Origin of the sequence: Pseudomonas sp. MWU13-2862, from assembly GCF_023242495.1 — a bacterium.
Taxonomy (GTDB): domain Bacteria; phylum Pseudomonadota; class Gammaproteobacteria; order Pseudomonadales; family Pseudomonadaceae; genus Aquipseudomonas; species Aquipseudomonas gingeri_D.
This window is the reverse complement of record NZ_JALMEZ010000016.1, coordinates 57,672-114,799: the sequence shown is the minus strand read 5'-3', so window position 1 is coordinate 114,799 and position 57,128 is coordinate 57,672. Positions and strand designations below refer to the sequence as shown.

Sequence of the window (57,128 nt, the reverse complement as noted above, 5' to 3'; positions counted from 1 at the left end):
CGCCCGGGCCTTCGAGAACCAGTGTTTTGTGGCGTACGCCAACTACTGCGGGAACGAGGGCGATATCCAGTACTGCGGCCAGAGCAGCATCGCCGCACCGGACGGCAGCCGCCTGGCCCGCGCCGGCCTGGATGAAACCCTGATTGTCGCCACCCTGGACCGTTCGCTGATGCAGGCCTCACGGGCCAGCAACCGCTATCTGCTGGACCGCCGTCCGGAGCTCTATACGGACCTGAGCCAGGACTGAGCGAGCGTTATCCGCTAAAATGGGCGTTCCTCTTCCAAGGAAACGCCCATGTCCCTGCCAACCGCTCCCGACTCCGAAGGTCCGGTGTCCTCGAACGAATCCGTGGAGCCAACACAAACACCGCCGCCCGTAGCGCCCTCAGAACCTGCCGATCGCGCCGGTTTGATTCGCGGACAAACCAGCGCCCACCGTGGGCTGCGCACCTTTGCCCAGGACCGCTCACGCAATCGTCGCGAACGTTAGGCCAATATCTGCAAGCCGTATTTCTGCACGATGCTCAACAATTTGAGCGCCATGCCGCTGGGTTGCTTGTCGCCCGCCTCCCACTGCTTCACGGTCGAGGCGCTGGTGTTCAGGTAACGGGCAAAAACCGGCTGGCTGACGTGGTTACGCTCACGCAGCTGCTTGATCTGTTCCGGCGCGATTTCATCCGGGACCTGCGCCAGGCAGGACTCATCGAACTCACGCATGGTCGCCTTGCTGATCGCCCCAATGGCCTGCAACGCGCTGGCCGATTCATGAATCGATTCCAGTGCCTCGCTTTTAAATGTCTTGGTCATGACCTATCTCCACAAACTCTTTCATTTCCACTAGCTGTTGGACCTGCTCTTCGCTGAGTCCCTCATAGGCTTTGGCCAGCGCCTTGAAGGCACTGAGCTCCTGTGCCGTGATATTGCTCTGATCGCTTTTGGCGAACAGAAACTGGAAGACCCAGTAACAACGCCCCCTCGCCAATACAATGGAGCGATGACGGTTCTCGTTGAGCCGCTTCTTCCAGACACCGCCGCCCAGATTGTCCGCCTGACCACTAATGGCTTCCCTCATAGCCGCGACTAGCGCTGCATCGGTGATCAGTGCCTTTCTCGCATCGACGCTGAAGCGCCGAGTTTTGAAAAACCTGTATGGCATGGAAATCCTTCTCCAAAAAACATACCACTTAGTGGTATATAGATTCAAGTCCGTCACACACCTCGTTGGTCGGACTCCTGAAGGAGCGTCCTTGTGTAAACAGTGCGCCCTGAACGCCGCCCACAAAAAAAACACCCCGTGCCAAAAGAGTCAGGCACAGGGCGACGCGTTATACCGCGAGACGGTTCTTGAATTCGTTGGGGAAAAGGCGCCAGTCAATATCAGACGGCAATGCCCTTGCGGCACTGGACCTGGGCGGTCCGCACTCGGGAAAAGGCGCGGGCCAGGCGCAACAGCATCTCGTCGATGTCGCCCTTGCTGACGTTCAGTGCCGGTGAAAAACGCAGGCAATCGGCTTTCGGCGCATCCAGCAGCAGCCCTTCCTGCAGTGCCGCCTTGAGCAGCGCATCCGCCGAATCATCCCCCAGGGTCAGGCCCCAGAGCAGGCCCGTACCGCGCAACTCTCCCTGTGCATAACGTTGGGCCAGGCGCGTCAACCCATCACGCAGGTACTGCCCGGTTTCGCGGACCCGTGTGAGGAAATCACCCGCAAGCAGCGTCTCCAGCACCGCCAGCCCGGCACTGCACATCATCGCATTGCCATGGTGACTGCCACCGATTTCGCCGGGTGCGAAGCAGCACGCCTTGCCCCGCGCCAACAGGGCGGCCAGCGGCACGCCGCCGCCCAGGCCTTTGCCCAGGGTGACGATGTCCGCCTTCACGCCATACTGCTGTTCGACCAGCAAGGTGCCACAACGCCCCATGCCGGTCTGCACTTCATCCAGGATCAGCAGGATGCCCAACTCACGGCATAGCCGTTCGACCCCCTTGAGGTAGTGCCCGGTCGCCGGAATCACCCCGGCGGCACTCTGGATCGGTTCCAGCATGATCGCGACGGTCTTGGCATCCACGGCGGCATGCAAGGCCGGCAAATCATTGAATGGCACCTGGCTGAAGCCCGGCAGTTGCGGCTCGAATCGATTGTCAAAAGCCTCCGACGCTGCCATGGCGCCGAAACCACTGCCGTGACAGGCGTTGCTCACCGAGATGATCCGAGACGCACCACCACGATTTAGTTGCCCCCACTTGCGTGCCAGCTTGATCGCGCCGTCGCAGGCTTCGGAGCCGCTGTTGAAAAAATGCACCTGATCGCAGCCAGTGCTCTCGCACAGTCGCTGGGCCAGATTCAGTTGCCCCTGGTTGTGAAATCCACCTCCAGCGTTGATCAACCCGTAGGCCTGGTCGGACAACGCCCGAGCCAGAACACCAGGGCTGTGGCCGAGACTGTTGCTGCCACCCCCCTGGCTGAAATCCAGATAAGCCTGGCCTTGCGTATCCCACACCGAAGAGCCCTGGCCACGAACGAACACCGGAGCGAGACGCGCATTAGCCGGCATCAGGTATTCATGGCTGACACTGTCTTGCCGGGAGACTTGCCGGTACTCGGCCGTCAGGTCATCGAGACTCGGCGGCGTACGACGTAAGCTGAACAGGTTCATGCGCGCAGACCTTCCAGCGGCAGGCCGAGCAACCGCGCCGACCAGTCTTCCACTCGCCCGCTGCGCAGGCGCTTGATGGCCGTGTCGCGCCAGCGCGAAGACAGCGCAGGACAATCCACCAGCATCTTCAAGCCTGCCTGTTCCAAGGGCTCCTGGAAGAAGGCATGCAGCGCCCAGGCCACGGTCAAGCCGGGATAGCTGCGCTGAATCAGTTCGAACGGTTGGTCGGCGCTGACAAAGCCCGACTTGAGCACCCGATAGAACCAACCGCAGCGCCCTGTGTCCTGAGCCTCTTGCGGCAGGTCCGGCAAGGTTCCGAGACGACTCAGGCGATAACAGGCCGAGCGCGGCTGGCTGACCTGCAACAACGCACCGCCCCAGCGAAACAGATCGCCCAGGCAGACCTGCTCCTCGGTCAGGCCCCGCGTCGACAAGTTCTCGCCAAAGGCCGGTGCCGCCCAATCGAGCTGTGGATAACGTTGCCGCCAGTAGGCGTAATGCTCGGCGGGATAGTGATGCAGCGCCCGCTCGGGCCCGGTATGGAAGCGCGGATCGCCGTGCTCGTCGCTGCCCAGGCCCTGTGGCCACAACCAGAGCCGGTTGGCAACCCGGTGTTTATCCGTATCGCCGAGCAAACCCTGTCCGAGATTTTTTGCCTTGCCTATGTAAACACCGTCCACGCAAACAGTATTCATCGCGTTCTATGGCCCTGTAAGCCTTGTGATTGGGGTTAGACTAGGCTTCCCCGGCACTCGCGGCCATTTCGTTTTTCGAGCATTTTCGATAAGTACAGCTTATGGATTTCAAGCAACTGCGTTATTTCGTCGCGGTGTATGAAGAAGGCCATGTCGGCCGGGCCGCCGAACGCCTGTCGATCTCGCAACCGGCCCTGTCGCAGCAGATCCGCCAGCTCGAACACAACCTCGATGTGGGCCTGTTCGAACGCAGCAGCAAGCGCCTGCTGCCGACCCTCGCCGCCCATACGCTCTACAACCACGCACTGCCGCTGCTCGATGGTCTGCAACGGGCTCGGGACGACCTGCGCAACTTCCAGGGCCAGGCCCTGCGCACCCTGGCCATCGGCGTGCTGCAGACCGTGCACACCAGCCTGGTGCCGCAGATGCTGGAACGGGTGCGCAAGGCCCAACCGCACCTGGTGGTGCAGATCTACGAATTGACCGGCATGGAGATCGAGCGACGCCTGCTCAATGGTTCGCTGGATATCGGCATCAGCTATCTGCCGCCGCGCCAACCAGGCTTGCATGGGGTGCTGTTGTACGAAGATGAGCTGCAACTGGTGATCCCGAGCGATCATCCACTGCGCGAATTCAAGAAGGTCTCCTTGAGCCAGGCCGCCGAACTGCCGATGTTGCTGCTCGGTGAGGAATTCCAGATCCGCCAGATCTGGCAGGGGCAACTGGCCAATCTGGGGCGACGCCCTCAGGTCCAGGCCGAGCTGAACAATATGGCCGGCATCCTCGACAGCCTGCCACACACACGATTGGCAACGGTGCTGCCGGGCCGCTCACGGCATGAGCATGACGACGACCTGTTGCTGTGGAAGCCGCTGACCGAACCGCGGGTTGCCTTGAAAGTCGGGCTGGTATGTCGTGATGTGCAGCGCCAGCAGGCAACACTGGAGTTGTTGCGCAACTTGCTCGAAGACGTGATGGTGACGAACCGCCCGGGCGGGCATCCGCCGCCAGTACGAGAAGGGCTGAACTGACCGCTACTTTTTCGCGGGCAAAAGAAAACCCCGCCTAAGCGGGGTTTTGCAGACTGTTTCCCTGACATCCCTTTCACTCCGCCGTCCTGGCAGAATCCTACGTGTCCCTGTTGTTGCTTTTGAGCTTCCTGCTCGACGTCCTTGTTGCAAAGATTATCGCTGGATCCAATTTGGCGATAGGGGCAAAAAGCAGCGCGTTATGTAAGTAAATGCTTACATAGCATCCAAAGAATCAAAATTGCTCGGCATCCAGTAGGAACAACGACTCGCTCCCGGCTTTCACCGAGGCTGTCAGCGAGTGAATACGCGGCAACAGACGTGCGAAATAGAACCGCGCGGTGCCCATTTTGCTCGCGTAGAACGTCTCCTGACTCTCCTTGCCCAACGCCGCCTTGGCCATCAGTGCCCACATGTAGGCATAAGTGGTGTAACCGAAGGCTTGCAGGTATTCGACAGATGCCGCACCGATCTCGTCCGGATTGCTCTTGGCGCGCTCCAGGACCCAGGCGGTCAGGTCATCGAGGTTATCCAGCGCGGCGCCCAGCGGCTGGGTGAACTCGGCCAGCCCGGCGTCGGCGGTCTGGATGAAATGGCGAATCTCTTCGGCGAACAACTTGTAATAGGCGCCGCCGTTGCCGACGATCTTGCGCCCCACCAGGTCCAGGGCCTGGATGCCGTTGGTGCCTTCGTAGATCTGGGTGATGCGCACATCGCGCACCAACTGCTCCTGTCCCCACTCGCGGATATAGCCGTGGCCGCCGAACACCTGCTGGCCGTGCACGGTGGTTTCCAGGCCGAGGTCGGTGAGGAAGGCCTTGGCCACCGGGGTCAGCAAGGCCACCAGGCCATCCGCGCGCTCGCGGGTGGTAGCGTCTTCGCTGAACTTGGCGGTGTCCAACTGCATCGCCACATAGGTGGAAAATGCCCGGCCACCTTCGTTCGAGGCTTTCATGGTCAACAGCATGCGCCGTACATCGGGGTGCACGATGATCGGATCGGCCACCTTGTCCTTGGCCTTTGGCCCGGTCGGCGAACGGCTTTGCAGGCGATCACGGGCGTACTCGACCGCGTTCTGGTACGAGCGCTCGCCCGATGCCAGACCCTGGATGCCCACCCCCAGGCGCTCGTAGTTCATCATGGTGAACATCGCCGCGAGGCCCTTGTTCGGCTCGCCGATCAGGTAACCCACGGCTTCGTCGAAGTTCATCACGCAGGTCGCGGACGCCTGGATACCCATCTTGTGTTCGATGGAACCACAGCTCACCGGGTTGCGGGCGCCGAGGCTGCCGTCGGCATTGACCATGAACTTCGGTACCAGGAACAGCGAGATGCCCTTGGGACCGGCCGGGGCGTCCGGCAGCTTGGCCAGCACCAGGTGAATGATGTTCTCGGTCAGGTCGTGTTCGCCGCCGGTGATAAAGATCTTGGTGCCGCTGACCTTGTAGGAGCCGTCCGCCTGGGGCTCGGCCTTGGTGCGGATAATCCCCAGGTCGGTGCCGGCGTGGGGTTCGGTCAGGCACATGGAGCCGGCCCAGACACCCGAATACATGTTCGGCAGGTAAGTGGCTTTCAGCTCTTCGCTGGCGTGGGTGTTGATCGAGACACAGGCACCGGCCGTCAGCATCGGGTACAGGCCGAAGGCGAGGCTGGAGGAGTTGATCATTTCTTCGACCTGGGCCGACACCGCCTTGGGCATGCCCATGCCGCCGAAGGCCGGATCACCGCCGACGCCGACCCAACCGCCTTCGGCGTAGGTCTGGTAGGCCTGGGGGAAACCGGCGGGCGTGAACACCGCGCCGTTGTCCCAACGGCAGCCTTCCTCATCGCCGCCACGGCTCAGGGGCGCGATGCTCTTGGCGGTGACCTTGCCGGCCTCTTCGAGAATCGCTTCGACGGTTTCGGCGTCGACGGTCTCGGCCAGGGCAGGTAGTTGAGCCCAGAGTTTCGCGACCTCGAACACTTCATTGAGGACGAAGCGCATATCGCGCAGGGGCGCTTTGTAGTCAGCCATGGCAAACCTCGCAGGATCTAAACGACGGACCCCGGATGGGGCCGATTTTCTATGGCTCGAGTTTACCCTAACAACTTTTACGACACATAGGGTCTATGCGTGACTTTTTTGTTATTTTTAGTCACGCGCATATCCGAGGCATGAGGTGTCTGTTCTGACGCCTTCGCGGGCAAGCCCTGCTCCTACAGTTTTTCGGTGGGCACGATATCTGCGCACAACACAAAACCTGTAGGAGCAGGGCTTGCCCGCGAAGAGGCCCTCAAGAGCACCCACACTCCTTCGGGCCCACTCGAAAGCAGCTACAACGCAAACAACTCCGCCGGCAAACGCATCAAACACTCACTCCCCGCCTCCACCGCCGCCCGATGTGCGGTCGTGCGCGGCAACAGCCGCTTGAAGTAGAACTCGCAAGTCGCCAACTTGCCCTGGCAATACTCGGCGTCACCACTCCCCGCCTCCAACTGGGCCTGGGCCACCAGCGCCATGCGCAGCCAGAGGTAAGCAAGAATGATGTAGCCGCTGTACATCAGATAATCCAACGCCGCCGCCCCCACTTCATCCGGGTTCTTCATCGCCGCCATCCCGACCTGAGTCGTCAGCTCACCCCACTGCTGGTTCAACTCCCCCAGCTGCGCCACATACCCCTTGAGCTGCGGATGCCCGGCATTCGCCAGACAGAACCGGTGCACGATCCTGGTAAAGCCGCGCAGCAACTTGCCCTGGCTGCCGAGCACCTTGCGCCCCAGCAGATCCAGCGCCTGAATCCCGTTGGTACCCTCATAGATCGGCGCGATCCGGCAATCGCGAACCAGTTGCTCCATGCCCCACTCACGAATGAAGCCGTGGCCACCAAACACCTGCATCCCATGGTTGGTCACCTCAAGACCGGTCTCGGTCATAAAGGCCTTGCAGATCGGGGTCAGGAAGGCCAGCAGGTCCTCGGCCTCCTGGCGCTGGGTCGCATCGCTACCCAGATGGGCAACATCCAGCCACTGTGCGGTGAAGTAGGTCAGCGCCCGGTTGCCTTCGTTGAAAGCCTTCATGGTCAGCAGCATGCGCCGCACATCGGGATGGACGATGATCGGGTCGGCGGCCTTGTCCGGTGCCTTGGGACCAGTGAGCGAACGCATCTGCAGTCGATCGTTGGCGTACCGGACCGCGCCCTGGAAACTGGTCTCGCCCAGGCACAGGCCCTGCATCCCGGTGCCGAGCCGGGCATGGTTCATCATGGTGAACATGCAGTTCAGGCCCTTATTGGCCTCGCCGATCAGATAGCCCTTGGCATCATCGAAGTTCAGCACGCAGGTCGCGGAAGCCTTGATCCCCATCTTGTGCTCGATGGAGCCGCATTGCACACCATTGCGCTCGCCCGCATCACCGGCGGCATTGACCAGGAACTTGGGCACGATAAACAGGGAAATGCCCTTGGTCCCCGCCGGCGCGTCCGGCAGCTTGGCCAGCACCAGATGCACGATGTTCTCGCTCATATCGTGCTCGCCGGCGGAGATGAAGATCTTGCTGCCGCTGATGGCATAACTGCCGTCGGCCTGGGGCACGGCGCGGGTCTTGATAAGCCCCAGGTCAGTGCCGCAATGGGCCTCGGTCAGGCACATGGTGCCGGTCCAGCGACCCTCGGTCAGTTTGCTCAGGTAGGTGTTTTTCTGTTCCTCGGTGCCGTGGGCATGGATCGCCGACATGGCGCCGTGGGTCAGGCCCGGGTACATGCCCCAGGAAGTATTGCTGGAGCCGATCATCTCGCTGATCACCAGCCCCAGGGACAGCGGCAGGCCTTGCCCGCCATAGGCCGGGTCCGCCGCCAGGCCATGCCAGCCGCCTTCGACATACTGGGCAAAGGCCTGCTTGAAGCCCTTGGGCGTGGTCACCACGCCGTTGTCGAAATGGCAGCCTTCTTCATCGCCGGAGCGGTTCAACGGCGACAGCACCTGCTCGCAGAACTTCGCGCCCTCTTCGAGGATCGCGCCGACCATATCGGGGCTGGCATCGTTGGCGCCGAGGGCGAGGTAGTGGGCGTGGAAATCGAAAACGTGGTCGATCAGAAAGCGCATATCCCGTAGCGGGGCTTTGTACTCAGGCATGGTCATTTCTCCGGCAGCAGATACCCCAACCTACTGCCCTGCCCGCCCCCGGACAATCACCGTCCAACCGCTGAATGCTCCACCATCACTCAGCCGACAGCTTCTCCCGTGCGAACCGCACCGCGCCGACTTTGCCCCGCCGCGACCACGCAGTTACGCCCCGCCCCCTTGGCGGCATAGAGCGCCTGGTCGGCGGACTTGAGCACTTCTTCCGGGGTGCGCTGCTCCGGCTGACGCTCGGCGACCCCGATACTCACGGTCACCGAGACACTGGTCGCCCCACTGCCGGCCCGGCGTTGACGACCTTGCTGGTCGTCCTGGGGACGATTGTCCTGGTTGCGCAACTGGATATGGTAGTTGGCGATCACTTCGCGAATGACCTCCAGGTGCGGCATGCACTCTTCCAGCGTCTTGCCGGCAAACACCACCGCGAACTCTTCACCGCCATAGCGATAGGCACGACCGCCACCGCTGACCTTCGCCAGCTTGCTCGCCACCAGGCGCAACACCTGGTCGCCGACGTCGTGACCGTGGGTGTCGTTGAATTTCTTGAAGTGGTCGACGTCGGTCATCGCCAGCACATAGTTGCGCCCCAGGCGCTGCATGCGTTCGTTCAACGCGCGGCGTCCCGGCAGGCCGGTGAGCTCGTCGCGGAAGGCCATCTGATAAGCCTCATGGGCCACCGCCGCGGCAATCATCAACATCACCTGGCTGCACATGATATTCAGGGTGAACGGCAGGATGAAGGTCTTGGGCAACATCCAGAACAACCCCAGCAGCCCGGTCAGTTGCGCCGCGTGCAGCGGTCGCGGGTGGCGCCAGTACTGGACCGTGAGCAACAGGAAGGACGCGAAGAACACCGGATAGGACAGCTGGATCAGGCTCATCCAGTCCCCGTGCAGCGCCGGCCAACGGATTTCCGCCAGCCAGTCGAGCAAGGTCTGCGGATAACTCTGCTCCAGGCCCAATGCCACACTGCCCACCGCCAGCAGCACGGCGAACCGCGCGACCATGTCCTGGAACAGGTGCGTGCGCTCCTCCCAGGCGGCGTACACGCCAAACAGCAGGGGCAGCAGCAGGCAACAGAGGTGGAAGACCACCGCGGCGTCCTCGCGGACCTTGCCGTGATCGCGGTAATAATCGGTCTGGGTGGAGAGCAGGAAATAGGCGATATACACCGTCACCATCAGGAACAGTTCGCGCTGACGTCGGTACACCGCGCAGTAGGACCCGCCCAGCAACAGCACCAGAGTCGGCAGCACATTGAACAGCGAGGTGAAGAAGACGTTGAGTTCCTTGACGTAGGCAGCCGCGAGCCCCGCAAGCAACAACAGGAGGGAGGGTAAAAAATGACCAGCATGGACAGTGGAAGAACGCGGCAAGGGTAAAGCTCCGACCGGCAACGCAATAAATGGCATTGTGCCTGTATTGTAAAACCTAAGGTACGGCAATGTGACATCAGTCACAAATGCCATCTCTTTAACGGCAGCGCGGCGATTCTTCTTAGCGATTTAGTCAGGAATTTTTTCTCCGCCCGTCGCCAAGGGCCACACGCAAAAAAGCCGCTTCCCCCGAAGGCGAAGCGGCTTTTGCAGAAGGCTCAGTGAGGCTTAGTAGCCCAGGCTGAAGTTCTCTTCTTTCATGTCCATCAGGTTGTTCGCGCCCGACAGCATGGTTGCCACGTGAGTGCGGGTACGCGGCAGGATGCGCTGGAAGTAGAAACGCGCGGTCTGCAGCTTGGCGGTGTAGAAGCCTTCCTCGCTGGTACCGGCCGCCAGTTTCTCGGCAGCCAGGCGCGCCATGTCGGCCCAGAAGTAAGCCAGGCAGGCATAACCGGAGTACATCAGGTAGTCCACCGAAGCGGCACCGACTTCTTCACGGTCCTTCATCGCGGCCATGCCGACTTTCATCGTCAGCTCGCCCCATTCCTTGTTGATGGCCGCCAACGGAGCGACAAACTCGCTGACCGCTTCGTTGCCTTCATTGGCCTGGCAGAACTTGTGGACGATCTTGGTGAAGCCCTTCAGCGCTTCGCCTTGGGTCATCAGCACCTTGCGGCCCAGCAGGTCGAGGGCCTGGATACCGGTGGTGCCTTCGTACAACATCGAAATGCGGCTGTCGCGAACGTTCTGCTCCATGCCCCACTCGGCGATAAAGCCGTGGCCGCCGTAGATCTGCACGCCATGGTTGGCCGCTTCGAAGCCGACTTCGGTCATGAACGCCTTGGCGATCGGAGTCATGAAGGCCAGCAGTGCGTCGGCTTTCTTCTTCTCTTCTTCATCCTGGCCGTACTTGACGATATCGACCTGCTTGGCAGTGAAGTAGACCATTGCCCGGTTACCTTCGGCGAAGGCCTTCATGGTCAGCAGCATGCGACGCACGTCAGGGTGCACGATGATCGGGTCGGCGGCCTTGTCCGGCGCTTTCGGGCCCGTCAGGGAACGCATCTGCAGACGCTCGCGCGCATATTTCAGGCCACCCTGGAAACCGATCTCGGCGTGGGCCAGGCCTTGCAGCGCGGTCCCCAGGCGAGCGGTGTTCATGAAGGTGAACATGCAGTTCAGGCCCTTGTTCGGCGGGCCGATCAGGAAACCGGTGGCCGCGTCGAAGTTCATCACGCAGGTGGCGTTGCCGTGGATGCCCATCTTGTGTTCGAGGGAACCGCAGGAAACGGCATTGCGCTCACCGACGCTACCGTCGGTGTTCGGCAGGAACTTGGGCACGATGAACAGCGAAATCCCCTTGGTGCCGGCCGGTGCATCCGGCAGGCGGGCCAGGACGATATGGACGATGTTGTCGGCCATGTCGTGCTCACCGGCCGAGATGAAGATCTTGGTGCCGCTGACCTTGTAGGAACCGTCGGCCTGAGGCTCGGCCTTGGTCCGCAGCATGCCCAGGTCGGTCCCGCAGTGCGGTTCGGTCAGGCACATGGTGCCGGTCCACTCGCCGGAGACCAGCTTGGTCAGGTAGGCCTCTTGCTGCTCGGGGGTACCGTGTTCGGAAATGGTGTTCATCGCGCCATGGGACAGGCCCGGGTACATGCCCCACGACCAGTTGGCTTCGCCGACCATTTCGCTGACCGCCAGGCCCAGGGACTCCGGCAGGCCTTGGCCGCCGTGTTCGACGTCGTGGGCCAGGCTTGGCCAGCCGCCTTCGACGAACTGCTTGTAGGCTTCCTTGAAACCGGTGGGCGTCTTAACGCCGGACTCGCTCCAGGTGCAACCTTCGGTGTCGCCGACCCGGTTCAACGGGGCCAGTACCTGCTCACAAAACTTGGCGCCTTCCTCGAGGATGGCGTCAACCATGTCCGGGGTAGCGTCCTGGCATGCCGGCAGGCTCTGATAGTGCGCTTCGTAACCGAGCAGCTCGTCACGGACGAAGCGAATATCACGCAAGGGGGCCTTGTAGTCAGGCATAGCGATAAACCTCTGCTGATGAATCCTGGAATGAGCGACCGCGTCGATTTGCCACGCCGGTCAAACGGTTGTTTGAAACATACGTTTGCGCTCAATTCTTGTCAAGTGTCGTTCATAGTCCATTCGTCATACATGGATGAAGGAGGCGCAGGAAAAGGCCGGCAGCCTTGAGCGGCAGCCAGGGGACACGTCATTAGAGAATAGTCGAGGGGGAGAATGGGTTATGCGAGGGAGCGACTAAAACCGAACATTTAAAAACGCAGCAAAGCCCTGTAGGAGCCGGCTTGCCGGCGATGAGGCCAGTAAGTCTTGCATCAACTTATCGGCCGCCATCGCTGGCAAGCCAGCTCCTACACAGGATCGCGTTTCAATTCTGATGGAGAGGTGAAGCTATCAGGCATAGGTATCGATCAACGTACCGAGGGCCTGATCCGCGGCCTTGGCCACCTTGGCACCCGCTTCGACCTGAAGCTTGCCCTGGGTCATGTCCACCATGGTGCTCGACAGATCTTGCTGGCTGCGGTCCACCGACAACAGCCGGTTGACCTGGGTATCGGACGATTGGCTCTTCAGCGAGCGTCCGTCTATGGTATCGGCGACCTGACTGGCCGACTGGTCGACACGGTTCTGCCCGGACCGAATAGTGCTCAGACCGGCATAAACAGCGGTATTTCCTGAGATTTCCATGGGCAGACTCGACTGAAAACGGGATCGACAGCCTGCATTTAAGCAGACCTGTCAAAGAAACACCCGTCAAAAACAATAATGGCAGATTGCCTGTTGATAGGCAGAATCTTAGGAAAGCCTCAGCCACCCCGCAGACGTCGCAGCCCGGCGTCTAGTCCAGCAGATCCAACTGCAGGTACTGCGCGACCGCTTCGGCGCTCGCCGCCTTGAGCCTCGGCACCCGCCCCAGGCAAGGCGCCGGCAGGCGTTCGGCCAGGGTCGCGAGGTTCTCTTCCAGGCGCGAAGTCTTCGGCTCGATGATATTGGCGACCCAGCCGGCCAGTTGCAGACCATCTCGCTCGATGGCTTCGGCGGTCAGCAGGGCATGGCTGATGCACCCCAGGCGCACTCCCACCACCAGGATCACCGGTAAGGCCAGCGCCTGGGCCAGATCCGACAGGCTGGCCTGATCCGCCAAGGGCACCCGCCAGCCCCCGGCGCCTTCGATCAGGGTGAAGTCGGCCTGCTTGGCCAATATCCGCTGCATCGGTCCCAGCAAGGACTGCACGGTCAACTTCACCCCCGCCTCGCGCGCCGCCAGATGCGGGGCAATCGCCGGCTCGAAGGCCACTGGATTAACCTCGGCATAGGCCAGCGGCAGCGAACATTCGGCCAGCAACGCCAGGGCATCGGCGTTGCGCAGCCCTTCGGGCGTCACCTCACAGCCGGACGCCACCGGCTTACCCGCCGCGGTACTCAGGCCGGCCTGACGGGCCCCGTGCAACAACCCGGCGGCAATCGTGGTCTTGCCCACATCGGTGTCGGTGCCGGTAATGAAATAGGCAGCATTCATAATGGCTTCTCCAGAATGGCATAGACCACCTGATAGGTCGCCGGCAAACCCTCGGCCTGGCGAAACGCTTCATAGGCCTGCACCAACCCGAGAATCCGCGCCCGCCCGGTCAAACCGCCCGGCCGGCCAGGATTGAGGTTATGCGCGCCCAGCGCCTTGAGTTCATGGGTCAGCCTGCGCACATCGGGGTAGTGCAGCACCTGCGGCCGGCTTTCCAGGCTGACCACGCGCAAACCGCTGTCCCGGCACAACTGCTGATAGTCGCTGAACAACCGGAAGCGGTTGACGTGCACCAGGCCATCCACCGCCCGCCAGCTTTCCCGCAACTCGTGCAGGGTGCCAACGCACAGACTGGCAAAGGCCATCACGCCGCCCGGTCGCAATACCCGGTGGGCCTCGCCGAGTACCGCGGCAAAATCGGCACACCACTGCACGGCCAGACTGGAGAACACCAGATCGCAACTGCCGGCCTGCAATGGCAGGCGCTCGGCATCCCCGGCGACAAAGTGCCGGGCACCGCCGAGCGGACGCGCGTGCTCCAGCATGCCCTGGGCAATATCCAGTGCCACGCCTTCGCTCTGCTCGAAACGAACGGCCAAGGCCCGGCTGAAGTAGCCGGTACCGCAGCCCATATCGAGCCAACGGGACGGGCTCAACTCCTCCGGCAAGCGTGCGAGCAATTCATGACCGATATCGCGCTGCAATTGGGCGACGCTGTCATAGCTGGCCGCCGCGCGGGAAAACGAGGCAGCAACCTGACGCTTGTCGGGCAAGCCGCCCGGCAAGACAGGGTGGGAAAGATCAGTCATCACCGGACTCATGCAAAAAGGCCTGGATCGCCCCGGCCACTCCATGGGGGTCATCCAGTAGAAAGGCGTGGCCGGCCTGTTCGATCAGGCCGATTTCGACATCCGGCAGCAGCGCCAGCAAATCACTGGCGGCCTCGGCCGGCACCAGGCCATCCTGGCCGGCGAACAGGTGCAGTTGCGGACCGCGAAAAGCCTGCAGGGCCTGGCGGGTATCCAGTTGTGCCAGCACCTCCAGCCCGTTCAACAGGGTCTCGGGGGTAGTCTGCGGCGCACCGGCCAGGAGCAGTCGCGCCTGGCCGCGCGGGTCCGCCGAACCCTGGGCACAGAGCAGGCTGAAACGCTTGAGGGTCGTTTGCGGATCGGCGCGGCAGCCGGCCAGGAACAGGTCGAAGGTGTCGTTGGCCATCGCCCCGGACCAGTCGTCACTCACCACAAAACACGGGTTGCTCGCCAACGTCAGCAGACCGCAGCAGCGCTCGCCACGCCGCGCCGCCAGCGCCGAGGCGAGCATACCGCCCAGGGACCAGCCGCCCAGCCAGGCATTGTCCGGCAGGGTGGCGTCCAGTTCGTCGAGCCACTCTTCGGGATCGCCGCTGGCCAGTTCCGGCAAGGGTTCGATTTCCACCCGCAAGTGCTCATCCAGCCCGCGCAAGGCCGCCGCCAGGGGTTCCAGCGGCGAGATGCCGAGGCCCCAACCGGGCAACAGGATCAGACGATCACGCATGGTTTGGCTCCACTGGATCAAAGGGGCCCAACAGGCTGAAACACGCAGCCAGCCCCTCTAACAATAGCTGCACCTGCGCCTCGCTGTGGGCCGCGGACAAGGTCACCCGCAACCGGGCACTGCCCGCCGGAACGGTCGGCGGACGAATCGCCGTCACCATCAGCCCGCGCTCACGCAGCAACTGCGAGAAGCGCAACGCCCGACCGCTGTCGCCGATCAGGATCGGCTGAATCGGGGTAAAGCTGTCCATCAGGGTCAGGCCGATCTGTTCGGCGCCCTGGCGGAACTGGCGAATCAACGCATTCAGGTGCTCGCGCCGCCAGTGCTCGGTGCGCAACAGTTCCAGGCTTTTCAACGTCGCGCAGGCCAAGGCCGGCGGTTGGCTGGTGGTGTAGATATAGGGGCGGGCGAACTGGATCAGGCTTTCGATCAACTCTTCACTGCCGGCGACAAAGGCGCCCGCCGTGCCGAAGGCCTTGCCCAGTGTGCCGACCAGTACCGGCACGTCCTCCTGGCTCAGACCGAAGTGCTCGACGATCCCGCCACCGTTGGCCCCCAGCGGGCCGAAGCCGTGGGCATCATCGACCATCAGCCAGGCGCCCTTGGCCCGGGCTTCGCGGGCCAGGGCCGGCAAGTCGGCCAGGTCGCCGTCCATGCTGAAGACCCCGTCGGTGACCACCAGGATATTACCGGTGGCCTTTTCCAGACGCTTGGCGAGACTGGCGGCGTCGTTGTGCAGATAACGATTGAAGCGCGCGCCCGAGAGCAAGCCGGCATCCAGCAGCGACGCATGGTTGATACGGTCCTCCAGCACCGTATCACCCTGCCCGACCAAGGCCGTGACCGCACCGAGGTTGGCCATATAACCGGTGGTGAACAGCAGCGCCCGCGGGCGCCCGGTGAGATCGGCCAGAGCCTCTTCCAGCGCGTGATGCGGCCCGCTATGACCAATCACCAGATGCGAAGCACCGCCGCCGACACCCCAGCGCGCCGCGCCGGCCTGCCAGGCTTCGATAACCTGCGGATGATTGGCCAGGCCCAGGTAGTCGTTATTACAGAAGGCCAGCAGCGGCTGGCCATCGACCACCACCTGCGGACCTTGCGGACTCTCCAGCAGCGGACGCTGGCGATAGAGGTTTTCGGCGCGCCGGGCGGACAGCCGGGCGCTGAGATCGAAGGGCATGCAAGGCCTCGCGGGATCAGACAGCGGCGTTATAGAACTGCTCGCTGCTCTTTTGCTCCACCAGCGCCTGCTCGATGGCCGCCTGGTGCACTTCGTCAGCGTGCTCTTCACGGGCTTCGGGGAGGATGCCCAGGCGCGAGAACAACTGCATGTCCTTGTCGGCCTGCGGGTTGGCGGTGGTCAGCAATTTATCGCCGTAGAAGATCGAGTTCGCGCCGGCAAAGAACGCCAGAGCCTGCATCTGATCGTTCATCGCCTCACGGCCCGCCGACAGGCGAACGTGGGATTGCGGCATGAGAATCCGCGCCACCGCGAGCATGCGGATGAAATCGAACGGATCGACATCATCGGCGTTTTCCAGCGGCGTACCGGCAACCTTCACCAGCATGTTGATCGGCACCGACTCCGGGTGTTCCGGCAGGTTCGCCAGCTGGATCAGCAGCCCGGCGCGGTCGTCGAGGGACTCACCCATGCCGAGGATACCGCCGGAGCAGATCTTCATCCCGGCATCACGAACATAGGCCAGGGTCTGCAGGCGCTCGCCGTAGGTACGGGTGGTGATGATGCTGCCGTAGAACTCCGGCGAGGTGTCGAGGTTGTGGTTGTAGTAGTCGAGGCCGGCGTCGGCCAGGGCGGCGGTCTGGTCCTGGTCGAGCTTGCCCAGGGTCATGCAGGTTTCCAGGCCCATGGCCTTGACCCCTTTGACCATCTGCAGCACGTAGGGCATGTCCTTGGCCGACGGGTGTTTCCACGCCGCGCCCATGCAGAAACGGGTCGAACCTATGGCCTTGGCCCGTGCGGCCTCCTCCAGCACCTTCTGCACTTCCATCAGCTTTTCTTTTTCCAGCCCGGTGTTGTAGTGGCCGGACTGTGGGCAGTACTTGCAGTCTTCCGGGCAGGCGCCGGTCTTGATCGACAGCAGGGTCGACACTTGCACGCGATTGGCGTCGAAGTGCGCGCGGTGCACGGTCTGGGCCTGGAACAGCAGGTCATTGAACGGCTGGACGAACAGAGCCTTGACCTCGGCCAAAGACCAATCGTGACGCAAAGTGGCGGTGATGCTGGCGCTCATCGGCGGAGTTCCTTGTTTTATGCTGGGCAAGCGTCTGGGGCAAAGGAATACCCACAGGCGCGACACGGATGCTCGGCATATTTAAGGAAGACTCATGCGCTGTCAACCACGATACGAAGGACCGGTTTACATCTGGTTAAAAAACAAACAGACCTGTTTGTTGTGCGATGAAACCACCGATACACCCCACCCGATCTGTACGCCCTGCGAGAGCGAACTACCCTGGCTGATGGAGGCCTGCCAGGTCTGCGCCCTGCCCTTGGCGGCGACGGGGCTGACCTGCGGGCAGTGCCTCAAGCAGCCGCCGGCCTTCGAGCAGGTGATTGCGCCCTGGACCTATCGTTTTCCACTGGACAGCCTGATCACCCGCTTCAAGCACCAGAGCCAATGGCCGCTGGGGCGACTGCTGGGTGAATTGCTGGCCCAGGCGTTGCGTGAGCGCTTTGACGATGGCTTGCCGCGACCGGACCTGTTGCTGCCGGTGCCCATGGCGACCCGGCGTCTGCGTCAACGGGGTTATAACCAGGCGGCGATGCTGGCGAACTGGTTGAGCCAGAGCCTGGAAATCTCCGCAGATGAACACCGTTTACAGCGTGTTCAGGACACCATCGCGCAACAGGAACTGGACGCCAGGGCTCGCCGACGCAACCTGCTGAAGGCCTTTGCCCTGGCGCCTGGGGCGAAAGTCGAAGGCCTGCACCTGGCGCTGGTGGACGATGTACTGACCACCGGCGCCACCGCCGAAAGCCTGGCCCGCTTGCTGATGAAGGCGGGAGCGCGGCGGGTCGATGTCTATTGCCTGGCGCGTACACCGAGCCCGGAAAATCGCTAGCCGTCTCAAAGACACCACAAACCCTGTAGGAGCCTGGCTTGCCAGCGAAGAGGCCCTTGAGCCTTGCGGCGATCTTGCGGCCGCCATCGCCAGCAAGCCGGCCACAGAAACCGCGTTTGGCTTGCGGCGGCTTGACGTCGAAAGCACCGAGAGGCACCTTGCCCAATACCCCCGCCGCCCGAAGTCCGTCCCATGTCCCTGCCCGTCCTGCTGACCCAACACATCGTCCGCCGCCCGCAGCGCATCGCCCTGCTGCAACATATCGCCGAACAGGGCTCCATCACCCGCGCCGCGAAAAGCGCAGGCTTGAGTTACAAGGCAGCCTGGGACGCCATCGACGAGTTGAACAACCTGGCGCAAAAGCCCCTGGTGGAACGCAGTGTCGGCGGCAAGGGCGGCGGTGGCGCCAAGCTGTCGGCGGAAGGCGAACGGGTGCTGCGTCTCTATCAACGCCTGCAAACCCTCCAGGCCCAGGTCCTCGAAGCCGCCGAAGACAGCGGCGACCTCGACCTGCTCGGCCGCCTGATGCTGCGCACCAGCGCCCGCAACCAGCTTCACGGCACAGTGCAGGACATCACCCGCCACGGGCGCAACGACCTTGTGCGTCTGGCCCTGGCCGGCGGACTCACGCTGCAGGCACAGATCACCCACGACAGCACCCAACGCCTGGAACTGGAGAGCGGCACCGAAGTCGTCGCCCTGATCAAGGCCGGTTGGCTGGAATTGAGTGCGATCGGGCATCCCGCAAAATCCGGACACAATTCTCTAAGCGGTCAAATCGAGGACATTTCCGAGGATGAAGACGGCCCTTCGGAGGTCAGAATCGCCCTGCCAAACGGACAAATCCTCTGTGCGCTGGCGCGACCGGAGCAGATAAAAAGCCTTGCTCTGAACGTGGGAAGCCCCGTGCAGGCGGTGTTTTCGCCGTCCCTGGTGATTTTGGGTACACCGTTATGACGCCATCGCCAGCAAGCCGGCTCCTACAGAAGAACGCATCCCACCTGTAGGAGCCGGCTTGCCGGCGATCGATCGCGCAGCGATCCCCCGCTTTTCCTGCAACAAATCCGTCACAACGCATTACTAAGGTGACCCCCTGACCCGCAGGGAGCCTGATCATGAACCTCTTAGAAGAAAACCAACCCACCGACCTGGAACAGATGGTCGGCCTCAGCCGTCGTGGCTTTATCAGTGCCGGCGCCTTGTGCGGCGCGGCGATGTTCCTCGGCGGCAACCTGTTGAGCCGCAGCGTGATGGCTGCCAGCGCCAGCGCCGCCTCCGGCCAACTGCTGGGTTTCGACAGCATCGCCGCCGCCACCCGCGACACCCTGACCTTGCCACCCGGCTATACCTCCTCAGTGCTGATCAGTTGGGGCCAACCCCTGGCCAAGAACGGCCCGGCCTTCGACCCGAGCGGCAACGGCAGCGCCAAAGCCCAGGAAGTCCAGTTCGGCGACAACAACGACGGCATGAGCCTGTTCCCCTTCCCCGGCGACGACAACCGGGCGCTGATGGCGATCAACAACGAATACACCAACTACCGCTACCTCTATCCCCATGGTGGCCAGCCGCAATCCCTCGAAGACGTGCGCAAGGCCCAGGCCAGTGAAGGCGTGTCGGTGATCGAAATACAGCGCAAGGACGATCAATGGCACTTCGTCCAGGGTTCGGCCTATAACCGGCGGATCCACGGCAACACACCGATCAAATTCAGCGGCCCGGCAGCCGGTCACCCCTGGTTGCAGACCCAGGCCGACAAGCAGGGTCGCAAAGTCCTCGGCACCTTCCAGAACTGCGCCAACGGCAAGACACCCTGGGGCACCTACCTGACCTGCGAAGAGAACTTCACCGACTGCTTCGGCAGCAGCAATACCGAACAGAAATTCGATGTCGCGCAAAAGCGCTATGGCGTCGTGGCCACCAGCAAGGAGATCAACTGGCACGCCCACGATCCGCGCTTCGACATGGCCCTGAATCCCAACGAACTGAATCGTCATGGCTGGGTGGTGGAAATCGATCCGTTCGACCCGCAGTCCACCCCGGTCAAGCGCACCGCCCTGGGTCGCTTCAAGCACGAGAACGCCGCCCTGGCCGAAACCCGTGACGGCCGCGCCGTGGTCTATATGGGCGACGATGAGCGCGGTGAATTCATCTACAAGTTCATCAGCCGCGACAAGATCGACCACAAGCACCCCAAGGCCAACCGTGACCTGCTGGATCACGGCACCTTGTATGTCGCACGTTTCGACAACGGCGATGGCAACCCGGATCGTCCGAAAGGTTCTGGTGAATGGGTCGAGTTGACCTTCGGCAAGAACGGCATCGACACCGGCAGCGGTTTCACCAGCCAGGCCGAAGTGCTGATCCACGCCCGGCTGGCCGCCAGTGTGGTCAAGGCGACGCGCATGGACCGTCCGGAATGGATCGTCGTCAGCCCCATCGACGGCCAGGTCTATTGCACCCTGACCAACAACGCCAAGCGCGGTGAGGACAGCATGCCGGCCGGCGGACCGAATCCCCGGGAGAAGAATGTCTACGGGCAGATCCTGCGCTGGCAGGCCGCTGGCAATGATCATGGAGCCCACACATTTAGCTGGGACTTGTTCGTGGTAGCAGGTAACCCGGCGGCACATCCCGGCACGGCCAAGGCCGGCTCTTCCAACATCACCCCGCAGAATATGTTCAACAGCCCGGACGGCCTGGGTTTCGACAGGGCCGGCCGTCTGTGGATCCTTAGCGACGGCGACTACAGTAACGCCGGGGATTTTGCCGGCATGGGCAATAACCAGATGCTTTGCGCCGACCCGGCAAGCGGGGAAATCCGTCGGTTCATGGTCGGCCCGGTGGGCTGCGAAGTGACCGGCATCAGTTTCTCGCCGGACCAGAAAACCTTGTTCGTCGGCATCCAGCATCCGGGTGAGGCCGGCAACTCGACCTTTCCCGAGCATCTGCCGAACGGCAAGCCACGCTCGTCGGTGATGGCGATCCGGCGAGAGGATGGCGGGATTATCGGCGCCTGATCAACCGCCTTCGCGGGCAAGCTCCGCTCCCACAGTATTTGAGTCGAGACTGGATACCGCATACGACAGAAAACCTGTGGGAGCGGAGCTTGCCCGCGAAGAAGCCGGAACAGCCGACACCTTTCTACGCCCCGGTGCGCTAACATGCTTGGCCGGACGCGGCCGCCTGCCGCCCGCAGGAGTCAGCATGTCCCACCCGTTTGAAACACTCACCCCCGACCTGGTGCTCGACGCCGTGGAAAGCATCGGCTTTCTCAGTGACGCCCGGGTCCTGGCGCTCAACAGCTACGAAAACCGTGTCTATCAGGTGGGCATCGAAGACAGCGAACCCCTGATCGCCAAGTTCTACCGCCCTCAGCGCTGGACCAACGAGGCCATCCTCGAAGAACACCGCTTCACCTTCGAACTGGCCGACTGCGACGTCCCGGTCGTCGCGCCGATGATCCACAACGGCGAAAGCCTGTTCGAACACGCCGGTTTTCGCTTCACCCTGTTCCCCCGGCGTGGCGGCCGGGCCCCGGAACCGGGCAATCTCGACCAGCTCTATCGCCTCGGACAACTGCTCGGCCGCCTGCACGCCGTGGGCGCCACCCGTCCGTTCGAACACCGCGAAGCCCTCGGTGTGAAGAACTTCGGCGAAGACTCGCTGACCACCCTGCTGGAAGGCAACTTCATTCCCCGCAGCCTGCTGCCGGCCTACGAATCCGTGGCCCGCGACCTGCTCAAGCGGGTGCAACAGGTCTACGCCGAGACCCCGCACCAGAACATCCGCATGCACGGCGACTGCCACCCCGGCAACATGATGTGCCGCGACGAGATGTTCCATATCGTCGACCTCGATGACTGCCGCATGGGCCCGGCGGTGCAGGACCTGTGGATGATGCTCGCCGGCGATCGCCAGGAATGCCTCGGCCAACTGTCGGAACTGATGGACGGCTACAGCGAGTTCCACGACTTCAATCCCCGCGAACTGGCGCTGATCGAACCCCTGCGCGCCCTGCGCCTGATGCACTACAGCGCCTGGCTCGCCCGCCGCTGGGACGACCCGGCGTTTCCCCACAGCTTCCCGTGGTTCGGTAGCGAGCGTTACTGGGGCGACCAGGTCCTGGCCTTGCGCGAACAACTCTCCGCGCTGAATGAAGAACCGCTGAAATTATTCTGACGGTTGTGGCAGGATTTAGCGGTGTTGGCGTCTGAAAAGACGCCATCGCGAGCAAGCTCGCTCCTACAGTAATGGATTGCATCCCCCCTGTAGGAGCGAGCTTGCTCGCGATAGGGCCCTCAGCCCCACCGCACCAGCCAAGACCAGCGCACCAACCCCCATAATTAGTTAGCAGCCTAAGCAAGGACTCTGCATGCAAGCCGCCAACCCGCGTCGCGGGTACATCCTTGGCCTCAGCGCCTACATTATCTGGGGCCTGTTCCCCATCTACTTCAAAGCCATCGCCGCCGTACCGGCCGTCGAGATCATCATCCACCGCGTGCTCTGGTCCGCCCTGTTCGGCTCCCTGCTGCTGCTGGTCTGGAAACACCCGGGCTGGTGGCGCGAACTGCGGGACAACCCTCGCCGCCTGGCGATCCTGGCCCTGAGCGGCACCCTGATCGCCGCCAACTGGCTGACCTACGTCTGGTCGGTCAATAACGGACGCATGCTCGAAGCCAGCCTGGGCTACTACATCAACCCGCTGGTCAACGTGCTGCTGGGCATGCTGCTGTTGGGCGAACGCCTGCGCCGCCTGCAATGGATCGCCGTCGGACTCGCCGCCGTGGGCGTGGCGCAGCAGGTCTGGCAAGTCGGCAGCCTGCCCTGGATCTCGCTGGTGCTGGCACTGACCTTCGGTTTCTACGGGCTGATCCGCAAACAGGCACCGGTCAAGGCCCTGCCGGGGTTGGTGGTGGAAACCTGGATGCTGGTGCCCATCGCCATCGGCTGGCTGTTGCTGAACCCGCTCGCCACCAGCGCCCAGGCCGAATTCTGGACCACCTCGCAAGCCTGGTGGCTGATCGCCGCCGGCCCGGTCACGCTGATCCCGCTGGTAAGCTTCAACGCGGCGGCGCGTCACCTGCCCTACACCACCCTGGGTTTCCTGCAATACATCGCGCCAACCCTGGTGTTGCTGCTGGCCGTGCTGCTGTACGACGAACACCTGACCGCCAGCAACCTGATGGCCTTCGTGTTTATCTGGACGGGACTGGCGGTGTACAGCGTCGATGCCTGGCTCAGCCTGCGCAAGCGCAGCTGATCAAAAAACACACAAAAGCTTGCAAGCCTTGCTCCACCTGGGCTGCAGGCTTCTACCCCAAGGTTATCCACAAGCCGGTCCACGCCGTTTGTGCACAAGCTCTTGAAACTGCTCGTTTTTTGCTCATATCCTGGAAAGTCCCGGCCGGCCTGGCCGGGCGTAGGCTCTCCCCAGGTTATCCACAGGCCCGTCCCCGTTAAAACTGGATAACCCGCCTCAGTCTTCGTCGCTGCGCAACATCAACTCCACCATCAGTTCGTCGGCCAGGGTTTCCAGGCCCGACTGCAAGGCTTCCAGCGGCAGGTCAAACGGCACCGCCAGGATCGCCTCGGCGTGGAACAGCGGGTCGCCGCTCATGGGCGCGGGGCTCACGTCGGTCACCAGTTGCTCCAGGCTGATGCCCTGTTCAGTCAGCAAGCGGGTGATGTCCCGCACGATGCCCGGGCGATCATTGCCCACCAGTTCCATCGCGATGGGTTTCCAGCGGCCGGGCGCTTCGCCGCCGCCGGGAATCACCTGAATCTGAATCCCTTGGCTGGCGAGCGCTTGCAGTGCCTTGATCAACGCGTCATGGGCCTCGGCGGGCGCCTCGACCCGGACAATCCCGACAAACTGCCCGGCCAGGCCCGACATCCGGCTTTCCAGCCAGTTACCGCCATGCTCGGCGATGCACAGGGCAATCTGTTCGACCTGGCCGGCCTTGTCGGGTGCGAATACAGTCAGTACGAGATGGTCCACGGGATAGCCCTCTGGTGATGGATCGATCCAGTATAGGCAAAGGGTGCCGCCCCAACGACGGGCTTGGAAAAACAAGCCCCTGCTCTGGCAGGGGCTCGCTCAAAAACTTCTCATATGGATTTGCGGAGCTGGCATGACCCGTTCTTTCGAACCGGCCCTCAGTAATGGCGATAGACATCGAAACGCACTTCACCCTGGCTGAAGTATCGAGGATCGGCAGCGTATAATCCCCTGACGCCTGTCGACGTTACAGAAGGGACATTCAAATAAGTTCCGCGACCTGACTCCATAATGACCCACCCCGCGCCAGAATCGGTGCCGCCGCCCGATATATCCCTTTTGATGAAAATACTCCCGGAGGCGCCTTGAAGAGGAACGAAATACAGGTGGGCCGTATACTTGGCAGCGTATCCTTCCAGGAAATTAGGTCCACTCCTAGCTGACTGGCCAGGCAAAGGAGCATTTTTGCTGTATGACTCTTCCAGGAAAATAGCTTCAGGAGAAACGCCTGGAGGATTGGCCCCTATTCGGAACTTCTGATTGCTCGACCCGCCCTTTGGATAAAGAATAACTTTGGTACCATCCGCAGTGCCGGATCCGGAGACGTCCAGAACCCGACCGTTGCCCTGGTTTTCGATATAGACAAAACGACTGCCTGCATCCGTGATCAGCCAGAATTGATTACTGGCCCCAGTATTGTTCGTCGTAATGGCATCCCCATTGCTGGCTGCCGTCAGGTATCCATCAGTAATTGGAAACACTTGAATCTGGTAAGCCTTTTTTTGTTCGTTATATTTGAAAACCCAGGTTGAAAACACCAAGTTCTCACTACTGTAAAGTCTTACAACATTATCAGAACCCATCTTTATAAAGCTTTTCCCGTTTAAAGCAGTGAATATTTTTTTGGGACTCGTTGGAACGGTTACTGCCCGACCCGAGCCGGTCCCGATTATCTGCTCGATGATTGCGGGATCAAGGGTTTTGCTGCGCGGTTTCATTACAGTTCTCCTTTGTTTGCTGGTGAGGCAACCACTATGGAGACAGCAATGGCGAAGTATTGACAGCGCTTGCCAACGACCGGCTGACACATAACACCCAAAAGCCCAACTCAGCCTGATTATGAAAAGCAGTGAAGGGGGCGCTTTATACGCCCCTCATATTTTACAAAGTTTTGCCCCCACCTACAGATCTTAGTTTGAACTGTTGATGCTTGTTGTCAAGCTGGGGCGTGGTGAGGGTGACGGCAGTACCATCTGTGTTACTGGCGAGAGTCACGGCCCTTCCACTACCAGACCATCTGGCCTCAAATATATATACCAGACCGTTTCCCGCATCCCAAACTTCCCAAAGTTGATCAGCCCCCCATTATTTGGTGAAACGTAAACTTTACCATCTTCTGTTGCTGTAAAATACGATTCAAATCCGTAATTTTTAATTCTGAAAATCAAGCCATTCTCATCTGGCACAAACACCCAGAGTGAAAACAACAAACTTGCCTCGTGAGTAACCCTAATGTAAGGATCGCCACTACCAAGATGATATAAGAAATGGGTTTTATTTGGCTCTATAACTGAGAATATTATTACTGGACCTGTAGGAATGGTTACCCGACTCGAGCCGAGTTCAAGTACCTGATCCGGCCTTACAAAATCGGGGGCATTGGTGCTCTTTTTCATTACCGTTCTCCTTGGCTTGCTGATTGAGGCAACAGCAATGGATACAGCAATGGCGAAGAGTAGAGCGTTTGCCAACAACTGGCTGATACATAATACCCGAACGCTCAGTATAGCTCAGTAATGAAAGGCGCAAGCTTGCCCACCTGACGAACGATGGCCTAGATAGGGCCCAGGTGCTTGGTCTTGCTGGAGCAGGTTTCGGTGATATACAGCGTTATCGTTCTTCGTCGGAAGCCGCCCAGACCAAGCACCGCTCCCACACACCCATCCACCACCACACGTAGTCATCGCGGGCCCCAAGGGCGGAGGTCAGCCGCAAAACAAATCGTGTACCATTTTCAGATTTATCTGGAACAATCCATGCTTTTCTTGAGAACATTAGTGGCTTCTGCGTGACCGGACAGAACCCACTGGTCGCGAAACGACGTATTTAGTCTAATTTTCACAACCGTAATGCATCATGTAGTATGCGCCGGAACGCACTACATAACGTTGGATCGACGTCTGCCCGAGTGTCTGTGAGATCACGGAAAGCCCCGCCGGCTCAGGTCGGTCGGGCGAGCCCAGCCGCCCGCGAGGGCATGTTCTGGTACTGTGTTCAGAGAAGCACGCAAGGCTTTAAACAGAAGAGCTGAATAGCTGAGCAGAGTGAGGCAAGCAATGACTGAACACGTTCAAGTCGGTGGCCTTCAGGTCGCCAAAGTCCTGTTCGACTTCGTGAATAACGAAGCCATTCCCGGTACCGGTCTGACCGCCGACCAGTTCTGGGCCGGCGCCGACAAGGTCATCCATGACCTGGCCCCGAAGAACCAGGCCCTACTCGCCAAACGCGATGATTTCCAGGCCCGGATCGATGCCTGGCACCAGTCCCGGGCCGGCCAGGCCCATGACGCCGTGGCTTACAAAGCCTTCCTGCAAGACATTGGCTACCTGCTGCCAGAAGCGGCGGATTTCCAGGCCACTACCCAGAATGTCGACGACGAGATCGCCCGCATGGCCGGCCCACAGTTGGTGGTGCCGGTGATGAACGCGCGTTTCGCCCTCAACGCCTCGAACGCCCGCTGGGGCTCGCTGTATGACGCGCTCTATGGCACCGATGCCATCAGCGAAGCGGACGGCGCGGAAAAAGGCAAAGGCTACAACAAGGTCCGTGGCGACAAGGTCATCGCCTTCGCCCGCGCCTTCCTCGACGAAGCCACGCCCCTGGCCGCCGGCTCCCATGTCGACGCCGTGGGCTACAAGATCGTCGACGGCAAGCTCGTGGTCGCCCTCAAGGGCGGTACCAACAGCGGCCTGCGCAACGATGCCCAGTTGATCGGCTTCCAGGGCGATGCCGCGGCACCCAGCGCGATCCTGCTGAAAAACCACGGCCTGCACTTCGAAATCCAGATCGACGCCAGCAGCCCGGTCGGCCAGACCGATGCCGCCGGCGTGAAGGACCTGCTGATGGAAGCAGCCCTGACCACCATCATGGACTGCGAAGACTCGGTCGCCGCCGTCGATGCCGATGACAAGGTGGTGATCTACCGCAACTGGCTCGGCCTGATGAAGGGCGACCTGGCGGAACAGGTCGCCAAGGGCGGCACCACCTTTACCCGGACCATGAACGCCGACCGCCGCTACACCGCCGTCGACGGCAGTGAATTGAGCCTGCACGGTCGCTCGCTGCTGTTCGTGCGCAACGTCGGTCACCTGATGACCATCGATGCGATCCTCGACAGCCATGGCAACGAAGTGCCCGAAGGCATCCTCGACGGCCTGATCACCAGCCTCGCGGCGATCCATAGCCTCAACGGCAACAGCGTGCGCAAGAACAGCCGCACCGGCTCGGTCTACATCGTCAAGCCGAAGATGCACGGTCCGGAAGAAGCGGCGTTCACCAACGAGCTGTTCGGCCGCATCGAAGAGGTCCTGAACCTGCCGCGCAATACCCTGAAAGTCGGGATCATGGACGAAGAACGACGCACCACCGTCAATCTGAAAGCCTGCATCAAGGCCGCCAGCGAGCGCGTGGTGTTTATCAACACCGGCTTCCTCGACCGCACCGGCGACGAGATCCACACCTCCATGGAAGCCGGCGCGATGGTGCGCAAGGCCGCCATGAAGACGGAAAAATGGATCGGCGCCTACGAGAACTGGAACGTCGATATCGGTTTGAGCACCGGCCTGCAAGGTCGCGCCCAGATCGGTAAAGGCATGTGGGCCATGCCCGACCTGATGGCGGCGATGCTCGAACAGAAAATCGCCCATCCACTGGCCGGCGCCAACACCGCCTGGGTCCCGTCGCCGACCGCGGCCGCGTTGCATGCGCTGCATTACCACAAGGTCGACGTGTTCGCCCGCCAGGCCGAACTGGCCAAACGCGCGCGGGCTTCGCTCGACGATATCCTGACCATCCCGTTGGCGAGCAATACCGACTGGTCGGCCGAGGAGATCCGCAGCGAGCTGGACAACAACGCCCAGGGCATCCTCGGCTACGTGGTGCGCTGGATCGACCAGGGTGTCGGTTGCTCGAAGGTGCCGGACATCCATGATGTCGGCCTGATGGAAGACCGCGCCACCCTGCGCATTTCCAGCCAGCACATCGCCAACTGGCTGCGCCATGGCGTGGTCACCCAGGACCAGGTCATGGAAAGCCTCAAGCGCATGGCCCCGGTGGTTGATCGGCAGAATGCCGGTGACGCGCTGTACCGCCCGCTGGCCCCGGACTTCGACAGCAACATTGCCTTCCAGGCGGCGGTCGAACTGGTGATCGAAGGGACCAAACAGCCCAACGGCTACACCGAGCCGGTACTGCACCGTCGGCGTCGTGAGTTCAAGGCCCGCAACGGCCTGTAATCCCGCGCTGATGGCGAAAAGAAAAAGCCCTGATCGGTAACGATCAGGGCTTTTTCATTCCGGTCGCCTCAAGACACCGCTACCTGTAGGAGCGAGCTTGCTCGCGATGGGCGTCAACGATAACGCTGGGCATCTGATACCCCACGGTGCCTGGGCCACCATCGCGAGCAAGCTCGCTCCTACAGGGCCTAAGCCACCATCCCCAGCTCACGCTTGACCAGCTTCAGCAACTGCGTGGTATCGATGGGCTTGAGCAAGAAATCCACCACGCTCAAATGCATCGCATCAATAGCATCACGCACCTGGGCATTGCCGGAGACGATGATGATCGGCAGCGCCGCCCGCTCCGAGCCGCGCACCTTGCGAATCAGGTCCAAGCCATCATCGGCCATGCGCAAATCAGTGATCAGCAGACCGATGCCGCGGTTGGACTCCAGCAACGCAAAGGCCGCCGCGCCACTGGCGGCGGTCACGCAGTGGATATCGTGGAGGGCGAGAATTTCCGACAGCAACTCCCGGGCATCCTGGTCGTCATCGACGATCAGGACCCGCTGATACGACAATTGCGGTGCCTGCATCACCTGCAGAATGGCCTCGCGCTCGGCATCGCTTAAAATATCGTGGTCAGACATACGGCTCTCTGGTATCCCTTCGGCAATCCAATCCCCTAGCACAGTGCTCAGACATCGCTAAACGGATGCTCAATGTGCACTTCGTCGGAAAGTTTTCCAAGTCGATATTTGTTAAGAATCTGCTTCTTCAACTGTAGGCCATTTCTCAAACCTAGACTTACGTCCAATGGGCACCCGGGAAGCGGGGGCCGAACATGGGTAGAACGGCGATTCTTCGCGCCCATAACAACGGACAAAAATCGGTAGCGGTCATGAGCAAAGCGGATGCCTTCAGCCAGGCCGGGAAGACCGCGGTGTTGCAAAACATCCACGGCACCTTGCAGTTCCTGCAGCGATTCCCACCCTTCAATCAGATGGAGAACGCCCATCTGGCCTATCTGGTTGAACAGTGTCAACTGCGTTTCTACAGCACGGGCGAGAGCATCATCAAGCCCGCCGACGGGCCGGTGGAGCACTTTTATATCGTCAAGCAGGGACGGGTGGTCGGCGAACGCCCGCACACGGCCAAGGGCGGCAGCGAAACCGTCTTCGAAATCACCACCGGCGAGTGCTTCCCCCTCGCGGCGCTGCTCGGTGAGCGGGCCACCCGTACCGAACACCTGGCCGGCGAAGACACCTTCTGCCTGCAACTGAACAAACCGGCGTTCATCAAGCTGTTTTCCTCCTCCGAGATCTTTCGCAATTTTGCCCTGCGTTGCGTCAGCAGCCTGCTGGACCAGGTCAACCAGCAAGTCCAGCGCAAGGCCGTGGAAACCCTCGGCACCCAGTACTCGCTCAACAGCCGCCTCGGCGAGCTGGCGATGCGTCACCCGGTGACCTGCAGCCCGAGCACTCCGCTGCGCGAAGCGGTGACCCTGATGCACGAGCAACAGGTCGGCAGCATCGTGGTGGTCAATGAGGCCAAGGCCCCACTCGGCATCTTCACCCTGCGCGACCTGCGCCAGGTGGTGGCCGACGGCGTCCATGACTTCAACCAGCCCATCGACCAACACATGACCCAGGCCCCCTTCGCCCTGACCCCGGACCACAGCGCCTTCGACGCCGCGATGGCCATGACCGAACGGCACATCGCCCATGTCTGCCTGGTGAAGGAGCAGCGCCTGTGCGGCGTGGTCTCCGAGCGCGACCTGTTTTCCCTGCAACGGGTCGACCTGGTGCACCTGGCGCGGACCATCCGCAGCGCGGCGCGCCTGGACAACCTGATCGCCATTCGCGGCGAGATCGGCCAGTTGGTGGAACGCATGCTGGCCCACGGTGCGTCATCGACCCAGATCACCCAGATCATCACCCTGCTCAACGACCACAGCGTCTGCCGGGTCATCGAACTGACCCTGGCCGAGAAAGGCGACCCGGGCGTGCCGTTCAGCTGGCTGTGTTTCGGCAGCGAGGGCCGCCGCGAGCAGACGCTGTACACCGACCAGGACAACGGCATCCTGTTCGAGGCCCGCGACGCCGCCCATGCCGCCGAGATTCGCGGCAAGCTGCTGCCCCTGGCGCAGCAGATCAACCAGAGCCTGGCGCTGTGCGGCTTCAGCCTGTGCAAAGGCAATATCATGGCCGGCAACCCTGAGCTGTGCCTGTCGCGGGCCGAATGGGCACGGCGCTTCTCCGCCTTTATTCGCGAAGCCACGCCGGAGAACCTGCTGGCCTCGAGCATCTATTTCGACCTGCGGGTGGTCTGGGGCGAGGAACAGGCCTGCCAGCAACTGCGCCAGGGCATCCTTGCCCAGGTCGCCGACAACCGGCTGTTCCAGCGCATGATGGCCGAAAACGCCCTGCGCCAGCGCCCACCGGTGGGGCGTTTGCGTGAGTTCGTGCTGAGCCGCAACGGCAGCGACAAGGCCACCCTGGATTTGAAAGTCCAGGGCCTGACCCCGTTCGTCGACGGTGCCCGCCTGCTGGCGCTGGCCAATGGCATCGAGGCCAGCAATACCCTCGAACGCCTGCGCCAGCTGGTAGCCAAGGAAGTGATCGAAGGCCTCGACGGCGCGGCTTATGAAGAGGCCTATCACTTCATCCAGCAGACCCGATTGCAGCAACATCAACTGCAGACCCGGCAGAATCTGCCGTATTCCAATCGGGTCGATCCGGAAAGCCTCAACCAGCTGGACCGACGCATCCTGCGTGAAGCCCTGCGCCAGGCCCAACGCCTGCAAAGCAGCCTGGCCCTGCGGTATCAGCTATGAAGCTGTTTTCCTGGCTGAGGGCCAACGAGCCGACACTGGATGCCGCGACACAGGCGCGGCTCAGGCAACTGCCCGCCGCCAAGCCCCTGGACGAGTGTTCGCTGCGGGAACAGCGCTGGGTTGTCCTCGACCTGGAAACCAGCGGCCTGAACCTGAACCGCGACCAGGTGCTGTCCATCGGCGCGGTGGTGATCGAAGACGGCGCCATCGACCTGGGGCAGTGCTTTGAACGGACCTTGTTGCGCCCCGGACAGAGCGTCAACCCCAGCGTGCTGATCCATGGCCTGGGGCCGAGTGCCCTGGCCGCAGGCAGCGATCCGGCGCAGGCGTTGCTGGACTTTATGGAGTTCGTCGGCGACAGCCCGTTGCTGGCGTTCCATGCGCCCTTTGACCAGCACATGCTCACCCGTGCGCTGAAAGACAGCCTCGGGTATCGCCTGCAACATCCATTTTTTGATGTCGCCGATATCGCGCCGTTGTTATGCCCGCAAGCGACCTTGCGCGAAGCCGGGCTGGACGATTGGATCGACCATTTCAAGTTGCAGGTGGAGGAGCGGCATAACGCCAGCGCCGACGCCCTGGCCACCGCCGAACTGGCGCTGATCCTGTTCAGCCGGGCGCGGCAGCAGCAGATCGATAGCCCGTTGAAGCTGCAACAACGCCTGGGGCAGTGGAAACGTCGTCAGCAGAGTCCCTCTTTCTAAAGCCTGCCACATCCCCTTGTAGGAGCCCGGCTTGCCGGCGATGGCGGCCGCATGGGCGGTGCAAGGCTCAAGGGCCTCTTCGCGGGCAAGCCCTGCTCCTACAGTTTTGCGTCGAGCACAGATTTGGCGCACGACAAAGAACTGTAGGAGCAGGGCTTGCCCGCGAAGACGTCAGTCCCGGCACCGCAATACCCAAGGAGCCCACCACCAGCAAGCCCACCTCCCACAACCCAATCTCCATTAAGACAAATGGCACACCGCCAACCGACCAGCAGCCATTGCGCCTTTTCCTGGGCCCTGACACAATCGCGAATAATTCTCGTTATTTTAAACTTCTTGTCGGTGATGTCCGTTGTCGTCAGTCCGAAGCCCCCATCATGCCCTTGTCGACTCGCTGTATCGCGACCATCGCAGCTGGCTGTTGGCTTGGCTGCGCCGCAACATTGCCTGCCCGCAGCGGGCCGAAGACCTGAGCCAGGACACCTTTGTCCGCCTGCTGGGCCGCGACGAACTGAACACACCGCACCAACCCCGGGCCTTCCTCGTGGCCATCGCCAAAGGCCTGCTGTTCGACCACTTCCGCCGCGCCGCGCTGGAACAGGCCTACCTCAGTGAACTGATGCTGATCCCGGAGGGCGAGCAACCGTCCCCGGAAGAACAGCACCTGATCCTCGAAGACCTGCGAGCCATCGACCACCTGCTCGGCAAGCTCTCGAGCAAGGCCCGCGCCGCGTTCCTCTACAGTCGCCTGGACGGCCTCGGCCATGCCGAGATCGCCGACAAGCTCGGCGTTTCCGTACCCCGCGTGCGCCAGTACCTGGCCCAGGGCATTCGCCAGTGCTATGTCGCGCTGTACGGCGAGCCGACATGAATCAGTTCAGCGCCAAACCGGTTTCCGCCCGCGTCCTCGATGCCGCCATTGCCTGGCAGTTGTGCCTGGACTCGGGCGGTCGCAACACCGTGGAACAGGCCGAGTTCGAGAAATGGCACGCGGCCCATGAAGAACACGCCCGCGCCTGGTCGCAGTTGGGCATGCTCGACCAACGCTTCAGCGGCACCAGCGGCCCGGCGCGGGGCGCCCTGCTGAAATCCCGTGACGGCGTCCGCCAGCGGGTACGCAAGCTCGGCAGTCGCGTGGCCAGTGTGATGCTGGCCTGCGGCCTGGCGCTGTTTCTCGGCAATCGCTACCTGCCCATCGATTACTGGCTGGCCGACCAGCGCACCGCCACCGGCGAGCAACGCACCCTGCACCTGGCCGACGGCACGACGATCCAGCTCAACACCCACAGTGCCCTGGATGTGCGCTTCGATGAGAAGACCCGACGCATCGTCCTGCGCGACGGCGAAATCCTGATCGAGACCGGCCATGGCGATGCCCGGCCGTTTATCGTCGAAACCGATGAAGGGCGCATGCGCGCGCTGGGGACGCGTTTCCTGGTCAAGCGTGAAGACGACGGCACGCTGTTGAGCGTCCTGCAATCGGCGGTGGCTGCTCGTCCACAAGCCAGCGCCGACGAACAGATCCTCCATGAAGGCCAACAGGTGCTGATGCGCCGTGACAGCCTCGGTCCGTTGCAGGCCCTCAACCCCGGCGCCGATGCCTGGACCCGGGGCATGCTGGTGGTGGACAACGTGCGCTTGGCCGACATGCTCGAAGAGTTGGGTCGCTATCGGCGTGGCCATCTGGGTGTCGATCCGCACGTTGCCGACCTGCGGATCACCGGCAGTTTCCCGCTGCATGACACCGACCTGGCGCTGACCGCATTACTGCCGACCTTGCCGGTACAGATCGCCCGACATACGCAGTGGTGGGTGACGGTGCAGGCCAAGGCCGAAACCAAGCCCTGACACGCCTTAACTCTGGAATACATACCCCTTGCCGGCGATGAGGCCCTTGAGTCTTGCATTGATCTCAAAGACGCCATCGCCAGCAAGCTGGCTCCTACAAGGTCGGTGTTCGTCCTTATCGCCGCTGTGAATCTAAATTATTTTCAATCAGACCTATCACTTTCTGAATCTCGTTCGGCCCATAGGCATTGAGAAACATTTCCATTCAGGAACCCGCCCTATGTCCCGCCCGCTCGACACCTTGCTGCGCCCCAGTCTCCTCGCCGCCGCCATCGCCCTTGGCACCCCGTTGCTCAGCCCGACGCTGATGGCGGCCGAACAGGCTTCCAGCGTTCATGCCTACAACCTGCCGGCCGGACCGCTGGGTTCGACCCTGAGCCAGATCGCCAGCCAGGCGGGCCTGGCCCTGAGCCTCGACCCGGCGCTGGCCTCGGACAAAACCTCGGCACCGGTCAAAGGCCAGTTCGACGCCATCACCGCCCTGCACACCGCTCTTGGCGGTACCGGTCTGCAATTGATCCAAAGCAGCGCCGGGACCTACACCCTGATCGCGATCCCGAGCGGCGTCGTGGCCTTGCCGGAAACCAATATCACCGGCCAGGGCGTTGCTGAAAGCGCCTGGGGCCCGGTCGAAGGCTATACCGCCACCCGCACCGCCGCCGGCACCAAGACCGATACGCCGATTGTCGAGGCACCGCGCTCGATTTCGGTCATTACCCGTGAACAGATGGAAGACCGTGGCGTCCAGAACCTCGACGACGCCCTGCGCTACACCCCCGGCGTGATCGCCAGCAGCTACGGCAGCGATTCGCGCGCCGACTGGTTGCGGATCCGTGGCTTCGAACCGACCCAGTTCCTTGATGGCCTGCCACTGCCCAAAGGTTCCTACGCCAACCCGAAACTCGAAACCTGGGACCTGGAACGTATTGCCGTCCTGCGTGGCCCGGCCTCTTCGGTCTATGGTCAAACCCCGCCAGGCGGCATGCTCGACATGGTCAGCCGTCGCCCCGAGGCCGAGAGCAGCCACGAAATCCGTGCCGAAGTAGGCAGCAACAACCGCAAACAGATCAGTTTCGACAGCACCGGCAAAATCGACGAAGACGGCCGCTTCCTCTATCGCATCGACGGTGTCATCCGTGACGGCAACACGCCCATCGACGATGTCAGCGACAAGCGCTACAACATCGCACCCAGCCTGACCTGGAATGTCGACGACGATACGCACCTGACCTTCCTGTCCGCATTCACCCGCGACGATACCGGTATCAGCGGCCAGTTCCTGCCCCTGCAAGGCACCAAGCTGCCTTCGGCGGCCGGGCCGATTTCACACAGCAAAAACCTCGGCGATCCGGATTCGGACTACTACGACCGCACTTACTACGCCCTGGGTTACGCCTTCGATCACCGTTTCAACGATGTCTGGCAGTTCAAACAGAACCTGCGCTACACCAAGAGCGAGCTGAATTTCCGTCAGGCCTACGCCTCCTTCGGCGATGTCGTCGCGCCGGACGGCACCCTGACCCGTCTGGTCGACAAGGTCGATGAAAACATCAGCCAGATCGCCGTGGACAACCACTTCCAGGCCGACTTCCAGACCGGCGCCCTTAGCCACACCGTCCTGCTGGGCCTGGACCATCAGCGCACCGATACCCGCTACAAATGGCAAGAAGGCAACGCGCCTGACAGCAACGTGAACAACCCGATCTACGGGCAGAACTTCTCCAATATCGCTTACAACACCTTCTACAACTACAACCAGAAGACCAACCAGACCGGCCTGTATGCACAGGACCAGATCGCGTTGGACAAGTGGCGCCTGACCCTCGGTGGCCGTGAGGACTGGATTCACACCGGCAACACCTTCTTCAACAATAACAACGCCACCCACACCCAGCGCGACAGCGCCTTCAGCGGCAACGCCGGCCTGAGCTATGTGTTCGACTCCGGGATCACCCCTTACATTTCCTACACCGAGTCGTTCCAGCCATCCGCGGGCGCCAACGCCAGCGCAACCCAGTCCTTCAAACCGACTCAAGGCCATCAGTACGAAGCCGGTGTAAAGTACCAACCGCCAGGCAGCAAGACCCTGCTCACGGCGGCCGTCTTCGACCTTCGCCAGAAAAACGTCTCGGTCAGCGACCGTGGCATCACCAGCCAGATCGGCGAAACCAAGGTCCGTGGCCTGGAGCTGGAAGCCACGTCCGACGTGACCAAGAACCTCAAGCTGATCGCGGCCTACACCTACACCGACTCGGAAATCCTCAAGGGCGACGACCAGGGCAACCGCCTGCAACTGGTACCGCGTAACCAGGCGTCCCTCTGGAGCGACTACACCTGGCGCACCGGCTTCCTCGATGGCTTCGGTGTCGGCGGTGGCGTGCGTTATGTCGGCGATACCTTCGGCAACACGGCCAACACTCCCAATGGTCACGTCAGCGCCTACACCGTCTATGACGCTGCGGTGCATTACGACCTGGGTCGCCTGAGCAGTTCCCTGGCCGGTGCGTCGGTGGAAGTCAACGCGAAGAACCTGTTCAACAAGGACTACCTCTCCACCTGCGACGGCACCTGGTGCTACTACGGAGACCAGCGCAGCGTGGTCGCCGCCGTGAACTACAAGTGGTAACCCGCTAGCCGCATCGCGTCGAAACAAGGGTCACGGTCCGCCGTGGCCCTTTTGCATTTGGGAAATGCCATGAAAAGCCAAACCATCCGCCGCTGGTCCTTTGTCCACACCTGGGCCAGCCTGATCTGCACGCTGTTCCTGCTGTTGCTGGCGCTGACCGGCCTGCCGTTGATCTTCCACCACGAGATCGACCACCTGCTGGGCGACGCCGCCGCGCTGCCGGCGCTGCCCGCCGACACCCCGCACCTGGACCTGCAGCAACTGGTCCGCGCCGCCGAGGCCCATCGTCCGGGCGAGGTCATGCAGTATTTCGGCTGGGACGAGGACGAGCCCGACGGCGTGACCACCATCATGGCGAAAACCGCCGGCACCGAACCCAACGCCTCCCACACCTTCATGCTCGACGCCCGCAACGGCCAGGCCGTGGAACTGCCCTCGGCCAATGGCGGCCTGATGATGGTCATGCTGCGCCTGCACGTGGATATGTTCGCCGGGCTCCCCGGCAAACTGCTGCTGGCCTTTATGGGCGTGCTGTTCGTGCTGGCGATCATCTCCGGCGTGGCGCTCTACCTGCCGTTCATGCGCCGGCAGACGTTCGCCAGCGTGCGCCGCGATAAATCCACCCGCCTGCGCTGGCTCGACCTGCACAACCTGATCGGCATCGTCACCCTGACCTGGTGCCTGGTGGTAGGCATCACCGGGGTGATCAGCGCCTGCGCCGACCTGCTGATCGCCGCCTGGCGCACCGACACCCTCGGCGCCATGGTCGCGCCGTACCGCGACGCCCCGCCGCTGACCGAGCTCGCCCCGGCCACGCACTTGCTGGAAATCGCCGCCGAGGCCGCCCCCGGCATGCGCCCGGACTTTATCGCCTTCCCCGGCACGCGCTTTTCCAGCGAACACCACTACGCCGTCTTTATGAAAGGCAACACCCACCTCACCTCGCACCTGCTGACCCCGGTGCTGATCGATGCCGCCACCCTGCAAGTCACCGCCGTCGGCCAACGCCCTTGGTACATGGACGCCATGGGCATGTCGCAACCGCTGCATTTCGGTGACTACGGCGGCCTGCCGATGAAGGTGCTCTGGGCGGTGCTGGATGGCTTGACCATCATCGTGCTCGGCAGCGGCGTGTACCTGTGGTGGGTACGCCGACGGACTAGCCTGAAAACCGAGGGTGCACGATGAAACCGCGCGCTTCGATTTTCTGGAAGGTCTTCGGCATTCCCGTGTTGATTGCCCTCCTCAGCGCGGCCGGCCTGTTCGCCGCGCTGTTGGGCGACGGCGCCTGGGATGCGCTGAGCTGGGTGGGGCTGGGGATTCCGGCGGCTATTTCCCTGCGCGGGCTGTTCGGCCGTCGCCATGGATAACCGCCGGAGAGGCTTTCAAGACAGAGCGCCACGTGACCTGCCTGTAAAGCTTTCAGTGGTCTCACGGGCCCTATCGCGAGCAAGCTCGGCTCCTACAGGGACCGTGCTCGGTCTTGTCTGACTAGCCAACAGGCGGGCCAACTCCGCGCCCCATTGCTGATCCTCGCGTAACCCCAGCGACCTACTCATGGGCAGCTCCCCTATCAAAGTTCAGCGCCTCGGCAGGCTTGCCCTGGCCAATCCCGTACCAGTCGAGTTTGCGGGTCAGCACCATAAACACTCCGAGCAGACAGAACAGCAGCAGCGAGCCCATCAGCAACGCATAGTCCTCGGCGCTCAGCAGCCCATAGAGCAAACCATACAACGCGGCCAGGCCGATGCCGAAACCCAGGCCATGGGTCAGGCTGCGCAAGACATGGCAGACATAGAAGCCGATCAACGCCACACAGGCCCCAGCCGACAACAGATAAGCCAGGCCAAACCCAAGGTGCTCCGACAACGACAGCAACAGCAGATAGAAGAAAGCCAACGCCACGCCGACCAGGGCGTACTGGACCGGATGCACCGCCAGGCGCTTGAGCACTTCGAAGAGGAAGAAGCCGGCAAAGGTCAGGGCGATAAACAGCAGCGCATATTTGATCGCCCGGTCGGACTTGAGGTACTGGTCCACCGGTTCGATAAAACTCACGCCGAAGCTGCGGGCCTTGAAGCCATCGCAGTCGCTGGTCGCCAGGCAGTTGTTCAAGGCTTCACGCAGATTGGTGGAGAAGAACGAGGTCTGCCACTGGGCGCTGAACCCCTGGTCGGTGACTTCCCGTTTGACCGGCAGGTAGTTGCCGATAAAGCTCGGGTGCGGCCAATCGGCACTCAGATGGATGCTGCTGGTCTTGCCCACCGGCAGCACCTGCAACTGACCGGTGCCTTGTAGCACCAGGTCGAAGGAAAAATCGAGGCGCTGCTCTTCGCGGCCATCGACCCGCGGCAAGTTCACATGCACACCGTCACCCAGCCAACTGACCTGGGTCCCGGGCCGAAACTCCAGGTTCTGGCTGCCCACCTGCAAGGTCAGGGCGTTTTCGATGCCACGGATATCGCTGATGCCCACCGCCAGGTACGGCTCGTCGAAGCGGTAATCGGCAAAGTCCTCGGTGATACCCAATTGCAACGGCAGCACGAAGTTACCGCTGATCTGGTTATTGGCATGAAACAGCCGCGCCTCGTAAATGCCCCGCGAGCGCAGTTCGGTCTGAACCTTGCCATCGAGCTCAAAACGCTCCGGCAAGAAGTGCAGGCGCCCGCTGACTTCGCTGCTTTGCTGGTAGCGCTCGCCCTTGGCATCGGTCTTCCATTCGCGAACGGTCTGGCGATACGGCACCACCAACAGCGGACCATTCAATTGCTGGCTGTAGCTGGAACTGCGGGCGATATCTTCCAGGACACCGTCGCGCAAGCGCTGACGTTCGCTGATCACCCCGTCGATCATCATCAACGGGACCAGCAACAACAGCATCAGTAGGGCAATCGCCCCGAGTTTTATAGCCAGACCGCGGTTCATGGGTTCTCTCCCTGTTGGTATGGGGGAGAGTCTGCGCAGCCTGTGTGGGGGCTTGATGGGACGAATGTGGAGACTGTGTGGAGATGCGGTGTTTATCCGGGAAAGCTCAGGCCGACCTCGACCCCGCCGGGCACATTGCCGATGTGCAGTTCGCCGCCGTGCAGCTTCATCACTTCCTCGACAAAGTTCAGCCCCAGCCCGGTGCTTTTGCGGCCGCTACCTGGCCGTGGAAGGGAGTAGAAGCGTTCGCTCAGTCTCGGCAGCGCATACTCGGGAATCGCCTCGGCCTGGTTGAACAGCGTCAAACACAGCTGCCGGCCCTGGCGTTCGGCCTTGAAGTGCACAAGCCCCTCCGGCGGCGTAAAGTCCAGGGCATTGTCCAACAGATTGCCGATGGCCTGACGCAGCAGGAAGGGTTCGCCGAATACCTTCAGGTCCGGTGCAATCGACTGCTGCACCTGCAAGCGTCCGCGTTCGATCCGCGCGGCCTGGGCCTGCAAGACTTCATCCACCAGGCTCCCCAAGGGGATCTCGACCTGCTCCTCCAATACCTGACGCTGCTCCACCAGTGCCAGGTTCAGCAACCGCTCGATCAACCGCTGCATCCGCGCGCTTTCGCTGTCGATATTGCCGACAAAACGCTCGCGCTGGGCTTCCGGCATCTCGCCCTGCAACAGCTCCGCCGCCCCACGAATCGCCGCCAACGGGCTTTTCAGTTCGTGGGTCAGGGTGTGCACGTAACGCTCGACATAGGCCTTGCCCTCCAACTGCGTGCGCATATGCTCCACGGCATTGGCCAACTGCGCCATCTCGCCGCCGCGATAGCGTGGCAGCTCGGCCTTTTGACCTTCACTGACCGCCTGGGCGTAAGCGGTCAGGCGCCGCAACGCCGCGCTCAGCCACCAGGACAACAGCGCGCCGAACAACAGGCCCAGGCCGATCAGCCCGGCGCCGTACATCAGCAGGCGGTGCTCGGTGCGATCCACATAAGGCTGCAACGAACTATTGGGCTTGGCCACCGTGACCACGCCAATGATCTGGCCATTGTCGGTGATCGGCGCGCCGACGTGCATCACCGAGGAGTTCGGGTCACCGTCCACCGTGCGGGTCGAGCGGGCGCCGTACTCGCCGCGCAGGGTCAGGTAGACATCGTTCCAGTTCGAATAGTCCTGCCCCACCGCCTGCTCGGCGGAATCGAGCAAGACGATGCCACGGGCGTCGGTCACGTAGATCCGGTGATTGACCTGATTCTTCTCCAGCCCCCAGATGGTCGCCGCCGGCTTGCGCTGGCCGTAGGCCTTGAGTGCCTGCGGCAGGCGACTCTGGCTGAGGGTGCCGTTCTTCACATCGTCGTGGAGGATTTCCGCCAGCAGGTTGGCGGTGTCCACCAGGGTTTCTTCGGTGGACTGACGCACGCCGGGGCGGATTTCCTTCATCACCGTGTTCAGCACGAAATAGCCGGTCAGGCCGACGAAAAGGAAATACACCAGGAAAATCCGGATCCCCAACGGCATCAGCTGTTCCCCGGACTGTAGCTGTAGCCCAGGCCGCGATGGGTCTGGATCGGTTCGGCATCGCCAGCCACCGCACGCAGCTTGGCTCGCAGGCTCTTGATATGGCTGTCGATGTTGCGCTCGTAGCCGGCGTCCGCCGCCACGCCCAGCGCATCGAGCAACTGCTCGCGGCTGAAGACCCGTTCGGGTTGCTCCAGCAGGCTGGCGAGCAGGCGGAATTCGTGACGGGTCAGGTTCAAGGGCTGGCCGCGATAGCTGATCTGTACCCGTTCGTGATCGACCAGGAAGCGTTCACTGGAAACCGCCGACAGCGCCGGGGGCACCACACGCTTGAGGATCGCCCGCACCCGCGCCGCGACTTCCCGTGGGCTGAAGGGCTTGACCACATAATCGTCGGCGCCGATTTCCAGGCCCACCACGCGGTCGATCTCGCCATCACGGGCGCTGAGAAACATCACCGGCACTTCGGTAAAGCGCCGCAGCTGCTTGCACACCTCGAAACCGCTGATATCCGGCAGGCCGATATCGAGGATCAGCAGGTCGGCCGGCGTCGTGCGCTGGTGCTCGACCGCCGCGCCCCCCAGGTTCAGCCAGGTGGTGGTGAACCCTTCACCCTGCAGGGCATAGATCAGGGTATCGGCAATCGCCGCTTCGTCTTCGACAATCAGGATATGGGGCATGGCGTCCGAGCACTGGTGTTGATCGCGCAACGGTGCCGGACCCGTGCCGCCCCGTCAATCAGCAGTGGGGTTGGTCGGCGGTATAACGCCGCGCCGGGTTCACCGCCGCGCCGAATTCGCGCAGGGCCTTGGCGCCGATCAGCAGCGGGTAGTTGAAGCCGCTGCGGTTGGTCAGGTTGACCTCCACGCTACGCTTGACGTTACCCAGGCACATTTCCAGTTCCACCACCGGGCGCTTGCTCGCGTCGCTGGCTTCGCCGTCTTCGTCTTCCTCGGTACGGGTCTTGATCTTGCTGATGCGCGCGACCTTGTGCTCATAGACCTTGCCGTCGGCACCGGCCATGCCCAGGCGGAAACGTACCCAGTCCTCGCCGTCACGCTTGAACAGTTCGATATCCTTGGCCGACAGCGAGGCGGTCAACGCACCGGTGTCCATCTTGGCCTTGAAGGTCTGGCCGATTTCCGGCAGCTGGATATATTCGTAGCGCCCGTAGAGGGTCGGTTCGGCCGCCATGACCGGCAGGGCCAGGAGGGACAACAGGGCAAGAATGGATTTCACTTCGGCTGTACCTTTGGGTGGACGCACAAGGGGCGCCATTTTAGACCGCTGTTCGCGCGTTGGTTCATGAACAAATCTGACAGACCACTATCAACCTATCCGACATCCCGTGAAACATTTGTCCCCCGGGCAATTTGGCGTCTGCCCGCGCCCGCCTTTATCATGGCGCGCCCTCACGTTTTGAAAGAGTCCCTGTATGCGCCGCCTGCTCACCGGCAGTTTCGTCACGTTCCTGCTTTTGCTCAACACGCTGGTACTGTTCGGCCCGCTGATGCTCTTCGCCCTGCTCAAGCTGCTGCTGCCCGGTCGTTTTCGCGACTACGCCAGCACGGCGGTGATGTGGATCGCCGAAACCTGGGCCGAGATCGACAAGCTGATCTTCGCCCTGTGCATCCCCACCCGCTGGGATATTCGCGGTGCCGAAGGCCTGCGCCGCGACACCTCGTACCTGGTGGTCTGCAACCATCAGTCCTGGGTCGATATCCCGGCGCTGATCCAGACCCTCAACCGGCACACGCCGTTCTTCAAGTTCTTCCTCAAGAAAGAGCTGATCTGGGTGCCGTTCCTGGGCCTGGCCTGGTGGGCGCTGGACTATCCGTTCATGAAGCGCTACTCCAAGGCCTTTCTCGACAAGCACCCGGAACTCAAGGGCCATGACCTGGAAATCACCCAGGCCGCCTGCGAGCTGTTCAAGCGCCAGCCGGTGACCGTGGTCAACTACCTCGAAGGCACCCGCTTCAGCCCGGCCAAACGCCAGGAGCAGGACTCGCCCTTTACCCATCTGCTCAAGCCCAAGGCCGGCGGCGTGGCCTTCGTGCTGGCGGCCATGGGCGAACAACTGGACGCGATCCTCGATGTCACCGTGGTTTATCCACAAGAGCGGATTCCGGGGTTCTGGGATTTGATCAGCGGCAACCTGCCCAAGGTCATCATCGACTTCCAGACCCGCGAATTGACCGCCGATCTGTGGCAAGGCGACTACGAGAACGACCCGCTGTTTCGCCAGCAGATCCAGGACTGGGTCAACCAGCTCTGGAGTGAGAAGGACCAGCGTATCGCGGCGCTGCGCAGCGAGAGCGCGTCAACAGAACGCTCCGTTTGATCAGCCCATAAAAAAACGCATCGCGCGGCTTGAACCGTGCGATGCGTTTTTATGCGAGCCCGATGCCTGATCAGCTACCGGCGCCCCAGATACCACCCAGGCTCTTGAGCAGCGGACCACCGACGCCCTGCTGTCCCAGGTATTGCAGGATCACCGGAGCAAACTGGCCGACCATGCCGCTGTCCATGCCCAGGGCACCGAAGGCCTTGTTCAGGTCACCGGTGTTCTGCACATTGCCCAGCGCGCTGCCCACCGCCGACGAGTTACCCGACTGGCCGAGCAAACCGCCCAGGCCGGACAAAGCACCCGCGCCCGAGAGCTGGTCGAGGCCCGGTACACTTTTGCTCAACTGCGAATAATCGTTGCCACTGAGTTTGTTCTTCGCCAAGCCCAGCATCGCACCGGTACCACCCACCGCCTGTTCCGGGGTGACATGCAATTGCGAACCCAGGGCGCTGAGCAGACCGCCAGCCGGGGCCGCCGCATTGCCATTTTGCCCGCCTTGCATGGACGAGACCGCATTGGCCGCATCGTTCAGGCTGAACGCCGCAAACACCGGGGTAGCGGCGAATGCCAGGAGCGAAGCCAGTACAACACCGCGTGGAATCTTCATTGCAATACCTCGAAAGTCATCAATACCACCCGCCAGCAGGGACAGGCGCCGAACACTTGCCGTTGGAGTCAAAAAAAACCGACTTGTTCCGCGCTCGCTGAATCCTCCTACCGTCCCCATAAAAAATTCAGCGGTCCCTGCATCCGATCCCCGCCCCCTTGCGTATATCAAGCACGGACAGAACTTCCTGGCCGACTTCATACCGACAAGGATTCCCCATCATGAAATGCACTTCGATCAAAGCGCCCCTGATTGCCAGCTTGTTGACCCTCGCGTTGTCCGCTGGCCTGGCCCAGGCGGCGAGCATGAGCATGGACCACGACAGTGTGATGGTCGGCGGACAAAGCATGCTGCCGAGCAAGGACATCGTCGACAACGCGGTCAATTCCGCCGACCACACCACCCTCGTCGCCGCCGTGAAGGCCGCCGGACTGGTGCCGACCCTCAAGGGCCAGGGCCCGTTCACCGTCTTCGCCCCGGTCAACTCCGCCTTCGCCGCCCTGCCCGCCGGCACCGTCGAAACCCTGCTCAAGCCGGAAAACAAAGGCACCCTGACCCATATCCTCACCTACCACGTGGTGGCCGGGAAACTCGACATGGCCGAACTGGCCAAGCGCATCAAGGCCGGCGGCGGCAAGACCGAGCTGACCACCGTCGCCGGCGGCAAGTTGTGGGCAATGATGAACGGCCCGCACAACATCGTGATCAAGGATGAGAAAGGCACCACCGCCGACATCACCACCTACGACGTGATGCAATCCAACGGCGTGATCCAGGTGATCGACAAGGTGCTGCTGCCCAAAAGCTGAGACTCGCCACACCGCCACTCTACCTGTAGGAGCCCGCTTGCGGGCAATGGACTCAAGAACGCCGGGGTGTTTCAGGCACCCCGCGTCATCGTTGACCTCCATCGCCAGCAAGCTGGCTCCTACAGGGGCGCGTTGACTGTAATAACTGGTCTATGGCCGAGGCCGTGTGACCTGTGAGGCCCCCCAATGAATGGAACAACCGCGTGCCGTGAACTACCCTCAGGCGGCAACGAGCGCACAGCGCGGCCCATACATCGTCTTTTGATTGTCTGGAGAACACCCATTTCCACCGCCGACGCCGATCAACTCAGGCAGCTGTTGGCCCAGTGCTCACTGGGCAACCGCCGCGCATTCGAGACGCTGTATCGTAGCGTCGCCCCACGCCTGCACGGTGTAGCCCTGCGTTGCCTGGGCCGCGCCGACCTGGCCGAAGAAATCCTCCAGGAGAGCTTCGTGCGCATCTGGAACAACGCTTCGCGTTACGAGGCCCACCTCTCGGCGCCCATGACCTGGATGACCAACATCACCCGTAACCTGGCCATCGATCAGTTGCGCAGGTTCCGCGAGGTGCCCCTGGTCGAGGGCCAGGAAGACAGCCTGGCCGACGACAGCCCCTCGGCCCACGAACTGCTCGACAGCGCCCGGGAGGCCAGTGCCCTGAACCGTTGCCTGGAGACCCTGGAGGGCCCGCAACGCCAGTCGATCACCCTCGCCTACTTCCACGGCCTGTCCTACGCGGAACTGGCCGAACAACTGCCCGCGCCGCTGGGCTCGGTCAAATCCTGGATACGTCGCGGCATGGAACGCCTGCGCAGGTGCCTTGAATCATGAACTACCAGAACCCCCGCCTGCGCCGCGCCCTCGCCGCCGACTACGCCATCGGCGTGATGTCCAAGGCTGCGCGTCGGCGTTTCGAAGCACTGATGCGCGACGACGCCAAACTGCGGGCCCAGGTCGCCGAGTGGCAGGAAAACCTGATGGCCCTGACCGAATCGGTGGCTGAACAGCCGGTGCCGGATCGGGTGTGGCAAGGTGTTGTCGCAAGGATCGATCCGCAACGGCTGCACCTGCCTGAGAAACGGCCGTTCTGGAGTCGGTTGCGTATCCTCGCGGCGGCCTGTTCGCTGGTGCTGGTGGTGGCCCTGGGCGTGTTCTATAACCATGACCCGGTGAGCGCCAGCGCAACCCTGCTCAGCGGCACGCAAACCCCGGCATTGCGGGTCAAGGCCCATGCCGACTACCTGCAAGTGGAACCGCTGAGCCTGGCGGCGGTGACCGCCGACCGCAGCCTGGAATTGTGGGCGATTCCGGTGGGTGGCAAGCCGGTGTCCCTGGGTCTGGTGCCCAAGGAAGGCAAGGGGCGAGTGGAATTGAGCGAAGCACATAAGGCCTTGCTCGGCACCTCGGTGGTGCTGGCGGTCAGCCTCGAGCCGGCGGGCGGGTCACCAACCGGGCAACCGACCGGACCGGTGTTGTACCAGGGGCCGTTGGCGGCCCTCTGAACCCAAAAGCCGCGAGGTCCTTGCAGGATCGGCGGCGTTTCAGACCGACTACTCCGGAAGATATTCAATAGCCGCCTGTACCAGCGGCCGCGCCCATTGTGGTGTGTCCTGCAAGGCAACGGCATCTTCCGGATCCGGGAAAGTGATATGTCCAGCCACCATCTCCAGAATCAGCACAGGGTCTGGAATATCTTCACCCGGTAAGACGTCGGCGCTGTTATCGAACACCTGCAAGTGCGCCAACAGCGGCATCAGACTGACCAGATTCGCTCGAGAGGATACCCAACGCTCGCGAATTTTCTTTTCCGCAATATCGTGACCACCGACGGACACGCGAAAACGTACCCGTTGTAGGTGCTGCTCCGCGGACGACAATCCGCAAAACAGCATCACCACGTCATGAGTGCGAGCGGCCTGAGCCAGCAAGCGCGCAATCGTGTTACCACCCAGCGTGGTTTCGAACGCGTAGTTACGCCCCTGGAGCAGTGCGGTTTCCAACAGGGAGCGGCCGTGCTCCCAAGCCAGGGCATTGGCCTGAGCAGGATCAATGCCCTGCGAGCCGACCAACTCACGTGCAAAACTATCCGGGTTGAACCAATCCAGCCCGTGTTCAGCCAGGAGCGCACCACCCACGGAGCTTTTACCTGCACCGTTGACACCTGCCAAGACGAAAATGTAAGGACGTCCGCTGGGTAATACTTCACTCATCAGTAGGAGGATCCTGCCTTGGGTCGCTTGCCCAGCTTGCCTTTGGCCGCCAGCAGTGAACGCACGCCAGTGACAGATTCAGGCTGTTGCAGAACCTCCAGGCGGGCATCGAAACGTTGGGTCAACTCCTCCAGGGCCGATTGCTCCCGGGCCTTGTAGGCTTGTACTTCGGCGATCAGTTGCTGATAGGTCTCGGCGGCCAGCAGCACCATTTCCACAGTCGAGTGGTTGGTCACCGCCACAGTGCCGGACTGATGGACCAGACGGACAACGTCGGCCCACTTGTTCTTCACCTGGGAGGCATTCTGGCGGGGCAGATCAAGGAGGTCAGGCAAGGCAATCATGGCATGTGCTCGCAAGCTGAGATGGCCAGCTCACTATAGCAACGCCGAAGCAATCTGGCTATTTTTGCCATATTCAGCTTTTTCAAGGTTTGTTTCGGCTAGAAGATAGCCGATCCTCAGATCCACCCATCAGAATGACCCGTAACAATTCCCCGCCTTGCGTCCTCAGAAGCCTGCGGCTTATAGTCCGCCGGTCGCCCTGATTGGCGATACGGGTTTGGCGACTCGTTAAACTCCCATGCGAAAGCTCTGTGCTTGTTTGCAGGTGCCTTCGCACCCGCAAAGCCGCTTTATGGCGGCTGTGCGCGGGAGACCTTCGGGTCTGCCGGCTTGGGATGTTTCCGGTTCGCCAACCTGCGTACAGCTGCCACCTTTCGTTTGGCGACGGATGTGTGGTGGCCTCGTCCTAAACTCCCGAGGTTTTACCCATGACTAAATACATACCCCTCACCGCCATCGACTGCCTGATCCCCAGCCTGTTGATCGACGCCGAAAGCCCGACCGACGTGCTCCACGCCAATGCCGCCGCCCGCTTCCTCGCGGCGACACAGATGCTCGAAGCCCTGTCTCACATTGAATTGCACAACGCCAATGACATCGACTTCCAACATATCCTCCAGGTCCCCGCGATGGTCATGCGCGATGGCTGCGACCTGATGGATGTACTGGGCTGGCGGCTACAGGCCTGATCGCAGAATACGCAACGAAACAAAACTGTAGGAGCAGGGCTTGTCGGATCGCCGCACCGCCGCGAAGAGGCCCTTGAGATCGCTAAAAGCTTCGCGGGCAAGCCCTGCTCCTACAGAAACGATGTGCTGCCAACGACCGTGTACCACCGGGATATCGGCCAGAAAGCCCGTCTGTTCCAACTGAATTTCACCCACTAAAAAGGGCGACCGAAGTCGCCCTTTTTCCGTCTTGCCCTTTACTGCTTACGCCGCGCTGAACAGCTTGTGCGGGTCAATCACGAACTTCTTCGGCACGCCCGCATCGAACTCGCCGTAACCCTTCGGTGCGTCATCCAGACTGATGACCTGGACACCGACGATCTCGGCGATATTGATCCGATCCCACATGATCGCCTGCATCAGCTGGCGGTTGTACTTCATCACCGGGGTCTGGCCGGTGTGGAAGCTGTGGGACTTGGCCCAACCGAGGCCAAAGCGGATGCTCAGGCTGCCCATTTTCGCGGCAGCATCCACCGCACCCGGGTCCTCGGTCACGTACAGGCCCGGAATACCGATCTTGCCCGCCACGCGGACTACGCCCATCAGCGAGTTGAGCACGGTGGCCGGAGCCTCGTGTTTCACGCCTTCATGGCCGTGACCACGGGCTTCGAAGCCCACGGCATCAACGGCGCAATCCACTTCAGGTTCGCCCAACAGCGCGGCGATCTGTTCGTGCAGCGGGGTGTCCTTGGACAGGTCGGCGATTTCGAAACCCTGGGCCTTGGCGTGGGCCAGACGGATCGGGTTGACGTCACCGATGATCACCACCGCCGCGCCCAGCAGGCGCGCCGAAGCCGCCGCCGCGAGGCCGACCGGACCGGCACCGGCGATGTATACGGTGCTGCCTGGACCAACACCCGCGGTGACCGCGCCGTGGTAGCCGGTAGGCAGGATGTCGGAGAGGCAGGTCAGGTCGCGGATCTTCTCCATGGCCTTGTCGCGATCCGGCAGCTTGAGCAGGTTGAAGTCGGCGTACGGCACCAGCACGTATTCAGCCTGGCCGCCGGTCCAGTCGCCCATGTCGACATAACCGTAGGCACCGCCGGCACGGGCCGGGTTGACGGTCAGGCAGACGCCGGTGTGTTGCTCCTTGCAGGAACGGCAGCGCCCGCAAGCCACGTTGAAAGGGACCGAGACCAGGTCGCCGAGTTTCAGGTTCTCGACGTCGCTGCCCTTCTCGATCACTTCACCGGTGATTTCATGACCCAGGACCAGGCCGGTCTGGGCAGTGGTACGGCCACGGACCATATGCTGGTCCGAACCACAGATGTTGGTGGAGACGACGCGCAGGATGACACCGTGCTCAATCTTCCTGCCGCGTGGGTCCTGCATTTTCGGATAGTCGATTTTCTGCACCTCGACCTTGCCATTGCCGAGATACACCACACCACGATTGCCAGACATGCTTTCACCTCGCTGTTGTTTTTATGTAGCAACACGTTGCCAGGGGGCAGCGCGTAGATTGCTCGGGTTATTGCCTGTGGTTGTTGCGTTGTTCTTGCGGACCTCATCGCCGGCAAGCCGGCTCCTACAGGGGTATTGCGTCACGGCAGGCACCGCGTCCTCTGTGGGAGATTGCCCGGGTTATTGCTTGTGGTTGTTGCGTTGTTCTTACGGGCCTCTTCGCGGCGGTGCGGCGAAGGTCGTAAAACGACCGTTCTTCAGAGCACCACCGTCCTGTTGGCGTTCAGAAAGACCCGCCGCTCAATGTGATACCCCACCGCCCGGGCCAGAGTCAGCCCTTCGATATCGCGGCCCTTGGCGATCAGGTCCTCGGGGTAATGACTGTGGTCCACCGCTTCCACGCCCTGGGCGATGATCGGGCCTTCGTCCAGGTCGTTGTTGATGTAGTGCGCGGTGGCCCCCACCAGTTTCACGCCCTTGTTATAGGCCTGGTGATAGGGCTTGGCGCCCTTGAAGCCGGGCAGCAACGAGTGGTGGATATTGATGGCCTTGCCGTCGAGCTTGCGACACAGCTCGGGCGAGAGCACCTGCATATAGCGGGCGAGAATCACCAGCTCCGCACCGGACTCCTCGATCACCTGCCAGACCTGGCGTTCCTGGCTCGGCTTGTCGTTCGGGTCCAGCGGGAAATGGTAGTAGGGAATCTGGTGCCAGTCGGCCAGGGGCTTGAGGTCCGGGTGGTTGGAAACCACGGCGGCCACGTCCATGGACAATTGGCCGATGCGCTGGCGGTAGAGCAGGTCGTTAAGGCAGTGATCAGCCTTGGAGACCATGATCACCACTTTCGGCCGGTAGTTCGGCGCGGTCAGTTCGAACAGCATGCCGAAGGACTCGCCGCGCAGGGCGAGGCCGGCGCGGAAGGCCAGTTCGTCGAAACCGTCGGGCTGGCGAAACTCCACGCGAATGAAGAAACGCCCCGAGAGGCGGTCATCGAACGAGTGGTGCTCGGTGACGTAGCAGCCCTGCTCGAACAGATAGCGGGTCACCGCATCCACCGTGCCGAGCACGCTGGGGCAGTCGGCGGTCAAAATCCATGTATCGGGGGCGCGGCTCATTGCTTGACTCCTGTTCGTGAGGGGCAACCGCCAAGCGGTTGATCGCGAGCCTCTTGGTAGAGAGCTCCAGGCAATCCTTACCCTTGTATACGACACCAAACCCTGTAGGAGCCAGCTTGCTGGCGATGGAGGCCAACGATAACGCTGGGCGCCTGAAACACTGCGGCGCCCGTGAATCCATCGCCAGCAAGCTGGCTCCTACAGATCACACAAAACCTCAGGCCTGGACGCTGAGACCGTACTCGGCCGCCGCATCCTGCAACCACAACCACCAGTAATCCGAAAAGCTGCGACGGATCACCAGCTCCCAGGTGTCTTCGGCGGTGTGGCGGATCATCAGTTGCGACTTGGCGAACACCGTCCCGACGGCCTTACCCACAGGGAAGCTGTTCGGGTGCACGTCATAGCTGGTGGACTTCATCAGCACCTGGCGCACGTTCGGACCGCTCAGCTCCAGCAGTTGCTGGCCGCCGCTGACATTGACGATAGCGATATGCAGGTCGCCCAGGGCTTCGCGCAGCGCCTTCTCGGCAGCGAACTCTTCGCCGCTCGGGACGATCAGCAGCCACTCGTCAGGGCCAAGCCATTGCAGGCTGGTATCGCCCTTGGCAACCACGGTCAGTGCCACGGGCAGTTCCAGGCCCAGGGCCTTGTGCACGCCGGCGGCGAAGGCCGCGTCATGGCCATCGCCACGAATGGTCAGGTGACCGAGCAATTTCTTTTCCCGCACGGTGACACCGGCGTTCTTGCGGCCTTTACCCACCAGGCTGGCGAGGTCGGCATGGTGCAACGACGACTCGGCCTTGGCCCCGGAAGTCGGGCGTTGTTGGTAAACGTTGGCTGTGGTCATGTGAAACACCTGTGTTGAATTCTGTCTTTGCGGTTGTCCGTGGACCCTGTGGTGACTGTGCTGCCGTCATCGCCAGCAAGCCGGCTCCTACAAAAGTCCGCGTCCGACCTCAATTCTGTGCCTTACCGAAACCTGTAGGAGCCGGCTTGCTGGCGATCCGTACAACGCGGTGCCCGGATCGCCGGCAAACCCTCTCCCACAAGGAGCACCTCAGATGTTCTGGCGATCACCCTTCGGATCGAAGAACACCGAAGAAACGATTTCCGCCTCGATCACGCTGCCATCGGCCAGCGGTGCGAACACCCGCTCGCCCATGCGCTTCAGCCCGCCCTTGACCACCGCCATGGCAAACGAATAGCCAAGGGAGTTGTGGGCATAGCTGGAGGTCACGTGACCGACCATTTTCATCGGGATCGTCTGCTTGGTGTCGAACACCAGCTGGGCGCCTTCCGGCAGCCACTTGGTCGGATCGATCGGCTTGAGCCCGACCAACTGCTTGCGCTCTTCACGCACGCAGTCTTCACGGTTCATCCCGCGCCAGCCGATCCAGGAGAACGGCTTGGTCCGGCCGACACACCAGCCCATGTTCAGGTCGTCCGGGGTCATCGAGCCGTCCGTGTCCTGGCCGACGATGATGAAACCCTTCTCGGCCCGCAGCACGTGCATGGTCTCGGTACCGTACGGGGTCAGGTTGTACTGCTTGCCCGCCTCGACGATTTTCTCCAGCACACCCATGGCGTAGTCGGCCTGGACGTTGACCTCATAGGACAGCTCGCCGGTAAAGGAGATGCGGAACACCCGCGCCGGCACACCGCCGACCAGGCCTTCTTTCCAGGTCATGAACGGGAACGCGTCCTTGTCCAGGTCGATGTCGGTCACTTCGCTGAGCAGCTTGCGGCTGTTCGGCCCGGACAGGGTCATGGTCGCCCAGTGGTCGGTCACGGAGGTGAAGTACACCTTCATGTTCGGCCACTCGGTCTGGTGGTAGAGCTCCAGCCACTGCAGGACGCGAGCCGCGCCGCCGGTGGTGGTGGTCATCAGGAAGTGGTTGTCGGCCAGACAGGCGGTGACGCCGTCGTCGAACACCATGCCATCTTCCTTGCACATCAAGCCGTAGCGCGCCTTGCCCACATCGAGCTTGGTCCAGGCGTTGGTGTAGATACGGTTGAGGAATTCACGGGCGTCCGGGCCCTGGATATCGATCTTGCCCAGGGTCGAAGCATCGAGCAGGCCAACGCTGTCACGCACGGCCTTGCACTCACGCTTGACCGCCGCATGCAGGTCTTCGCCGTTACGCGGGAAGTACCACGGACGTTTCCATTGACCCACGTCCTCGAACTCGGCGCGCTGCTTCACATGCCAGGCCTGCAAGGCGGTGTAGCGCACCGGCTCGAAGATATGCCCGCAGTGACGGCCGGCGACCGCGCCGAAAGTCACCGGCGTGTAGTTCGGGCGGAACATGGTGGTGCCCATCTGCGGGATGGTCACGTTCAACGAACGGGCGGCGATGGCCAGGCCGTTGACGTTGCCCAGCTTGCCCTGGTCGGTGCCGAAGCCCAGCGCGGTGTAGCGCTTGACGTGTTCGACCGACTCGAAGCCCTCGCGGGTCGCCAGTTCGATGGCGGCGGCGGTGACGTCGTTCTGCAGGTCGACGAATTGCTTCGGCGCCCGTGCGGTAGCTTTTTCATGGGGCACCTGGAACAGCGCCAGGGTCGGCTCTTCCAGACGCGACAGGGCTTTGGGCAGCACGCCTTCGACCGCCTTGAAACCGGCTTCGCTGGCCGCGCGAACGCCACCTTCAAAACCGTCGGCCAAGGCATCGGCCAAGCCGTAGACGCCGTTGATACCGCCGACGCACACGCGTTTCTGCGGTGCTTCGCCCGGTACGAAACCGAGGATATCTTCACGCCAGGTCGGTTTGCCGCCCAGGTGCGAGGCCAGGTGGACCACCGGGCTGTAGCCGCCGGAGCTTGCTACCAGATCGCAGTCCAGCCATTCGCCAGGACTGGTGACTTTATGCGCTTTGACGTCGATGGCGGCAATGCGCGCCGCAGTGACGTGCTTGCTACCACGAGCTTCGATCACGGCGCTGCCGGTGAGGATACGAATCCCCTTGGCCCGTGCTTCTTCCACCAGTGCGCCGCGCGGGTTGCTGCGGGCATCGGCGATAGCCACCACTTGCAGGCTGGCATCAAGCCAGTCCAAAGCCACGCGATAGGCGTGATCGTTGTTGGTGCTCAGCACCAGCTTCTTGCCCGGGGCCACGCCGTAACGGCGGACGTAGGTCGAAACGGCACCGGCGAGCATGTTGCCCGGTACGTCGTTGTTGCCGTAGACCAGCGGACGCTCATGGGTACCGGTGGCCAGGACCACGCGCTTGGCGCGGACCCGGTGGATACGCTGGCGCACCTGGCCGATCGGCGCACGGTCACCGAGGTGATCGGTGAGGCGCTCGTGAATGGTCAGGAAGTTGTGGTCGTGGTAGCCGTTGACGGTGGCGCGCGGCAACAGCAGCACGTCCGGCAGGCCTTTCAATTCGGCGATAACGCTGGCGACCCACTCGGCCGCCGGCTTGCCATCGAGGCTTTCGCGCGAATCGAGCAGGCTGCCGCCGAACTCTTCCTGTTCATCGGCCAGGATCACCCGCGCACCGCTGCGCGCGGCGGCCAGTGCAGCGGCCAGACCGGCAGGGCCGGCACCGACGATCAGCACGTCGCAGTGCTGGTTCATGTAGTCGTAGGTGTCCGGATCGTTCTCGGTCGGCGAGCGACCGAGGCCCGCGGCCTTGCGGATGTACTTCTCGTAGGTCATCCAGAACGACTGCGGGTACATGAAGGTCTTGTAGTAGAAGCCCGGTGGCATCAGCTTGCCGCCGACCTTGCCGAGAATCCCCATCATGTCGTTGTTGACGCTCGGCCAGCCGTTGGTGCTGGTGGCCACCAGGCCCTGATACAGCGCTTGCTGGGTGGCACGCACGTTAGGAATCTGGGTCGCTTCGGTGGCGCCGAGTTGCAGGACCGCGTTCGGCTCTTCGGCGCCGGCGGCAAAGATGCCCCGTGGCCGGGAATACTTGAAGCTGCGACCGACGATATCCACACCGTTGGCGAGCAACGCGGCGGCCAGGGTGTCGCCTTCAAAGCCTTTGTAGACCTGGCCGTTGAAGGTGAAGCTCAAGACTTTGTTGCGGTCGATCCGACCACCGTTGGACAGGCGATTGACCTGGCTCATACCTTCTCTCCCACAGCCGCGCCGGGCACTTTCGAACTGTCTGCTTTAGCGGTGAATTGCGGCTTCTCGCCAATCTTGTAGCTTTCGAGAATCTCGTAGGTGACGGTGTCGCGGGTCACGTTGAAATACTGGCGGCAACCGGCAACGTGGTCCCACAACTCGTGGTGCAGGCCGCGGGGGTTGTCGCGGAAGAACATGTAGTCGCCCCACTGCTCGTCGGTGCAGGTGCCCGGGTCCAGTGGACGCGGGATATGCGCCTGGCCGGAAGCGTGGAATTCCTCTTCGGAGCGCAGCTCGCCGCAATGAGGACAGAAGATATGCAACATAGGGATTTCTCCTGTTAGTGGGCGACCGCAGCAGCACCGTGTTCGTCGATCAACGCACCGTTGTGGAAACGGTCGATGGAGAAGGGAGCGGCCAACGGGTGCATTTCACCCTTGGCCAGGCTCGCGGCAAACACGTTGCCCGAGCCAGGGGTAGCCTTGAAGCCGCCGGTGCCCCAACCGCAGTTGAAGAACATGTTCGGGACCGGGGTTTTCGAAATGATCGGGCAGGCATCCGGGGTGGTGTCGACGATGCCGCCCCACTGGCGGTTCATGCGCACACGGGACAACACCGGGAACATCTCGACGATGGCCTGGATGGTGTGCTCGATCACCGGGTACGAACCGCGCTGGCCGTAGCCGTTGTAGCCGTCGATACCAGCACCGATCACCAGGTCGCCCTTGTCGGACTGGCTGATGTAGCCGTGCACGGCGTTGGACATGATCACGCTGTCGATGATCGGCTTGATCGGCTCGGACACCAGCGCTTGCAGCGGGTGCGATTCGATCGGCAGGCGGAAACCGGCCAGCTTGGCCATATGCCCGGAGTTACCGGCGGTGACCACGCCGACGCGCTTGGCGCCGATAAAGCCCTTGTTGGTTTCGACACCGATGCACACGCCGTTTTCCTTGCGGAAACCGATCACTTCGGTCTGCTGGATCAGGTCCACGCCGAGGGCGTCGGCCGCACGGGCGAAGCCCCAGGCCACGGCATCGTGACGGGCCACGCCGCCGCGACGCTGGACGGTGGCGCCCATCACCGGGTAACGGGCGTTCTTCGAGCAATCCAGGTACGGAATCTCGTCCGCCACCTGCTGGGTGTTGAGCAGTTCGCCGTCGACGCCATTGAGGCGGTTGGCGCTGACCCGACGCTCCGAATCACGGATGTCCTGCAGGGTGTGGCACAGGTTGTAGACGCCGCGCTGGGAGAACATCACGTTGTAGTTCAGGTCCTGGGACAGGCCTTCCCACAGTTTCATCGCGTGTTCGTACAGGTGCGCCGACTCGTCCCACAGATAGTTGGAACGCACGATGGTGGTGTTACGGGCGGTGTTGCCGCCGCCCAACCAGCCCTTCTCGACCACGGCCACGTTGGTGATGCCGTGTTCCTTGGCCAGGTAGTAGGCGGTCGCCAGACCATGCCCGCCGCCACCGACGATGACCACGTCGTAGACCTTTTTCGGGGTAGGCGTGCGCCACATTTTCTGCCAATTTTCGTGATGGCTGAGAGAGTGCTTGAAGAGGCCGAAGCCCGAATAGCGTTGCATAGTCATTTACTCCAAAACCGCTCTCAGCGATAAACCGGGAAATCCGCGCACAGGGCTGTCACGTGCTTGGCGACGTTCGCTTCGACATCGGCGTCGCCGAGGTTGTCGAGGATGTCGCAGATCCAGCCGGCCAGCTCGACGCACTGGGTCACTTTGAACCCACGCGTGGTGACGGCCGGGGTGCCGATGCGCAGACCGGAAGTGACAAACGGCGACTGTGGATCGTTCGGCACGGCGTTCTTGTTCACGGTGATATGGGCACGGCCCAGGGCGGCATCGGCCTCTTTGCCGGTCAGGCCCTGACGGATCAGGCTGACCAGGAACAGATGGTTGTCGGTACCGCCGGACACTACATCGTAGCCGCGTTTGATAAATACGCCCGCCATGGCCTGGGCGTTATCGATCACTTGCTGCTGATAGGCCTTGAAGCTTGGCTCCAGGGCTTCCTTGAAGCTCACGGCCTTGGCGGCGATCACGTGCATCAGCGGGCCGCCCTGGCCGCCGGGGAAGACTGCGGCGTTGAATTTCTTTTCCAGCTCTTCGTTGGCCTTGGCCAGGATCAGGCCGCCACGGGGACCGCGCAGGGTCTTGTGGGTGGTGGTGGTGACCACGTCAGCGTAGGGCAGCGGGTTCGGGTACAGGCCGGCGGCGACCAGACCGGCAACGTGGGCCATGTCGACGAAGAAGTACGCACCGACCTTGTCGGCAATTTCACGGAAGCGTGGGAAATCTAGGGTTTTCGAGTAGGCCGAGAAACCGGCGATAATCATTTTCGGCTTGTGCTCGACGGCCAGGCGCTCGACTTCGTCGTAGTCGATCAAGCCGGTGGTGGTGTCGATGCCGTACTGCACGGCGTTGTAGAGCTTGCCGGAGAAGCTGACCTTGGCGCCGTGGGTCAGGTGACC

At 62.0% G+C, this 57,128-nt stretch carries 53 protein-coding genes (2 of these 53 cut by a window edge); 21 read left to right on the top strand and 32 right to left on the bottom strand.

Translation table 11 applies throughout. The features are described 5' to 3' along the window. Positions 1-247, top strand: partial view of a carbon-nitrogen hydrolase family protein gene (locus M5C56_RS25990; protein ID WP_103497063.1) — the final stretch only. Its footprint begins 548 nt before the window's first position; the window shows 247 of its 795 coding nt (coding positions 549-795); the start codon falls outside the window, past its left edge; its stop codon occupies positions 245-247. 48 nt (positions 248-295) lie between these two features. After that, positions 296-490: a hypothetical protein gene (locus M5C56_RS25985; protein WP_103497064.1), complete on the top strand. Its 195-nt coding sequence runs from the start codon at positions 296-298 to the stop codon at positions 488-490. Here M5C56_RS25985 and M5C56_RS25980 read toward each other — a convergent pair. From M5C56_RS25980 to M5C56_RS25965, 4 genes are all read right to left on the bottom strand, one after another. After that, the gene (locus M5C56_RS25980; RefSeq protein ID WP_103497065.1) at positions 487-807 is read right to left on the bottom strand and encodes a DNA-binding transcriptional regulator; all 321 of its coding nucleotides are present in this window, start codon (positions 805-807) and stop codon (positions 487-489) included. The genes M5C56_RS25985 and M5C56_RS25980 overlap by 4 nt on opposite strands. After that, on the bottom strand, positions 791-1,156 hold the full coding sequence (locus M5C56_RS25975) for a type II toxin-antitoxin system RelE/ParE family toxin (RefSeq protein ID WP_103497066.1): 366 nt from the start codon (positions 1,154-1,156) through the stop codon (positions 791-793). Before M5C56_RS25975 ends, M5C56_RS25980 begins: the two co-directional genes overlap by 17 nt. A 221-nt stretch (positions 1,157-1,377) precedes the next feature. After that, positions 1,378-2,655: an aminotransferase class III-fold pyridoxal phosphate-dependent enzyme gene (locus M5C56_RS25970; RefSeq protein ID WP_103497067.1), complete on the bottom strand. Its 1,278-nt coding sequence runs from the start codon at positions 2,653-2,655 to the stop codon at positions 1,378-1,380. After that, positions 2,652-3,350: an MOSC domain-containing protein gene (locus tag M5C56_RS25965; protein ID WP_103497068.1), complete on the bottom strand. Its 699-nt coding sequence runs from the start codon at positions 3,348-3,350 to the stop codon at positions 2,652-2,654. The genes M5C56_RS25970 and M5C56_RS25965 overlap by 4 nt, the downstream gene beginning before the upstream one ends. Positions 3,351-3,451: 101 nt before the next feature. Between M5C56_RS25965 and M5C56_RS25960 the strand changes: the two genes are divergently transcribed. After that, entirely contained in the window at positions 3,452-4,381 is a 930-nt protein-coding gene (locus tag M5C56_RS25960; RefSeq protein WP_103497069.1) for a LysR substrate-binding domain-containing protein, read from the top strand. 232 nt (positions 4,382-4,613) lie between these two features. Here the strand turns inward: M5C56_RS25960 and M5C56_RS25955 are convergent, their stop codons facing one another. From M5C56_RS25955 to bioB, 10 genes are all read right to left on the bottom strand, one after another. After that, the gene (locus M5C56_RS25955; protein ID WP_103497070.1) at positions 4,614-6,392 is read right to left on the bottom strand and encodes an acyl-CoA dehydrogenase C-terminal domain-containing protein; all 1,779 of its coding nucleotides are present in this window, start codon (positions 6,390-6,392) and stop codon (positions 4,614-4,616) included. A gap of 299 nt (positions 6,393-6,691) precedes the next feature. Continuing rightward, the gene (locus tag M5C56_RS25950; RefSeq protein WP_103497071.1) at positions 6,692-8,488 is read right to left on the bottom strand and encodes an acyl-CoA dehydrogenase C-terminal domain-containing protein; all 1,797 of its coding nucleotides are present in this window, start codon (positions 8,486-8,488) and stop codon (positions 6,692-6,694) included. Positions 8,489-8,577: 89 nt separating this feature from the next. After that, positions 8,578-9,870 carry a GGDEF domain-containing protein gene (locus tag M5C56_RS25945; RefSeq protein WP_103497072.1) on the bottom strand — a complete coding sequence of 431 codons (1,293 nt, stop codon included), beginning with the start codon at positions 9,868-9,870 and terminating at the stop codon, positions 8,578-8,580. A gap of 228 nt (positions 9,871-10,098) precedes the next feature. Beyond that, positions 10,099-11,904 (bottom strand): phenylacyl-CoA dehydrogenase, encoded by a 1,806-nt coding sequence (locus tag M5C56_RS25940; protein ID WP_103497073.1) that lies wholly within the window; start codon positions 11,902-11,904, stop codon positions 10,099-10,101. Between the two features lie 393 nt (positions 11,905-12,297). After that, entirely contained in the window at positions 12,298-12,591 is a 294-nt protein-coding gene (locus tag M5C56_RS25935; RefSeq protein ID WP_103497074.1) for a pyrroloquinoline quinone biosynthesis protein PqqE, read from the bottom strand. A gap of 151 nt (positions 12,592-12,742) precedes the next feature. Further along, positions 12,743-13,423, bottom strand: a complete 681-nt coding sequence (bioD, locus tag M5C56_RS25930; protein WP_103497075.1) for a dethiobiotin synthase — start codon at positions 13,421-13,423, stop codon at positions 12,743-12,745. Continuing rightward, positions 13,420-14,232, bottom strand: a complete 813-nt coding sequence (bioC, locus tag M5C56_RS25925) for a malonyl-ACP O-methyltransferase BioC (protein WP_103497076.1) — start codon at positions 14,230-14,232, stop codon at positions 13,420-13,422. The genes bioD and bioC overlap by 4 nt, the downstream gene beginning before the upstream one ends. Then, positions 14,225-14,956, bottom strand: a complete 732-nt coding sequence (locus M5C56_RS25920; RefSeq protein ID WP_103497077.1) for an alpha/beta fold hydrolase — start codon at positions 14,954-14,956, stop codon at positions 14,225-14,227. Before M5C56_RS25920 ends, bioC begins: the two co-directional genes overlap by 8 nt. Continuing rightward, a complete protein-coding gene (gene bioF / locus M5C56_RS25915; protein ID WP_103497078.1) occupies positions 14,949-16,139 on the bottom strand; it encodes an 8-amino-7-oxononanoate synthase in 1,191 nt (396 codons plus the stop codon). Before bioF ends, M5C56_RS25920 begins: the two co-directional genes overlap by 8 nt. A gap of 16 nt (positions 16,140-16,155) precedes the next feature. Then, on the bottom strand, positions 16,156-17,211 hold the full coding sequence (bioB, locus tag M5C56_RS25910) for a biotin synthase BioB (RefSeq protein ID WP_100938536.1): 1,056 nt from the start codon (positions 17,209-17,211) through the stop codon (positions 16,156-16,158). A gap of 94 nt (positions 17,212-17,305) precedes the next feature. On the opposite strand from bioB, the gene M5C56_RS25905 reads away from it, so the two are divergent. The 5 genes from M5C56_RS25905 (at position 17,306) to rarD (ending at position 23,303) form a co-directional block, all read left to right on the top strand. Then, positions 17,306-18,043 (top strand): ComF family protein, encoded by a 738-nt coding sequence (locus tag M5C56_RS25905; RefSeq protein ID WP_103497079.1) that lies wholly within the window; start codon positions 17,306-17,308, stop codon positions 18,041-18,043. 192 nt (positions 18,044-18,235) lie between these two features. After that, positions 18,236-19,000 carry a TOBE domain-containing protein gene (locus M5C56_RS25900; protein ID WP_103497080.1) on the top strand — a complete coding sequence of 255 codons (765 nt, stop codon included), beginning with the start codon at positions 18,236-18,238 and terminating at the stop codon, positions 18,998-19,000. 158 nt (positions 19,001-19,158) lie between these two features. Beyond that, positions 19,159-21,060: a PhoX family phosphatase gene (locus tag M5C56_RS25895; RefSeq protein ID WP_103497081.1), complete on the top strand. Its 1,902-nt coding sequence runs from the start codon at positions 19,159-19,161 to the stop codon at positions 21,058-21,060. A 187-nt stretch (positions 21,061-21,247) separates the two neighbouring features. Beyond that, the gene (locus M5C56_RS25890) at positions 21,248-22,222 is read left to right on the top strand and encodes a serine/threonine protein kinase (RefSeq protein WP_103497082.1); all 975 of its coding nucleotides are present in this window, start codon (positions 21,248-21,250) and stop codon (positions 22,220-22,222) included. Between the two features lie 193 nt (positions 22,223-22,415). Next, positions 22,416-23,303, top strand: a complete 888-nt coding sequence (rarD, locus tag M5C56_RS25885) for an EamA family transporter RarD (RefSeq protein WP_103497083.1) — start codon at positions 22,416-22,418, stop codon at positions 23,301-23,303. Positions 23,304-23,519: 216 nt separating this feature from the next. Here the strand turns inward: rarD and M5C56_RS25880 are convergent, their stop codons facing one another. From M5C56_RS25880 to M5C56_RS25870, 3 genes are all read right to left on the bottom strand, one after another. Continuing rightward, positions 23,520-24,041, bottom strand: coding sequence for an ACT domain-containing protein (locus tag M5C56_RS25880; protein WP_103497084.1), 522 nt, complete (start codon positions 24,039-24,041; stop codon positions 23,520-23,522). A 158-nt stretch (positions 24,042-24,199) separates the two neighbouring features. Beyond that, positions 24,200-25,039 (bottom strand): RICIN domain-containing protein, encoded by an 840-nt coding sequence (locus tag M5C56_RS25875; RefSeq protein ID WP_103497085.1) that lies wholly within the window; start codon positions 25,037-25,039, stop codon positions 24,200-24,202. Between the two features lie 273 nt (positions 25,040-25,312). Continuing rightward, positions 25,313-25,717: a hypothetical protein gene (locus M5C56_RS25870; RefSeq protein ID WP_247263364.1), complete on the bottom strand. Its 405-nt coding sequence runs from the start codon at positions 25,715-25,717 to the stop codon at positions 25,313-25,315. A 660-nt stretch (positions 25,718-26,377) separates the two neighbouring features. On the opposite strand from M5C56_RS25870, the gene M5C56_RS25865 reads away from it, so the two are divergent. Continuing rightward, the gene (locus M5C56_RS25865) at positions 26,378-28,555 is read left to right on the top strand and encodes a malate synthase G (RefSeq protein ID WP_103497086.1); all 2,178 of its coding nucleotides are present in this window, start codon (positions 26,378-26,380) and stop codon (positions 28,553-28,555) included. A gap of 188 nt (positions 28,556-28,743) precedes the next feature. On the opposite strand, the gene M5C56_RS25860 is transcribed toward M5C56_RS25865, so the two are convergent. Then, entirely contained in the window at positions 28,744-29,187 is a 444-nt protein-coding gene (locus M5C56_RS25860) for a response regulator (protein WP_103497087.1), read from the bottom strand. A gap of 251 nt (positions 29,188-29,438) precedes the next feature. Here M5C56_RS25860 and M5C56_RS25855 point away from each other — a divergent pair, with 251 nt between their 5' ends. The 7 genes from M5C56_RS25855 (at position 29,439) to M5C56_RS25825 (ending at position 37,921) form a co-directional block, all read left to right on the top strand. Next, positions 29,439-31,373, top strand: coding sequence for a putative nucleotidyltransferase substrate binding domain-containing protein (locus tag M5C56_RS25855; RefSeq protein ID WP_103497088.1), 1,935 nt, complete (start codon positions 29,439-29,441; stop codon positions 31,371-31,373). Beyond that, positions 31,370-32,077 carry a 3'-5' exonuclease gene (locus tag M5C56_RS25850; RefSeq protein ID WP_103497089.1) on the top strand — a complete coding sequence of 236 codons (708 nt, stop codon included), beginning with the start codon at positions 31,370-31,372 and terminating at the stop codon, positions 32,075-32,077. The genes M5C56_RS25855 and M5C56_RS25850 overlap by 4 nt, the downstream gene beginning before the upstream one ends. A 352-nt stretch (positions 32,078-32,429) precedes the next feature. Continuing rightward, complete coding sequence (locus M5C56_RS25845) at positions 32,430-32,948, top strand: RNA polymerase sigma factor (RefSeq protein WP_103499632.1); 519 nt, start codon at positions 32,430-32,432, stop codon at positions 32,946-32,948. Next, entirely contained in the window at positions 32,945-33,925 is a 981-nt protein-coding gene (locus tag M5C56_RS25840; protein ID WP_103499633.1) for a FecR family protein, read from the top strand. The genes M5C56_RS25845 and M5C56_RS25840 overlap by 4 nt, the downstream gene beginning before the upstream one ends. 220 nt (positions 33,926-34,145) lie before the next feature. Further along, entirely contained in the window at positions 34,146-36,551 is a 2,406-nt protein-coding gene (locus M5C56_RS25835) for a TonB-dependent siderophore receptor (protein ID WP_103499634.1), read from the top strand. Positions 36,552-36,620: 69 nt separating this feature from the next. Next, positions 36,621-37,739 carry a PepSY domain-containing protein gene (locus M5C56_RS25830; RefSeq protein ID WP_103499635.1) on the top strand — a complete coding sequence of 373 codons (1,119 nt, stop codon included), beginning with the start codon at positions 36,621-36,623 and terminating at the stop codon, positions 37,737-37,739. Then, entirely contained in the window at positions 37,736-37,921 is a 186-nt protein-coding gene (locus M5C56_RS25825; protein ID WP_103499636.1) for a hypothetical protein, read from the top strand. Before M5C56_RS25830 ends, M5C56_RS25825 begins: the two co-directional genes overlap by 4 nt. 181 nt (positions 37,922-38,102) lie before the next feature. On the opposite strand, the gene creD is transcribed toward M5C56_RS25825, so the two are convergent. The 4 genes from creD to M5C56_RS25805 form a co-directional block, all read right to left on the bottom strand. Next, positions 38,103-39,476 (bottom strand): cell envelope integrity protein CreD, encoded by a 1,374-nt coding sequence (gene creD / locus M5C56_RS25820; RefSeq protein WP_103499637.1) that lies wholly within the window; start codon positions 39,474-39,476, stop codon positions 38,103-38,105. Between the two features lie 92 nt (positions 39,477-39,568). Continuing rightward, positions 39,569-40,990, bottom strand: coding sequence for a two-component system sensor histidine kinase CreC (gene creC / locus M5C56_RS25815; protein ID WP_103499638.1), 1,422 nt, complete (start codon positions 40,988-40,990; stop codon positions 39,569-39,571). Then, complete coding sequence (creB, locus tag M5C56_RS25810; RefSeq protein WP_103499639.1) at positions 40,990-41,670, bottom strand: two-component system response regulator CreB; 681 nt, start codon at positions 41,668-41,670, stop codon at positions 40,990-40,992. Before creB ends, creC begins: the two co-directional genes overlap by 1 nt. Before the next feature lie 58 nt (positions 41,671-41,728). Next, positions 41,729-42,229 (bottom strand): ATP-dependent zinc protease, encoded by a 501-nt coding sequence (locus M5C56_RS25805; RefSeq protein ID WP_103499647.1) that lies wholly within the window; start codon positions 42,227-42,229, stop codon positions 41,729-41,731. Between the two features lie 196 nt (positions 42,230-42,425). On the opposite strand from M5C56_RS25805, the gene M5C56_RS25800 reads away from it, so the two are divergent. Then, positions 42,426-43,331: an acyltransferase gene (locus M5C56_RS25800; RefSeq protein WP_103499640.1), complete on the top strand. Its 906-nt coding sequence runs from the start codon at positions 42,426-42,428 to the stop codon at positions 43,329-43,331. A 70-nt stretch (positions 43,332-43,401) separates the two neighbouring features. On the opposite strand, the gene M5C56_RS25795 is transcribed toward M5C56_RS25800, so the two are convergent. Continuing rightward, positions 43,402-43,944, bottom strand: coding sequence for a DUF2780 domain-containing protein (locus M5C56_RS25795; protein WP_103499641.1), 543 nt, complete (start codon positions 43,942-43,944; stop codon positions 43,402-43,404). Between the two features lie 221 nt (positions 43,945-44,165). On the opposite strand from M5C56_RS25795, the gene M5C56_RS25790 reads away from it, so the two are divergent. The 3 genes from M5C56_RS25790 to M5C56_RS25780 all read left to right on the top strand — a co-directional run bounded on the left by M5C56_RS25790 (position 44,166) and on the right by M5C56_RS25780 (position 46,255). Beyond that, positions 44,166-44,753, top strand: a complete 588-nt coding sequence (locus M5C56_RS25790; RefSeq protein ID WP_103499642.1) for a fasciclin domain-containing protein — start codon at positions 44,166-44,168, stop codon at positions 44,751-44,753. 186 nt (positions 44,754-44,939) lie between these two features. After that, entirely contained in the window at positions 44,940-45,584 is a 645-nt protein-coding gene (locus M5C56_RS25785; RefSeq protein ID WP_103499643.1) for a sigma-70 family RNA polymerase sigma factor, read from the top strand. After that, entirely contained in the window at positions 45,581-46,255 is a 675-nt protein-coding gene (locus M5C56_RS25780) for an anti-sigma factor (protein ID WP_103499644.1), read from the top strand. The genes M5C56_RS25785 and M5C56_RS25780 overlap by 4 nt, the downstream gene beginning before the upstream one ends. 48 nt (positions 46,256-46,303) lie before the next feature. Here the strand turns inward: M5C56_RS25780 and M5C56_RS25775 are convergent, their stop codons facing one another. Beyond that, positions 46,304-46,963 carry an AAA family ATPase gene (locus M5C56_RS25775; protein ID WP_103499645.1) on the bottom strand — a complete coding sequence of 220 codons (660 nt, stop codon included), beginning with the start codon at positions 46,961-46,963 and terminating at the stop codon, positions 46,304-46,306. Then, on the bottom strand, positions 46,963-47,307 hold the full coding sequence (locus tag M5C56_RS25770; RefSeq protein WP_103499646.1) for a type II toxin-antitoxin system Phd/YefM family antitoxin: 345 nt from the start codon (positions 47,305-47,307) through the stop codon (positions 46,963-46,965). Before M5C56_RS25770 ends, M5C56_RS25775 begins: the two co-directional genes overlap by 1 nt. 428 nt (positions 47,308-47,735) lie before the next feature. Between M5C56_RS25770 and M5C56_RS25765 the strand changes: the two genes are divergently transcribed. Further along, on the top strand, positions 47,736-47,996 hold the full coding sequence (locus M5C56_RS25765; RefSeq protein ID WP_103499628.1) for a short-chain dehydrogenase: 261 nt from the start codon (positions 47,736-47,738) through the stop codon (positions 47,994-47,996). Between the two features lie 243 nt (positions 47,997-48,239). Here M5C56_RS25765 and fdhA read toward each other — a convergent pair whose 3' ends face one another. The 7 genes from fdhA to glyA all read right to left on the bottom strand — a co-directional run. Then, positions 48,240-49,439, bottom strand: coding sequence for a formaldehyde dehydrogenase, glutathione-independent (gene fdhA, locus M5C56_RS25760; RefSeq protein WP_103498198.1), 1,200 nt, complete (start codon positions 49,437-49,439; stop codon positions 48,240-48,242). A gap of 257 nt (positions 49,440-49,696) precedes the next feature. Beyond that, complete coding sequence (purU, locus tag M5C56_RS25755; protein ID WP_103498197.1) at positions 49,697-50,554, bottom strand: formyltetrahydrofolate deformylase; 858 nt, start codon at positions 50,552-50,554, stop codon at positions 49,697-49,699. Between the two features lie 217 nt (positions 50,555-50,771). Further along, positions 50,772-51,404 carry a sarcosine oxidase subunit gamma family protein gene (gene soxG, locus M5C56_RS25750; RefSeq protein WP_100938565.1) on the bottom strand — a complete coding sequence of 211 codons (633 nt, stop codon included), beginning with the start codon at positions 51,402-51,404 and terminating at the stop codon, positions 50,772-50,774. A gap of 210 nt (positions 51,405-51,614) precedes the next feature. Next, positions 51,615-54,632, bottom strand: a complete 3,018-nt coding sequence (locus M5C56_RS25745; protein WP_103498196.1) for a sarcosine oxidase subunit alpha — start codon at positions 54,630-54,632, stop codon at positions 51,615-51,617. Continuing rightward, positions 54,629-54,958 (bottom strand): sarcosine oxidase subunit delta, encoded by a 330-nt coding sequence (locus tag M5C56_RS25740; RefSeq protein WP_100938567.1) that lies wholly within the window; start codon positions 54,956-54,958, stop codon positions 54,629-54,631. The genes M5C56_RS25745 and M5C56_RS25740 overlap by 4 nt, the downstream gene beginning before the upstream one ends. Before the next feature lie 14 nt (positions 54,959-54,972). Then, positions 54,973-56,223, bottom strand: coding sequence for a sarcosine oxidase subunit beta (locus M5C56_RS25735; protein ID WP_103498195.1), 1,251 nt, complete (start codon positions 56,221-56,223; stop codon positions 54,973-54,975). A gap of 23 nt (positions 56,224-56,246) precedes the next feature. Then, positions 56,247-57,128: the 3' portion of a serine hydroxymethyltransferase gene (gene glyA / locus M5C56_RS25730; RefSeq protein WP_103498194.1), read on the bottom strand. It continues 372 nt past the right edge of the window; 882 of the gene's 1,254 nt are visible here — the last part of the coding sequence; the start codon falls outside the window, past its right edge; its stop codon occupies positions 56,247-56,249.

Bases quoted from the DNA above. Each gene is read 5' to 3' on its own strand.
- M5C56_RS25985 (WP_103497064.1), top strand. From the start codon at position 296: ATGTCCCTGCCAACCGCTCCCGACTCCGAAGGTCCGGTGTCCTCGAAC.
- M5C56_RS25980 (WP_103497065.1), bottom strand. From the start codon at position 807: ATGACCAAGACATTTAAAAGCGAGGCACTGGAATCGATTCATGAATCG.
- M5C56_RS25975 (WP_103497066.1), bottom strand. From the start codon at position 1,156: ATGCCATACAGGTTTTTCAAAACTCGGCGCTTCAGCGTCGATGCGAGA.
- M5C56_RS25970 (WP_103497067.1), bottom strand. From the start codon at position 2,655: ATGAACCTGTTCAGCTTACGTCGTACGCCGCCGAGTCTCGATGACCTG.
- M5C56_RS25965 (WP_103497068.1), bottom strand. From the start codon at position 3,350: ATGAATACTGTTTGCGTGGACGGTGTTTACATAGGCAAGGCAAAAAAT.
- M5C56_RS25960 (WP_103497069.1), top strand. From the start codon at position 3,452: ATGGATTTCAAGCAACTGCGTTATTTCGTCGCGGTGTATGAAGAAGGC.
- M5C56_RS25955 (WP_103497070.1), bottom strand. From the start codon at position 6,392: ATGGCTGACTACAAAGCGCCCCTGCGCGATATGCGCTTCGTCCTCAAT.
- M5C56_RS25950 (WP_103497071.1), bottom strand. From the start codon at position 8,488: ATGCCTGAGTACAAAGCCCCGCTACGGGATATGCGCTTTCTGATCGAC.
- M5C56_RS25940 (WP_103497073.1), bottom strand. From the start codon at position 11,904: ATGCCTGACTACAAGGCCCCCTTGCGTGATATTCGCTTCGTCCGTGAC.
- M5C56_RS25935 (WP_103497074.1), bottom strand. From the start codon at position 12,591: ATGGAAATCTCAGGAAATACCGCTGTTTATGCCGGTCTGAGCACTATT.
- bioD (WP_103497075.1), bottom strand. From the start codon at position 13,423: ATGAATGCTGCCTATTTCATTACCGGCACCGACACCGATGTGGGCAAG.
- bioC (WP_103497076.1), bottom strand. From the start codon at position 14,232: ATGACTGATCTTTCCCACCCTGTCTTGCCGGGCGGCTTGCCCGACAAG.
- M5C56_RS25920 (WP_103497077.1), bottom strand. From the start codon at position 14,956: ATGCGTGATCGTCTGATCCTGTTGCCCGGTTGGGGCCTCGGCATCTCG.
- bioF (WP_103497078.1), bottom strand. From the start codon at position 16,139: ATGCCCTTCGATCTCAGCGCCCGGCTGTCCGCCCGGCGCGCCGAAAAC.
- bioB (WP_100938536.1), bottom strand. From the start codon at position 17,211: ATGAGCGCCAGCATCACCGCCACTTTGCGTCACGATTGGTCTTTGGCC.
- M5C56_RS25905 (WP_103497079.1), top strand. From the start codon at position 17,306: ATGCGCTGTCAACCACGATACGAAGGACCGGTTTACATCTGGTTAAAA.
- M5C56_RS25900 (WP_103497080.1), top strand. From the start codon at position 18,236: ATGTCCCTGCCCGTCCTGCTGACCCAACACATCGTCCGCCGCCCGCAG.
- M5C56_RS25895 (WP_103497081.1), top strand. From the start codon at position 19,159: ATGAACCTCTTAGAAGAAAACCAACCCACCGACCTGGAACAGATGGTC.
- M5C56_RS25890 (WP_103497082.1), top strand. From the start codon at position 21,248: ATGTCCCACCCGTTTGAAACACTCACCCCCGACCTGGTGCTCGACGCC.
- rarD (WP_103497083.1), top strand. From the start codon at position 22,416: ATGCAAGCCGCCAACCCGCGTCGCGGGTACATCCTTGGCCTCAGCGCC.
- M5C56_RS25875 (WP_103497085.1), bottom strand. From the start codon at position 25,039: ATGAAACCGCGCAGCAAAACCCTTGATCCCGCAATCATCGAGCAGATA.
- M5C56_RS25870 (WP_247263364.1), bottom strand. From the start codon at position 25,717: ATGAAAAAGAGCACCAATGCCCCCGATTTTGTAAGGCCGGATCAGGTA.
- M5C56_RS25865 (WP_103497086.1), top strand. From the start codon at position 26,378: ATGACTGAACACGTTCAAGTCGGTGGCCTTCAGGTCGCCAAAGTCCTG.
- M5C56_RS25860 (WP_103497087.1), bottom strand. From the start codon at position 29,187: ATGTCTGACCACGATATTTTAAGCGATGCCGAGCGCGAGGCCATTCTG.
- M5C56_RS25855 (WP_103497088.1), top strand. From the start codon at position 29,439: ATGAGCAAAGCGGATGCCTTCAGCCAGGCCGGGAAGACCGCGGTGTTG.
- M5C56_RS25850 (WP_103497089.1), top strand. From the start codon at position 31,370: ATGAAGCTGTTTTCCTGGCTGAGGGCCAACGAGCCGACACTGGATGCC.
- M5C56_RS25840 (WP_103499633.1), top strand. From the start codon at position 32,945: ATGAATCAGTTCAGCGCCAAACCGGTTTCCGCCCGCGTCCTCGATGCC.
- M5C56_RS25835 (WP_103499634.1), top strand. From the start codon at position 34,146: ATGTCCCGCCCGCTCGACACCTTGCTGCGCCCCAGTCTCCTCGCCGCC.
- M5C56_RS25830 (WP_103499635.1), top strand. From the start codon at position 36,621: ATGAAAAGCCAAACCATCCGCCGCTGGTCCTTTGTCCACACCTGGGCC.
- M5C56_RS25825 (WP_103499636.1), top strand. From the start codon at position 37,736: ATGAAACCGCGCGCTTCGATTTTCTGGAAGGTCTTCGGCATTCCCGTG.
- creD (WP_103499637.1), bottom strand. From the start codon at position 39,476: ATGAACCGCGGTCTGGCTATAAAACTCGGGGCGATTGCCCTACTGATG.
- creC (WP_103499638.1), bottom strand. From the start codon at position 40,990: ATGCCGTTGGGGATCCGGATTTTCCTGGTGTATTTCCTTTTCGTCGGC.
- creB (WP_103499639.1), bottom strand. From the start codon at position 41,670: ATGCCCCATATCCTGATTGTCGAAGACGAAGCGGCGATTGCCGATACC.
- M5C56_RS25800 (WP_103499640.1), top strand. From the start codon at position 42,426: ATGCGCCGCCTGCTCACCGGCAGTTTCGTCACGTTCCTGCTTTTGCTC.
- M5C56_RS25795 (WP_103499641.1), bottom strand. From the start codon at position 43,944: ATGAAGATTCCACGCGGTGTTGTACTGGCTTCGCTCCTGGCATTCGCC.
- M5C56_RS25790 (WP_103499642.1), top strand. From the start codon at position 44,166: ATGAAATGCACTTCGATCAAAGCGCCCCTGATTGCCAGCTTGTTGACC.
- M5C56_RS25785 (WP_103499643.1), top strand. From the start codon at position 44,940: ATGAATGGAACAACCGCGTGCCGTGAACTACCCTCAGGCGGCAACGAG.
- M5C56_RS25780 (WP_103499644.1), top strand. From the start codon at position 45,581: ATGAACTACCAGAACCCCCGCCTGCGCCGCGCCCTCGCCGCCGACTAC.
- M5C56_RS25775 (WP_103499645.1), bottom strand. From the start codon at position 46,963: ATGAGTGAAGTATTACCCAGCGGACGTCCTTACATTTTCGTCTTGGCA.
- M5C56_RS25770 (WP_103499646.1), bottom strand. From the start codon at position 47,307: ATGATTGCCTTGCCTGACCTCCTTGATCTGCCCCGCCAGAATGCCTCC.
- M5C56_RS25765 (WP_103499628.1), top strand. From the start codon at position 47,736: ATGACTAAATACATACCCCTCACCGCCATCGACTGCCTGATCCCCAGC.
- fdhA (WP_103498198.1), bottom strand. From the start codon at position 49,439: ATGTCTGGCAATCGTGGTGTGGTGTATCTCGGCAATGGCAAGGTCGAG.
- purU (WP_103498197.1), bottom strand. From the start codon at position 50,554: ATGAGCCGCGCCCCCGATACATGGATTTTGACCGCCGACTGCCCCAGC.
- soxG (WP_100938565.1), bottom strand. From the start codon at position 51,404: ATGACCACAGCCAACGTTTACCAACAACGCCCGACTTCCGGGGCCAAG.
- M5C56_RS25745 (WP_103498196.1), bottom strand. From the start codon at position 54,632: ATGAGCCAGGTCAATCGCCTGTCCAACGGTGGTCGGATCGACCGCAAC.
- M5C56_RS25740 (WP_100938567.1), bottom strand. From the start codon at position 54,958: ATGTTGCATATCTTCTGTCCTCATTGCGGCGAGCTGCGCTCCGAAGAG.
- M5C56_RS25735 (WP_103498195.1), bottom strand. From the start codon at position 56,223: ATGCAACGCTATTCGGGCTTCGGCCTCTTCAAGCACTCTCTCAGCCAT.